Below are 57,671 nucleotides of genomic sequence, written 5' to 3' on the forward strand. Positions count from 1 at the left end.
TGGGGCTGTTCGCGCTGACGCTGTCGCTGGGCGGCAATACGCCGCTGTATTACCTGTACTACAACGTTCTCCCCGGGCTCAAGCGGTTCCGCGCGCCGGACCTGGCGTACTACGTCCTCGCATTTTCGCTCATCAGCATGGCGGCGGTGACGCTGGAGCGGCTGGCGGAGGAGCGTGCCGAGCGGGCCGCGCGGCGGATCGGGACGGAGACGAAGGACAATCGTCTGCTGATCGCCATCGGCGCGGTGGTGGGGATCGCGGTGCTGGCGGCGATGACGTTCGGCGCGGGATCGGCGGCCATGGCGGAAGGCACGAGCTCGCTGACCCCGTCGCAGGGGTGGATGCGCTTCGCGTTCTTCGCCGCGCTGACGGGCGGCGCGCTGCTGGCGTGGTGGGCGCGGTCCATCAACACCATCGTGGTGATGGCGCTGCTGTCGCTGATCACCGTGGCGGACCTGTGGGTGATGGGCAAGAAGTTCATGCAGACGGTGGACGGGCCGGAATCGATGTACGCGGAGGATGAGATCGCCGCGTTCTTCCGCACGCAGAAGGAGCGCGAAGGGCCGTTCCGCGTCTTTCCCATCCCCGGGCAGAGCGCGTGGCCGCAGGCGGCGGACTACCCCATGTCGTTCGGCATCGACCAGATCGGCGGCGAGCACGGCAACCAGCTGCAGCGCTACAACGAGTTCGCGGGGCCGGGCGAGCGGACGTACGTGGACTTCCACAACCTGTTCCGCGACCCGCGCTTTCTGGCGGCCGCCAACGCGCGCTACCTGGTGGCCTCGGTGGAGTTCAACGATCCCATGCTGCGCGAGGCGTACCGCGGGCAGAACGCGCTGGTGTACGAGAACCTGTCCGCCCTGCCCCGCGCGTACCTGGCGCAGCAGGTGGTGACCAGCGCACCGGGCAAGTCCATCGACGCCATGAAGAACCCGTCGTGGGACCCGCGCACGCAGGTGGTGGTGGAGGGCGGCGCCCCGGCGCTGGCCACCACGCCGCTGCAGGGGACGGCGCGCGTGACCACGTATGAGCCGGACCGCGTCGTCGTGCAGACCACCAGCAGCCGCCCGGCGATGATGGTGCTGGCGGACAACTGGTACGCGGACTGGCACGCCACGGTGAACGGGCGCCCGGAGCCGGTGCGCATCGCCAACCACACCTTCCGCGGCGTGGTGGTGCCCCAGGGCAGCGCGACGGTGGAGTTCGTGTTCCGCCCGGCCAGGCTGTACACGGGCTTCCGCATCACCCTGGCGTGCTTTGCCCTGCTGGCGCTGTACGGCGTGTACTATCTGGCGACGACGCTGCGCCGGCGCCGCACGCCGGTGACGGTGATGGACGACGCCGCGACCGGGCCCGCATGACGCGAAAGCAGGCGGTGCGCCGGACGGTCGGCGCGCTGCTGATCGCGGCGACGGGATGGTACCTGGTTCACACCATCACCTCGCACTGGGCGGAGATGCGCCGCTTTGACTGGCGCGTCTCGCCGGGGCTGCTGGCCGCCAGCGTGGGGCTGCACGTGCTGGTGCTGGCGTTCGGGGTGCTGGTGTGGAGCCGCGTGCTGCGCCACTTCGACCATCCGCCGGTTCCGCACGGGTCGCTGCAGCGCATCTGGTTTCTTTCCAACCTTGCCCGGTACGTACCGGGCAAGGTCTTTCAGTTCGTGGCGGTGGCGCAGCTGAGCCGTGCGGCGGGGCTTTCCGGCGCGGTGCTGCTGACCTCCATGCTGGTGCACACGGGGATCACGCTGATGGCGTCGATCGTCGTGGCATCGTGGACGCTCACGGGCGGCGTGTTCCGCGGGATCGATCCGCGGTGGACGGGGGTGGCGGCGACGGTGGCGGCGCTGGTTTCGGTGCACCCCGGCCTGCTGAACCGCGTGCTGACGGCCATCCCCAAGCTGCTGGGGCGCGACGTGATCCGGTGGAACGGCACGTGGATGCAGGGCGTGGGGCTGCTGCTGCTGGCGGTGGCGAACTGGGCGTTCTACGGGGTGGCGTACCACCTGTTCGTGGCGGCGCTGGCGCCGGTGCCCTGGTCGCTGCTGCCGCAGATGGCGGGGGTGAACGCGCTGTCGTTCTTTGCGGGATACTGGTCGCCGCTGCCGGGCGGCGGCGGGCTGCGCGAGGCGTCGATGACGCTGTTTCTGCGGCCGTACCTGCCGGATGGCGTGGGCGCGGTGCTTTCGCTCGCGGCGCGGCTGTGGACCATCGCCGCGGAACTGATCGGCGGAGGCGCGGCGCTGCTGCTGGCCCGCGCCACCCTGCGCCCGGTGGATGGCGGCGCGACGGAAGAGGTGCCCGTCCCCCCTGCCCTGTAACCGCACGGAGGGCCTCGCGGGGAGGCCGGACGGCGGGGCTGCACGGCGAGGCTCCGCGGCGAAGCTCCGTGGCGTCGGACGCATCCGACCGACGACTCCGCGCTGATGCTTCCGCACGCGCCTTTCCCGTACTTTGCCTGAAAGGCGTCATCCTGAGGGAGCGCGCGCCGGGCTCTCCGATGGGCCGGATCATGGGCGACCGAAGGATCTGGTCTGCGCCGAGCCAACGTCGCGTGACGCACGCGACCCGCCGTTCCCTCGCGGCGCTCCGTGCCGCTGCCGCCCGGAGTCAAGCGTGGCGAAGAGTAGATCCTTCGGCCCGCGAGGGTTGGCGCATGGGCCGGTCCTGCGCGCTCGGGCCTCAGGATGACATGGTGTGGGGCGCGTCTGACCGCTGTCGTGATCTGATGCGGCACAATGATGCGCCGTGACTTGATGCGGCACCATGCGATCTGCGCATCGCGTGATCCCCCGCCACACCATGTCATCCTGAGGGAGCATGCGCCGTGCTTTCCGGCGCGCCGAAGCATGCGCGACCGAAGGATCTGGCCTGCGCCGAGCCAACGTCGCGTGACGCACGCGACCGGCCGTTCCCTCGCGGCGCTCCGTGCCGCTGCCGCGCCCGGAGTCAGGCGTGGCGAAGAGCAGATCCTTCGGCCCGCGACGACCGGCGCATGTGCGAGCCGGGTGCGCTTGGGCCTCAGGATGACGCCTGCGGGCGGGGGCGTTCGGTGAGGAACGTAGTCTCAGCGGGCCTCAGGATGACGCCTGCGGGCGGGGGCGTCCGGTGAGGAACGTATCTCAGCGGGCCTCAGGATGACGCCTGCGGGCGGGGGCGTCCGGTGAGGAACATAGTCTCAGCGGGCCTCAGGATGGCGATTCCGGGCGGCGGGGACGCCCTGGCTCCGTTGCGGCGGAATCCGGCTGTCCCGCGGGGGAGCCGCATCAACCGCCTTCTTTACCGCCGCCCGAATCGCCTACCCATGGCGCGTTCCGCGACGGTCCGGTTACATTCGTGGTTTGCCTGAATCAGAACGGACGAGGACTGGAACGGACATGCTGGACGACCTCAAGAACAAGCTCGGCGAAGAAATCGAGCGCCTGACGCACGAGCTGCAGGTGATCATCCCCGAGGCGATCAAGAAGGCCGTGGAGCACGGCGACCTTCGCGAAAACTCGGAGTACAAGAGCGCCCTCGAGCGCCAGCAGTTCATCTCGGCCCGCCTCAATCACCTCACGCAGCGCGCCGGCGAACTGTCCAAGATCGACCTGTCGCAGATTCCGGTCGACCGCGTGGGCTTCGGGTCGCGCGTGCGCGTGGTGGACATGCGCACCAAGGAAGAGGAAACCTACACGCTGGCCTTTGGCGATTTCATCGACAAGGACAACCTGGACAGCGGGCAGATTTCCATGGCCTCGGCGCTGGGACAGCAGCTGATGGGCAAGCAGAAGGGCGACAAGGTCAGCATCCAGCTGCCGCGCGGCGAGCGCAAGCTGCACATCAAGGAAGTGGTTACGCTTTCCCAGATGGTGGAAAAGAGCTGAACCGCCCCTCATCCGCCCATGACGGAAAGAGCCCCGGACCTCCATGCGAGGTCCGGGGCTCTCTGCATTCCGTGGAGGACCGTCAGCGCAGGACGGTGAGGCCGCTGTAGCTGTACTGCGTGCCCGCGTCGTTGGCCAGCGTGCCGATGATGGCCGTCGTGGGATACCCGTGCGTGGCGTCAAACGTGGCCTGCGCCGGCGTGCCTTCGCGCAGTGCACTGCCGAGCTGCGTGAACATGGCGTCGATGGATGGCCGCCAATCCCACTCCTCGCGGGGGGCGTCGGCGCCGGTTTCCGTCACCTTTACCGACGTGACCACGCCGTTGCGCACTTCGATGTCCACCGGCTCGCGGCCGCGGCAGAAGCAGGAGCGCTCCACGTGAACGCGGTAGCTGGTGATGTTGGCGGCGCGCCAGCGGGCGCGAGCCTGGTCCAGCGACGACTGGGTGGCCGCGGGAACCACGCCCGGCTCGGCGGCGGTGCCGGGTTCAGCGCCGGTGCCGGGCTGCATGGCGGGCGTGCAGGCCGCCAGCGAACAAGCGATCAGGAACAGCGATGCGCGATGGATCATGGGTCTCTGGATGGGGAAAACGATCGTGTGTACGTCGCCGGTGTAACGCGCGAGAGCCGTGCCCGCTGACAGCCGCCGCTCATCGCCCCCGCCGGATCAGCCGTGGCCGATCAGTTCAATGACGCGGGCGATGACGTCTTCCGTATCGGTGATGACGACGGCGTTGGCCGCCTCGCTCGCCATCACGGCGCCGCGATCGCTGAGCATGGGCGTTACGACGCGCGCGACGTCCGCCGCGGGGATGTAGCGGATGCGGATGGCGCGGCTCACCAGTGGCGCCACGGCTTCGGAGGCGGCGATCTGCGCGGCGGGGTCCACGCGCAGCATGCCCGGGGCGATCTCGCGCACGTCGTAGCCGTACGCGCGCAGCAGCGTGCGCATGGCCGTATCCCACGGCTGGTTGCGCACCTCCGCCGTAATCCTTCCCGTCACGCCCGATCCCACGATCACCGAGTTGCCGCTGAACTCGGCGAACGCGCGAACGACGTCGTGCGCCTCGGCCTCGCGGAACGAGACGCTGATGCGCCGCGCGGCGGACTGTGACGCCGCGGGCGAGGCCAGCAGTGGAACCGCGAGCGTGATGGCGAGCAGGAGTCGACGCATGGATGCCGGTCCGGACTGCGGGGAGCGGGCGAGTGACGGATCTCAATCTAACACAACGGCTTGCGTACAACATCCATCAAAACGCACGGCGACGCATCAGCCGATCAACCCTCTCATCCCTCTTCAAGGGAACCCCGGCGCCCCTCTGCTGCTCGAGACCCGAGCCGCCCTCTGCCCTGCTCCGTCCCCCGCGACCTCCGCGACCTCGCGCGCAGCGCCCCCGCAGTTTACCGCGCATGCCCACGAGTGGAAGCGCGAGGTCGGCGCTGATTTCTGCGTCATGCCGTGCCGGAACGTGCCTTGCACTCCACCGCGCCCGACGAGCGCCCGCGGAGGGCGCCGCGGCCGGTGACGAGCAGGCCCGCAACTCCCGACAGGAGCGCATGATGGAAAACAACGACCGCACCAACGTGGACGGACACCCGGAAGTCGCCGCGCAGGACCGCCTGAACATGCAGCCCGGCCGCCTGGAGGACATCGAGAACGCCTCCGCGTACGCCAACCGCATCGGCCAGACCGACGTCACCGGCGAGCGGCCGGCCAGCAGCCAGGGCGAGCAGATGCACGACCGCGACGACATGTCGGCGCGCGAGGGCATGGCCGACCTGACCGGCAACCCCGTGGAGCGCGGTGAGCGCCAGGCCGGTACCGGCGGCGGCGCGGACCGCGTCACGCCGGGCGAGGACATCGGCAGCGGCATTCGCGCCAAGCCGGCGGACGGCGTTCAGGACAACGACGGCCGCGTGAGCCGGGGCGAGGACATCGGCAACGGGGTGCGTGCCCGCGGCGCCGACGAGCAGGATCCCGGCAACCCGCTGGTGTAGTCCGCCCACGCGGAAGATGAACGAGAGCCGCGGACCTACGGGTCCGCGGCTCTTTCCGTTCCGCCCGCCGCCGCGCATCATGTGGATCCGGCTCGACCGGCTCCCCGTCGACTGCAACCATCAGCAATGGACCGCTGAACCATGGACTTCCGCGCACTTCCCCAGTTCAATCTCTCGGAGAGCAGCCCCACCGCGCATCTCTTTCTCGACCTGGACATCGCGGACTTCCACCGCGCCGCGCGTCACGTATCCACCCTGCCCTTTGTGGACGGAACGGAGCGGGAGGACTGGGAGGAGCGCGTGCTGGATGGACAGGGGACGCGCGCCGCCGCCCACGCACTCGTCGCCCGCTTGGCCGCCGAGCACGGCGTGCCGGTGGAACTGATGCTGGGCGTCTACGAGATGAACGAGGCCAACACCCCGGCCGCGGACGATGTTCTGCGGCGCTTCGGGATGACGGCGGTGCTGGACGCCGACTGCCATCTGCGCTACGGCGGCGAGCGGCTTCTGCTCACTCCCGGCGTGTCCGTGGAGAACCGGGTCTTCCTTCATGAGGCGCCGATAAGCCCGGATCAGATCGGCGCGTACAAGCTCGTGGTCTACCAGCGCTTCCTCTGGGATTGGACCCTCGCGCGTGGTCTGGAACTCGGCAGGGCGTGGGAGGTGCGGCAGGCGTGCGTGGCCGCTCTGGCGGAGGCGTCCAGGAGCGTCGGTATCTGATACGGATCGTCGAAAGTCGAGCCGGGATCTGTGCTTTTGCAGGTGAAGCCTCACAGCAGTACTGTGAGGCTTTCCGCCGCTGGTGCGGCAACTTCAGTTGCTCCAGCAGGCAGCCGGCGCAGGCATGGATTGTCTCCGATCCACGTGACGAGAAAACGCCCGCCACCGGAAACTCGGTAGCGGGCGTTCTTCATTGGACGAACGGGCCAACACACGGACGACGATGCCTGGGCTACACGCCCCTGCCCTGCCGCCGCAGGTCGTCCAGCTCCGCGCGCAGGGTGGCGATCAGCTCGGCCATGAAGCCGAAGCCGAACAGCACCACGCCCACCGTCTCCAGCAGCACCACCAGCGTAAGCAGCGGGCGGAAGCCGAACGGCGGCATCCACTCGCCGATGCGCAGAACCACCGTCAGCAGGCCCACCAGCAGCCCGGCGAGGATGAGCAGCAGCCCGCCCCCGCCAAAAAACTGCATGGGCTTTTCGCTGAACTTCAGGTAAAACCACACGACCACCAGGTCGCCCACGCCCACCAGGACGCGGCTGCGGCCGGAGTACTTGGCGACGCCGGCGCGCCGCGGATACAGCTCGATGTCGATTTCCGACACCGTGTACCCGCGCGCGTGCGCCAGCACCACAAAAAAGCGGTGCCAGTCGTGGCGCAGAGGGATCTCCCGCAGGATCTCCGTGCGGAACGCCTTCATGCTGTTCAGGTCGCGCACCGGCACGGCGAACAGCGTCTGCGACAGGCGGTTGTACACGGACGACACGCCGCGCTTTTCGTAGTTGCCCACCTTGCGGCCGGTGACGATGTCCCAGCCCTCGGCCAGCTTCTCAAGAAACCGCGGAATCTCGTCCGGCGAATGCTGCAGGTCCGCGTCGAACAAGACCACGTACTCGCTTTCCGCCGCGTGCGCGCCGGTCACCATCGCCTCGGTCTTGCCCTGGTTGCGGCGGTGGCGAAGGATCTTTACGCGCGCCATCCCCGCGCTTTCGCGCAGGGCGGCCTCGTACGTCCCGTCCTTCGACCCGTCATCCACCAGAATGATCTCGCCGCCCAGGCCGTGGCGGTGAAACATCTCGCGCAGCTCGTGAAAGAGCGCGGGGATGTTGTCCACCTCGTCAAAGGCGGGGATCAGGACGGCGAAGTCCGTGCGGAGCGCGTCGGGAATGACGGGAAGGCGCAGAGCCCCGCCGGTGACGGCGGGGCTCACGGGTGTGGACTGGAGCACGGTCTGGTCCGGGCTCACACGCGCTTGCGCATGCGCGCCGACAGCACGCCCAGCTGGTCGCGGTACTTGGCCACCGTGCGCCGCGCGATCTGGATGCCGTCGTCCTTGAGGATGTTGACGATGGCCTGGTCCGTAAGCGGGTGCGCGGGATCCTCGTCCGACACCAGCTTCTCGATCTGCGCCTTGATGCCGCGCGCGCTCACGTCCTCGCCGCTCGTGGTGCTCAGGCCCGACGAGAAGAAGAACTTGAGGGGGAACACGCCGCGCGGCGTCTGCACGAACTTTTCGTTCGTCACGCGCGACACGGTGGATTCGTGCATGTCGATGACCTCGGCCACCTCGCGCAGGGTCAGCGGCTTCAGGTACTGCACGCCCTTGTCAAAGAAGTCGCGCTGACGGTCCACGATGAAGTTCATCACCTTCAGCATGGTCTGCCGGCGCTGCTCGATCGCCTGGATCATCCAGTTGGCCGAGTTCAGCTTGTTGCTGATGAACTCCTTGTTTTCGCCGACGAACTTCTTCTTGTCCTTGGCGATGTCGCGGTACGCGCGCGACAGCTTGAGGCGCGGCAGGCTGGTGTCGTTCAGGAACACCAGGTACTCGCCCTCGATCTTTTCCACGATCAGGTCGGGGATGATGTAGTTGTCGCCCCCGGACGAGTACTTGAGCCCCGGCTTGGGATCCAGCTTGGCCACCTCGTCCGCCGCGTCCTGCACGTCGCGCGGGGTGATCGACAGCTCCTTGCTGATCTCGCTCCAGCGGTGGTTGATCAGCTGGTCGAAGTAGTCGCGCACGATGCGGTACGCCAGGCTGTCGGCCAGGCGGCGGTCCACCTCGGCCGGCTCCGGCTCCGTTTCGCCCGTTTCGCTGATCAGCTCCTGCAGCGCGCTGTCGCGAAGCTGCAGCAGGATGCACTCGCGCAGGTCGCGCGCGGCGATGCCGGCCGGGTCGAACGCCTGGATGGTGCGAAGCATCTGCTCCACCTCGTCCATGGCGTAGGGCCGCACCCCGTCGAACTCCTCGTTCAGCCGCACGAAGTCGTTCAGCGTGGTGAGGATCTCTTCCAGGTTGCAGACCAGGTAGCCTTCATCGCTGATGTTGCCGATGATCTCCTCGCCCAGCAGCAGCTCGCGCTCGGACAGGCGCAGCAGCGTGAGCTGGTCGTGCAGGTGGTCGCCAAGGTCCTTGGTGTCCACCGACACGGGCTCGTAGTACTCGCGCTCCTCGTACTCTTCGCGGCGGCCGCCGGTCTCAAAACCGTTCAGGAGGATTTCCTCCCAGTCGATCTCGTCGTCCTCGGTCTTTTCCTTTTCCTCCTTTTCCTGCTTCACCTCTTCCTCGGCGTCCGGCTCCACGAGGTCCAGGAAGGGGTTGTTGAGCAGCTCCTGCTTCAGGTGCTGCTGCAGGTCCAGCAGGGGCATGTAGAGCAGATCCATCGCCTGGTACAGGCGAGGATTGATCTTCATTTCCTGCTTGAGCGTCGTTCCCTGGTAAAGACCCGTCTTCATACCGCTTCGTCCTGTTGTGGATTCCGCGTGCCGCCCTGCGAGTTCCCGGGCCAGCGCTCATCATGCGCGGAGCGGGGCCCGGCCGTCTGCGGATCCGGCCCATCGTGCGGCGCCGCCGAGTGCGGCCCGTGGTCATCGTGTGCGGCCGCGGCGGCGCCCGCGGGCACCCCTGCGTCCGTTTCCCGCGCCGCGTCCCGGGCAGCCGGCCCCGTCGCGTATTCCTCGTCCAGCCCCGGATGCGCCGTCTGCGGCCTCACCCCGGGCATTCCATCCATCTCCGGCACCGCCGGTCCGTCATCCACCGGGTCCCCGCCGTCGTCCCACGCCGCGTCCAGCTGCACCGGCAGCGGCTCCGGCGCGCGGCTCAGCGCGGGATTGGGGTAGCGCTCGCGCATGCGGGCCGCGAGCGTGGGGCCCAGGTACAGCTCCGAAACTTCCTCGTTCCACACCAGCTCCGACACCGTTCCCGACACCCGCACGCGCCCGTCGTACATGATGTAGGCGCGGTCCACGATGTCCAGCGTCTGCTCCACGTTGTGGTCGCTGATGAGGACGCCGATGCCGCGGCGGCGCAGATCGCTCACGATCTGCTGAATGTCGTGCACGGCGATGGGGTCCACGCCGGCGAACGGCTCGTCCAGCAGCATGAACTTGGGGTTTCCCACCAGCGCGCGGGTAATCTCCAGCCGCCGCCGCTCGCCGCCGGACAGGGCGTACGCGCGGCTCTTTCGCACGTGCTTGATGGAGAGCTCGTCCAGCAGCTGCTCCAGCCGCTTCTTCCGTTCGGCGCGCGGGATCTTCATGGTCTGCAGGATGGCCATCACGTTGTCTTCCACGGTCAGCTTGCGGAAGATGGACGGCTCCTGCGCCAGGTAGCCGATGCCGGCCCGGGCGCGCTTGTACATGGGCACGCGGGTAAGCTCGCGCTGGCCCACGAACACCTTGCCTTTGTCGGGGCGGATGAGGCCCACCATCATGTAGAAGCTGGTGGTCTTGCCCGCGCCGTTGGGCCCCAGCAGCCCCACGATTTCGCCCTGCGCCACATGCAGGTCCACCTCGTTCACCACGCGGCGCTTGCGGTAGACCTTTACCAGCCCCGTGGCCGTCAGCGTGGCGCCGCCCGGCACCAGCATGGGTTCGCGGCTGAACGTGGGCTCGGCCGCGGCCGCTCTCTCCGGCTGCGCATCCATCGTGGCGGCAACCGGCTGATCCGCATCCGCCACCGGCCATGACGGCGCGATCGGCGAAGTATCCGGAGCCGCGTCGTTCGATGAGGGGATCGATCCGCTCATCGCCGCGGCCGCTGTCGTTCCGGTCGGCAGAAATGCGGTCGACGGCGTTCCGGTCGACGCGGCTGTCATCGTCGATTGCGACGAAGACGCGGGGCTGAGGATCTGGCCGATGCGCGCGTCCAGCCGGGCGAGAACGCCGGCCTGGTCGTCCGCGACTTCGCCCGCGGCGCGAGGCGTCAGGCGCACGGCGGCCCAGCGGACGGAATCCGCGTCCAACTCCGGCGTGTCGTCTCCCGGCGGCGGCGGCTCCAGAATGCCGCGTTCCACCAGCGCACGGACGATGTGCTCGTCCAGGTAGCGCATGGTTTCCGACGCGGGAAAGTTCTCCGGATGCCCCGCCCCGCCGGGCTGCCCCGCGTACCAGCGGCGATACTCCTCGTGCACGCCGGTGAGCCACGCGGCGCGCTCGATCATTCCGCCGTCGTTGACGTGGTCCACCAGCGCGCGGACGGCGATCAGCGTGGAAAGGTCCGCGGCGCCGGTGTCCTGCACCAGCCGGTCGAAGCCCGTCACGGTTTCACCCCGGTCGCGGGCCGCCGTACGGGAGACGTGCCCGCGGGCGTCGCGGGCGCGCCCAGGACGCGGGGAGCCGGACGCTGCGCCGGCTGCGCGGGGCTCACGGCCGGCGCGGGCGTGCGCGCGGGCGCGGCGGGACGGCCGGCGGCCGCGCTGTCACCCTCGGTGGCGCCGCGAGCCACGGCGGCGGAGTCGCGCCCGGCGCTGTCCGCGCGTTCCGGCGCGGGGTCCAGGTACACGCCGCGCTTCAGGCCGCGCACGGTGGCCACGTCCACCTCGCCCCCGGCGAACGCCAGGTCGATGGTGTCGCCGATCAGGTAGTTGATGGGCAGCTTTCCATCCGCCCTGCGCTGCACCTGCCCCGTGCTGTCCCGCCCCGGCTGCATGCGGTACAGCGACCTCGCGCTCCCCATCGCCAGCATCCGTTCCAGTTCCGCGTTCTGCGTCGTGTCCCGGCCCGCCGGCCGCTGTCCGGCCGGGGCGGAGTCGCGCCCCGCCGTGGCCGAGTCGCGAAAGAATCCGATGATCGTATCGGCGAAGAGCAGGTCGCGCTCGCCCAGCGCCAGCCCCGCCACCGTGTCGGCCGCGCCCACCGCGTCCGCCGGGCCGGGACCCACGACTTTGAGCGTATCCCACGCCTGCCCGTTGGCCGTGCCGATGGCGCGCACCTGCCGCAGCCGCTGGCCGGGCGTCAGCGCCTCCAGCGAGTCGGCCTCCATGCGGAACCCGCGCGCCAGCGCCACCGAGCGCCCCGACGATGTCGGCGTGCGGCCGGAGACGAGCCGCTGCAGCGAATCGCGCTGAAAGTACAGCTGCAGCTGCGGCCCGGTAATGCGCATGCGCTCCTGCACCAGCCGCGCGTTGCCCCGGCTCAGCACCTGCTGCAGCGCGCCCTGCGCCAGCCGCGTCTCGATGAAGTCGCCCGTCAGTTCGTACTGCTCGCCCTTGGCCCACGCGTCGCGGCGAAGCTCCATGCGCTCGGCCGTGGCGTCGTAGTAGGCTTCCTGCGCCCGGGCGTTCAGCGTCTTGCCGGTGATGACGACGTTGCCCTCCGCCGTGACGAACTTTTCGCCCACGGTGGTGATGCGGTCGCCGTCCACCTCCATGGGGTCGCGCCCGGCGCCGCTGCGGGGCACCACCGTCAGGTGCGGCCGCTCGGTGGCGATGGCCTGCGCCTCCGGACGCCCCGCGGCGGCGCGGAAGTACTCCAGGTTGGGCCCGCGCAGCGTCGATCCGCGCGCCTTGTCGGTAAAGACGACGTTGCCCGTGGCGTACAGCCGGCCGCTGGTGCCGTTGTAGGTGGCGTAGTCCGAAGTCAGCGAGCGGCCCGGGTCCTGGTAGTCCACCCGGCCGAACATGTGCGTCTCGTTGATGGCCTCGAAGATCACCGCGCTGTCGGCGCGCAGTTCTTCGCCGTTGGCGCACCGCACCAGCAGCGGGCCGCCCGCGTTCAGCACGCGCTGGCCCTCGGCGCCGGTGCTGGTCCAGTTGCCCTGCTGGTAGACCAGGCTGCACACGTTCTGCGCCTGCGCGCAAACGGGAAGCGCGGCCGCGGCCAGGAGTGCGAGGGCGGAAAGAATGCGCCGCATCAGAAGCTTCCCGCCCCGGCGTTCACCTGCACGCCGCTGGCCTTGCCGCCCCTGCCCTGCACGTTGGTAAAGCGGGTGTCGGAGTTGAAGCCCTGGCTGGTAAACACGCGTCCGGCTTCTTCGACGATGGTTTCGCGCTCGCTCCACACCCGGTCGCCGCGCTGGTCGTAGTGCAGTTCCTCGCTGCGGATGGTGCGCGTTTCCCCCTTGGGATTGCGGGTGACGAGCACCACGTTGCCGCGGGCGATCATCACCTGCGTCGATTCGTCGTATTCGCCCGTCTTGGACGTCAGCTTGCCGGGATTCTTACCTTCCTTGTCGTAGAAGGTAAGCTTTACCCCGCGCAGTTCGGTCACCCGCGTATTGGGCCGCTGGTACGCGGTGTCGCCGAACAGGTCCGCCTTCAGGATGCCGGCGTCGCTCAGCTTCAGGTTCAGCCCGTACGTGCGCTGCGTGCCGTCCACGTCCGCCGCCGGGACGGCGGGCGCGGCGGGGCCGTCCGGGCCGCACGCGGCCAGAACGGGAATCAGCGCCAGCACACAGGTGACGAACCGGATCGTGCGAATTTCCCTCAAACCGCCCCCGCCCGCATCAGGTCGTGAAGGTGCACCATTCCGCGCAGCCGCCCGTCGCCATCAACGACGGGAAGCGCCATCACGCCGAACCGCTCCATCACGCCCACGGCTGCGGCGGCGAGCTGGTCGGGTTCGGCGGTGCGCGGAGTGCGAGTCATGACTTGGGATACGGCGATGGAGAAGAAGTGTTCCTCCCGCTCCATCAGCCGGGTCAGGTCGCCCGAGGTCAGCACGCCCTCCAGCCGCCCCTCCGCGTCCACCACGGCGACGGTCCCGCGCCGCTCGGCGAGGGGGACGATGGCCTGCCGCATCGTGGCGTCCGCGGCGAGGACGGGCAGATCCCCCGTCGCCATCACGTCCTGCACGCGCAGCAGAAGCCGTCGTCCCAGCGCGCCGCCCGGGTGCACACGGGCGAAATCGTCGCGCCCGAACCCGCGGCGAAGGAGGAGCGCCACGGCCAGCGCGTCGCCCATCACCAGCGCCGCCGTGGTGGACGACGTGGGCGTAAGGTCATGCGGGCACGCCTCTTCCGCCACGGAGCAGTCCAGCACGAACTCCGCGTAGCGGGCCAGCCCGCTCTCCGGCCGGCCGGTGAGGGCGATGGTCCTCACGTTCAGCCGGGTGAGGAACTCCATCAGCCCGCGCAGCTCTTCGCTTTCGCCGCTCTTGCTCAGCAGGATGGCGACGTCGCCCGCGCCCACGATCCCCAGGTCCCCGTGCAGGGCTTCCACGGGATGGAGAAAGCTGGCCGGCGTGCCCGTGCTGGTGAGCATCGCCGCGATCTTGCGGCCGATGATCCCGCTCTTGCCGACGCCGGAGACGATTACGCGGCCGGTGGCGGAAAGGATGGCCTCCATGGCGCCGGCGAAGTCGTCCCCGATGCGCGATTCCAGCGCGGAGACGGCCTGCGCCTCCGTACGGATGACGCCACGGGCGCGCTCCAGCGCCTCGTCCACGCCCAGCGCGCCGGTGCCGCGGACGGCCTCCGCCAGCGAAGTCACAGCCCGGCCTCGCGGTCGCTCACGTACGCCTCTACCCGCTCCGCCCACTCGCCGCGCGCGGTCAGCAGCGCCTCGGCGAACTCGCGCACGGCGCCGCGCCCGCCCTCCTTCGTCGCCCGCCACGATGCGCAGGCCCGCGCGTCCGGCGTGGCGTTGCCCACGACGGCCGGGAGCCCCACCCGGCGCAGGATGGGCAGGTCCGGCAGGTCGTCGCCCACGAAGGCGGCTTCCGTCCAGTCCATTCCGTTGCGCTCCAGCATCTCCGTGACGATGCGCAGCTTGGCGGCCTTCTTGTCCTGATGCACCTCATCCAGATCCAGCTCGGCCCCGCGCAGGCGCACCGCGTGCGATTCGCGCCCGGTGACGATGGAGACGATGATCCCCGCCTCCTTGAGCAGGCGGATCCCCAGACCGTCCTGGATGTCGAAGCGCTTCAGTTCCACCGGCTCGCCGCTCTCCGTGGCGCCCAGGTAGACGCCGCCGTCCGTCATCACGCCATCGACGTCCAGGATGACGATGCGGATGCGGCGCGCCACTTCCGCCGGAATCGGCTGCACGGAATCAGACACGGGGCGCCTCCATTCCCATCGCGGCGCGCAGGGCCAGCACTTCCTCCACCAGCGGCCGCAGGCGGTCCAGCGGCAGCATGTTGGTGGTGTCCGACAGCCCCTTGGCCGGCTCCGGGTGCGTCTCCAGAAAGAGCGCATCCGCCCCGGCCACCACCGCCGCGCGGACGAGCGAGGGGATGAAGCGCGGCTCGCCGCCGCTGATTCCCCCGCCCTCTCCCGGGCGCTGCACCGAGTGCGTGCCGTCAAAGATGGCCGGCGCGTCGCACGCCTCGCGCATCAGCGCGAACGAGCGCATGTCGACGACGAGATTCCCGTAGCCGAAGAACGTCCCGCGCTCCGTCGTGGCGACGGCGGGCGACCCCGCGCCGCGCACCTTGGCGACGGCGCCGCGCATTTCGTGCGGCGCCATCCACTGCCCCTTCTTGACGTTGACCGGCTTTCCCGTCGCGCCCGCGGCCACCAGCAGGTCCGTCTGGCGGCAGAGGAACGCGGGAATCTGCAGCACGTCCACGATCTCCGCGGCCGCCGCGCAGTGCTCTGGCAGGTGGACGTCGGTGATCAGCGGCAGCCCGGTGGCTTCCTGCACGCGCTGCAGCTTGCGCAGCCCTTCGTGCACGCCCGGCCCGCGCGGCGAACCGGGGGACGAGCGGTTGGCCTTGTCGAACGAGGCCTTGTAGATGATCGGCAGCTTGAGGTCGTCCGAAAGCCGGGCCAGCGCCTCGCCGATCCGCAGGTTCAGCTCGTCCGATTCAACGACGCACGGACCCGCGATCAGAAAGAAGCCGCCGTCCGGCTGAAACAGCCGATCGACCGCGCGCGTGGCGGAAAGCGTATCGCTCACGCGATCACCCCCGCACTCACGCACACCGCACTCACGCACTTGCCGTTCACGCGTTCACCTCGGCCGCAGGCTCCGAAGCGGCCTGCGCGCGGAGATCGATCGTCGTCTGCTCCGCGCCGTTGCGGCGCGCCATCGCCGCTTCCACGAACGAGGCAAAGAGCGGGTGCGGCTGGTCCGGGCGCGACTTGAGCTCCGGGTGCGCCTGCGTGGCCACGAACCACGGATGGTCCGGCAGCTCGATCATCTCCACCAAGTTCCCGTCCGGCGACGTGCCGCTGATCAGCATCCCCGCCTCCTGCAGCTGCGGGCGGTAGGCGTTGTTGACCTCGTAGCGGTGGCGGTGGCGCTCGCTGATTTCGCTGCCGCCGTAGATCTGCGCCGAGCGCGATCCGGGAACGAGGCGGGCCGTATACGCGCCCAGCCGCTGCGTGCCGCCCAGGTCCGTCACCTGCCGCTGGCTGTCCATCAGGCAGATCACCGGATCGCTGGTGTCGCGCTCCCACTCCGCCGAGTGCGCGTGCTCCAGCCCGCACACGCTGCGGCTGAACTCGATGATGGCCGTCTGCAGGCCCAGGCAGATGCCAAAGAAGGGCAGCCCGTTCTCGCGCGCCCAGCCGATGGCGGCCAGCATCCCTTCCACCCCGCGCACCCCGAATCCGCCGGGGATGAGCAGGCCGTGGTACTGCGACAGCTTCTCGGCGGACTGGCCGTTCTCAAAGTCTTCCGACGACAGCCAGTCGATCTGCACCTTGACGTCGTTGGCGATGCCGCCGTGGTACAGCGACTCCTGCACGCTCTTGTAGCTGTCCACCAGCGCCACGTATTTGCCGACGACGGCGATGCGGACGGTTCCGTTGCGCGGCCGCTTCACCCGCTCCACCAGCTGCTCCCACGAAGCCAGGTCCGGCTTGGGCGTGTTCTGCAAGCCCAGCTTGGCGCACACCTGCTCGTCCAGCCGCTGGCGGCGGTAGTCCAGCGGCACCTCGTAGATGCTGTCCACGTCGCGCGCCTCGATCACGCTCGCCACGTCCACGTTGGTGAACAGGGCGATCTTGCGGCGCATCTCCGGCGGAATGGGGTGCTCGCTGCGGCAGATGAGGATGTCGGGCTGAATGCCGATCTCCATCAACTCGCGCACCGAGTGCTGCGTGGGCTTGGTCTTGAGTTCGCCCGCCGCGGCGATGTACGGAATGAGCGTAAGGTGGATGAACAGCGTGTGCTCGCGACCCACCTCCTGCCGGTACTGGCGGATCGCTTCCAGGAACGGAAGCGATTCGATGTCGCCCACCGTGCCGCCGATTTCCGTGATGACGACGTCGTGGTTGGGCGCCAGGCGGCGGATGGCCGTCTTGATGGCGTCGGTGATGTGCGGAATCACCTGCACCGTGGCGCCCAGGTACTCGCCGCGGCGCTCCTTCTGAATGACTTCCTGGTAGATGCGGCCCGTGGTGATGGAATTCGCCACGGACAGCGACTCGCCCACGAAGCGCTCGTAGTGCCCCAGGTCCAGGTCCGTTTCCGCGCCGTCGTCGGTGACGAACACCTCGCCGTGCTGAAACGGGGACAGGGTGCCCGGATCCACGTTGATGTATGGATCGAACTTCTGGATGGTCACGCGAAGGCCGCGCGCCACCAGCAGCCGTCCGATGCTGGCCGCGGCGATCCCCTTGCCCAGCGACGACACCACGCCGCCGGTGACGAAGATGTACTTGGTGGGGGTCGTGTTCATGGCCGTCATGCCGATGCCTCTGCGAAATCGGGTGTGGTCGCCTGCAGGATGCGTTCGGCGCGCGCCGCGTCGGCGGGGGTGTCTACCCCGCCCTCGGCCGGCGCGCCCACCGCAACGCCAATGCGCAGCCCGGCCGCCAGGGGCCTGAGCTGCTCCAGCTTTTCTGCCTGCTCCAGCGGGGACTCGGCGAGCGAGACCCAGCGCAGCAGCGCATCCCGGCGATAGCTGTAGATGCCAACGTGGCGCAGAAAGAGCCCGCGGCCGAAATCGTCCGGCCCGGGCTCCGCGTCGCGGACGGCGGGCACGGGCGCGCGGGAAAAGTACAGCGCCGCGCCGTCGTCCGCCCGCACCACCTTTACGATGGACGGCTCGCGCCATTCCTCCACCGTGCGGATGGGCGTGGCCACCGTCCCCGCGTCCCATCCCTGCTGGACGAGGTCGATGGCGGCGCGCAGGTGGTCGCCGCTGACGAACGGCTCGTCGCCCTGCACGTTGACGACGGTGCCGAACTTCTCGTATTCCGCCATCCGCGCGACCTCGGCCACGCGGTCCGTGCCCGAGGGGTGGTCCGCCTGCGTCATGACCGCCTGCCCGCCGCACGCACGCACCGCGTCCGCCACCTGTTCACTGTCCGTGGCCACGACCACGGCGTCGAAAAGGGCGAACTGCGCCACGCGGCGCCATACCCATTCAATGAGGGGGCGGCCCGCGAGAAGGTGGAGCGGTTTGCTGGGAAGACGCTGCGAAGACAGCCGGGCTGGAATGACGCCGAGAACGCCGGCAGTCAGGGTGCCCGTGATGGGGAAGTCGGGTGCCGAGCTTGCAATAATCACGCCACGCAAGTTAGCACTCGCGTGGCGTGGGGACAAGAGGGGAGCGTGCAATCGGTGGGAATCCGCGTTGCGGCAAGGTGGCCGCTGGGCCGTGTGGCCGGTTCCGCTCTCCGGCTCCGCGTCTCCGTCCCGGTGGATCGGATCGCGCGCGGCGCGCTTTCGACAGGCTCTCGTGGCGTGATTGGAAAGGTATGTCGGATACCTTCCGAGCGCGAGGGTTGTGATGCGGATCGGGATGATCGTGCGGGTCGCGGACATCCGTCCGGCGGTTGAAACCGCGCCTCGTACGACACGAAGTCCGCCTCCGTGGACTGCACGCCGGCTCGGCCGCGGGACGCGGAATTCGTTGCGACACCACCCATCAACACGAACGACGCGATCGGCGCCAGGCGTGGACCGCCCCGTGACGCCGAACCATCCGCCGCAGTCCGCGCAGGCGGACTTCGTGTTTTTCGAGGTGCGGTTTCAACCGCCGGATGGATGGCAGCCGGCCGAGCGGGCTTTTTCTTCGGAGAGTGTGGCGCGCCGGCGGGCACCCCTCTCCCCCCGGCCCCCTCTCTCGCAAGCGGGAGAGGGGGAGACCTCAGCGCGTTGTCCGGCTTCGGCCCCGGTCGCCCGCTGTCGTGAGGCGGATGGGCTGATTGCGATCAGGCAGGTGGATCGGATCAGGCCGCGGCGGGTTCAGTCAGCCCGCGGGGGGTTCGGTCAGGCCACGGCGGGTTCGGCGATGATCAGAAGCGACGCGGGCCGGCCGGTGGACGGGTGGATGGCCTCGATCAGGCGCGCGAGACGGTATCCGGCGCCGGCGATCACGTCCATCCACGACTCGATCGTGCGAAAGAACCACGGCATCGGCGCCGCGAACTCCCCGCCGAAGCTGGCGAACGTTTCCGTCCGCCATCCATCCACGTATCCCTCATCCCCCATCGCCGCCCAGGGGTGCACGGTCTGGATCACCAGCGAGCCGCCGCGGGCCAAGGTCGTCCGCAACGCGGCCAGGAGCGCGGCGGGATCGTCATCCAGGAGCGAGAAGTTGCAGATCACCGCGTCGAATTCACGGCCGAACCGCGTAGGATCGGCCGCCACTTCGGCGTATGAGGCGGCGTGAAAGTCTCCCCCGCCCTCCCGCCGTGCGTCGTCGATCAGCTCCGGCGACACATCCACGCCGGTGACACGGATGCGGTTTTCCGCCAGCGCACGCGCCAGCCATCCCTCCCCGCATCCCACATCCAGCACGCGCGCCGGCTGAAGGCGGACGACGGCGTCCACGATCACCGCATCGGTCACTAGCCGGCGGCTTTCGATGCCGCCTTCGCGCACCACGCGGGTCCACGCCTCCGCGTTGGTGCTCCAGCTGCGCACCAGCGCCCCGGGACGATCCATATCCACTGAACTCACCGCCGCGCTGGAAGCGAAAGGCCAAAGGCGAACGCGGTGCCGCCCGTGGCGGGATCCATGAGCACGCGCGCCCGGACGAGGGTGAAGACGACGCCGACTCCGGCGTTCTGCACCCAGGGCCGGTCGTTGTCGCCGGTCCACGCGGCGCCCACCATGTGCACGGCCTCCACGCTGGGCGAACCCACGTACGGCAGCACGATGCTGTTGATGGGCACGGCGTAGCTGGACTCGATGAACACCAGGTGGTCGCCGCGGAACGAGGCGGTGCGCTCCGTGGCCAGCGTCGCGGCGCCGCCCATGATGCCTTCGCGCTGCGGCGGCGCGTTTCCGCTCAGCGGCGCCATGCCGCGGAAGTAGACGCGCAGCGTGTGCGTGCGCATCGCCGTCGCCTCGTAGCTCCCCTGCACCAGCCCCTGCGAGAACTCCGCGTCGCTCACACCGCCGGGTGCGACCTCCAGGTCGGCGGCGCCGTCGAAGCGCGAGGTGAGGCCGCGCCAGTGGTACTCGGTGCCGATCAGGCCGGAAACGATAGTCCCTTCCAGCACCTCGGGGTTTTCGCGGTTCAACGCATCCCCCCACAGCGACCACGGATCGCGCGTGGGCAGGCTGCGGTCGCGCGACACCTGCACGCCGACGCGCGGCCCCAGCCAGCTTTCGCCACTGATGAGCGGAATGCCCACGGGGCGCTGCACCTGCACGCGGATCAGGTCGCTGTCCCAGTAGTCGCGCTCGTCGTCGCCAAAGACCACGGCGCGCGCGGTGTTGGAGAACTCCGGGCGGATCCACGCGTCGTTGGTGCGGTGCAGCCGCGAAACCTCGCCCGTAAGGTGCACGTTCTGCCGGCCCAGCGGCACATCGAAGCGCGCGCCGCCGCCCAGGTGATCGTCGTTCTTGAAGCGGTACGCGCCAAAGACGCGGATGCTGGGCCCGTCAAAGTCGCGCGTGGGACGGATGGTTCCGCTGGCGTACAGCGTAAGCCCGTTCACGCGGTCGTAGCTGGGGAGCGGGCCGTATCCGGGGGCAAAGAACGGCGCGGCCGGCGGCGGCGTCACGCCGATAGCCGCGGTGTATGCGCCGTCCGCCGTGGGCACGGTCTGAGTCGCGACGGTCGTGCGCGGGTCCTGCTGAAAGAGCGAGTCGCGGCGGATGATGGCCAGCGCCGACGGGTACACGCCGCCGTCCAGCACCGCGATGGCGCCGCCCACCCGTCCGCCGGGGCGGATCCAGAAGTCGCCGCCCAGCACGGCGACCGAGCCCTCCACGCTTCCCTCCAGCCGCACTTCGGCGTCGTAGATGACCAGGTCGCCGTCGATGCGGAAGTCCGGCCCCAGCACCGTGTCACGGTCGATGTACACGTACCGCGCGCGGTCCACGATGCGGCGCGCCACGCGGACGGCGGGGCTGTCATCCGAGCCGGTGATGACGGGCACCTGCGCGCGGGCGGGCCGCGCGAACAGGAGCGCGGCCCCCGCGAGCGCGGCGGCGAGTACGGCGCGAAGTCGAGTCATCCGAGCCGGAGAAAGTTGCGCAGCAGGTCGTGCCCGTGCTCGCTGGCGATGGATTCCGGGTGAAACTGAACGCCCCACACGGGGTGCTCGCGATGCCGGACCGCCTGGATCTCGTCTTCCCATCCCTCTTCGTGCGTCCAGGCGACCGCCTCCAGTTCATCCGGAAGCGTGGATGGCTCGATGACGAGCGAGTGGTAGCGCGCCACGGTGAAGGGCGACGGCACGCCGCTGAAGATGCCGTCCCCGGTGTGGCGGATGGGGGATGTCTTGCCATGCATTACCCGCCGCCCACGCACCACGTCGCCGCCGTACGCCGCCCCGATGGACTGGTGGCCCAGGCACACGCCGAGGATCGGCGTGGTTGGCCCCAGCTGTCGGATCACCTCCACGGACACGCCGGCTTCCGCGGGCGTGCACGGCCCGGGGCTGATGACGATGCGCTCCGGCGCCAGTTCGCGGATCTGGTCCACGGACAGTTCATCGTTGCGGCGCACCTCCATCTCCGCCCCGAGCTCGCCCAGATACTGGACGAGATTGAACGTGAAGCTGTCGTAGTTATCGATAACGAGAATCACGTGTTAGCTTCGCTTCTTTCAAGTTGATTCTAGTCAGGATTCCGCGTCGCCCGGCAGCGGTGGAACCAGCGGCCTCAAAGCCACGATCAGTTCCGGAACCCGGAGCTTCAGCGTGTCGTACACGATCCTCCAGTTGACCTTGGCGTAGTCGTGTACGAGCAGATGACGCATGGCGCCCAGCCGGTCCCAGGGCACCTCGGGATGCGCGGCCTTGAAGGGCTTGGACAGCTTCCAGGCACCTTCTCCGATCAATTCGAGAGCCTTGGAAACCGCCCATTGATCGTACTCGTCCGCCGCGAGCTGCTCTTCGGTGAGGCCGGACGTGCGCATGACCACGCCTTCCGCGGTCAGGAGCATGGCCCACAGCCGTCCCGCATCCGCTTCGTCAGGCTGCACTGTAGACCACCTCGTTGCTTCGCAGGATTTGGTGCCGAACGAACGGGTTCTTCACCGCGGCCTTCTCCACGATGTCAACCTCGCGATGGAACAGTCGCGCCAGTTCGGCCTGCATGTCGACGATTTCGAACAGGGTGTGGCGCACGTCGTCCGTAAACTCCACCAGCACGTCGACGTCGCTGTCGGGGCGGAAGTCGTCGCGCAGCACGGAGCCGAAGAGCGCGAACTCGCGGATCTTCCACTTGCGGCAGAACGCCTCGATCTGCTCCCGCGGAATCTCGATGTTCATGGTCCGTACGCGCCGGGTGCGGTGAAGCCTCTCCGGGAAAATCACACGCACTGCCACGGGCGCGCAATGCTGGAGCGGGCGCGGCGTTGAATCGGGGGCGGGCGCGGCGTATGGTTAGGCGTGCGGATCGGGGCAGAACCCGGCGCGGATCTCAACCACCGGGAGACGGAATGGCGTGGACGTACCTGATCATCGCGGGCGTGCTGGAGGTGGTGTGGGCGATCGGCCTCAAGTACACGGAGGGCTTTTCGCGCCTGTGGCCCAGCGTGATCACGCTCACGGCGATGGTACTGAGCATGTTTCTGCTGTCCGTCGCCCTGCGGACGATTCCCGTGGGCACCGGGTACGCGGTGTGGACCGGCATCGGCGCGGTCGGCGCGGGAATCGTGGGAATGATGGCACTGGGCGAGTCGCGCGACCCGGTGCGCATTCTGGGCCTGGCGATGATCATCGGCGGGGTTGTGCTGCTGCGCGCGAAGTCTGGAGCGCACTGACGCATCGAACGGCAACTGAATCTCACGCGGAGGTCGCGGAGGTCGCGGGAACAGCAAGGGCCTGCACTGAGACAGAGTGCCCACGCAGAGATAGGAGCCGCGGAGACGAGAGGGGTCAGGGGAATTGTCATCCATCTCCCCTGACCCCGTCTTGCATCCGCGGCTCCGTCGTTCCCCGCCCTTGCAGTTCCCCCCGCGACCTCCGCGAACCCCCGCGGCCCCCGCGTGAGATGCAGTTTTCAGAACGTCAGCCGCGCAGAGCCTCGATGCGCGCGATCTCCTCGCCGGACAGGCGGAAGTCGCCGCCGCCCATCACGCCGTCCACCTGCTCCGCGCTGCGTGCCCCGACAATGGCGCCCGTGACCGCCGGCAGCCGCAGCGTCCACGAAACCGCGACCTCGCCCGGCGAGCGGCCGTGCGCCTCGCCGATGGAGCGCAGTTCATCCACGATGCGCAGCGTGCGGGAGATGGCCGGCTCCTGAAAGTCGGGGCTGCGGCTGCGCCAGTCACCTTCCGGCAGGCTGGCGGCGCGCTCGCGGGTCATGGCGCCGGTCAGCAGCCCGGAGGCCATGGGCGAGTAGACGATGACGCCGATGCCGTTCTGTTCGCAGAACGGCAGCAGATCGGTTTCCGCCTCGGGATGGACGAGCGAGTACGGCGGCTGCAGGGACGTCACCGGCGCGATCTTCTGCGCCATGGCCAGCTGCTCGACGTTCCAGTTGCTCACGCCGATCCACCGCACCTTGCCCTCGCGCTGCAGATCGGCCATGGCGCCCCAGCCTTCCTCGTTCTGCGCCATGTCGCCATCGATGGGCCAGTGGATCTGGTACAGGTCGATCGCGTCCACGTTCAGCCGGCGCAGGCTGGCCTCGCACTCGCGGCGGATGCTGTCCGCGCGCAGCGTCTTGTTGATGTCGCGCTTCTCATCCCACACCAGGCCGCACTTGGTGAACACGTAGGGCCGCGCGCCGGACCACCCTTCCACCGCGCGCCGCACCAGTTCCTCCGAGTGCCCCAGGCCGTACACCGCGGCCGTGTCGATCCAGTTCACGCCCAGATCGAGCGCGCGGTGGATGGATTCGATGGCGGCCTTGTCATCCTGCTCGCCCCACGCGAACTCCCACCCCGCCCCGCCGATCGCCCACGATCCAAAGCCGATCGGGGTGATGTTCATGTCCGAGTTTCCGAGCCTGCGAGTCTGCATTGCTTTCGTCCATCCGTTCAGGTCCGCTCGGCTCGCCGTGAGCCGGCCGCGCCCGGAAGCTGCGTGTTCCGTGCCTCCAGCGGCCCACGTTCGCATGGTTGCGGGAGATGGATGGCGCGCCGTTCCGTTCCCGCCTCACCGCGCGGCGGGAGCGGAGCCGCCGGCAAGGACCTCGCGCATGATTTCGTACGCGAGCCCCCGTCCGCCGTACGTCATGAACAGGTCGGCCGTGTCCACGTTGCCGAGCACGATCACGACGACGTCTTCGTCCGGCGCGAGCAGGTTCAGGTTGGTGTATCCGCCGATGGAGCCCTGGCGCTCCACCAGCGTCACGCGCCGGCCCGCGAAGGTGAGCGGGTACGTCCAGACGCTCAGCGCTACATAGCCGAGCGCCGGGTCCGCGCGGAACATGGTGTCGCGGAGGGCGGGGGCGAACAGGCGGCCCTGCAGCAGGGCGCGGTCAAAACGGAAGAGGTCCTCCGCCGTCCCCGCCAGCGCCCCCGCCGCACCGTACGAGGCCAGGCGCACGGGCGGAGAAGGCGCGAACCGGCGCGCGGAATCAGTGCCGATCCCCACGTATCCCGCCGCCAGCCGCATCTCCACGCCCTCATCGTGGATCATCCCCGTTTTGCGCAGCCCGGCGCGATCCAGAATCCGCGACCGCAGCGCCTGCTCGAACGACTGCCCCGTCGCCGCCGCCACCACGCGGCCGAGCACCAGAAAGTCCAGGTTGTTGTAGGAAAAGGTCTTGCCCGGCTCGGAGCTCAGGTCCGCGCCCAGCGCCTCGGTGACCATCACCTGCCGCGCGCTGTCGGCGGCGACGTGAAAGCCCGGGATCGCCTCGGTGTTCGTCAGCCCGGATGTGTTGGTGAGCAGGTGGCGGAGCGTCACGCGTCCGGCGTGTTCCGCGCGCAGTCCGGGCAGGTAGGCGGAGAGCGTGGAATCGAGCGCGAGCCTCCCCTCCCCAACCAGCTGCAGCACGAGCGCGGCGGTCACCTGCTTGGTGATGGAGGCCCACGGAAAGCGCGTCTCTGTCGTGTTCGGGATGCCCCACGCACGGTCCGCCTGGCCGATGGCACGATGGAACAGGATGCGGTCCCCGCGCCCCACCAGCACCACGCCGTCGAACGCGCCGCGCGCATGGTGGGCGGTGACGATCCGCTCCAGGCGGGTGGCGAGTTCCGCTCCATGATCGGCCGGCGGTGGCGTGGACTGAGCGGCGAGCCGCACGGGAAGGAAGAGGACGGCGAGGAGGAGGTGGCGCACGGGGACCGGCGGAGTTCAGGCCGTGGAGGGAGGCGCGGGGGATTCAACATAGTACAAACCCTGCACGTCTGCGTCCATCTCCGGTACCGGCGCGTTGCGGTCAGCCAGAGCGCCCGCGACATTGCACACACCTTCTACACGGACACTCGGTTCCCGGAAACCTCATGACCGATCCGCCGCTGATCGAGTTCAAGGCGCGCAGCATCACCCTGCTGCTGGGCGCCTTTCAGGGGCTGGTGCTGGCGATGCTGCTCGCCTGCACACGGCGGAACGCGGCCGCCAACCGCCTGCTCGCGGGGCTCATTCTGCTGATGGTGCTGCGGATCACGCCGTACATCATCGGCTTCGCGGGATTCTACGACGCGTATCCCTGGCTGACCTTTGCGCCGCTGGAGGTGTCGCTCGGGTTCGGGCCGCTTCTGTACCTGTACATCCGCACGCTGGTGGACGGTGCCCCGCCCCGCCGCTGGGCCACGCATCTGGCGCCAGCGGCCGTGCAGTTCGGCTACTACGCCGGGGCGTTCAGCCTGTCCTTGGAGGACAAGTGGGCGTGGAATGGCGCGGTGCACGAGCCCTGGCTGAGCCCGGCGGAAACGGCGGCCGCGCTGCTCTCGTTCGGCGTGTACCTGGCGCTCTCGTGGCGCGCGTTCGGTGCGTACCAGCGGTGGCTGGATGCGAACCTGAGCAACCGCGAGCAGCTGCGGCTGGGGTGGCTGCGCGGATTCCTGATCGCGTGCGGCGGATTGCTGGTGCTGTGGGCCGGGTTCGCCGCCACGGAGGCGTTCGTGCGCCCCCTGCGGTACCTGGACCGCTTTCCCTTTTACGTCGCGCTCGCCGCACTGGTCTACTACCTGGGGCTGGAGGGATGGCGCCACGCGGCGCTGGTGTATCCACATTCCGCCGCGATGGACCCGGTGGACGGCGCGGAACTGGATCCGCAGACGGAAGCCGCCACGGACGCGCAGCCGCTCTTCGCCGCGGCCGTCTCGGCCGATCCACCGGAAGCCGCGGAAGCCGCCACCGCCGCTCCCTCCGCAGAGGCTGATGAAGAGGACGGCATCCGCGCGGAAGCCGCCTATCCCGCGCTGGCGGAAGGATGGCGCACGCAGGTGAGTGAGGCCGGCTGGTGGCGGGATGAGGGGCTGACGCTGGCCAGCCTCGCGCGGCGGCTGCACGTCTCCCCGCGCACGCTGTCGCGCGGGCTCAACGAGGGGCTGGGGCAGTCGTTCAACGAGTTCATCAACCGCATGCGCGTGGACGCGGTCGTGCGCCAGCTTCGCGATCCGGCGTTCGGCCACGACGTGCTGCGGGCGGCGCTGGACGCCGGCTTCAACAGCAAGGCCAGCTTCAACCGCGCGTTCAAGGCCTACACGGGCCAGACGCCCTCCGCCCTGCGCCGCGCCGCCGCCGCGGAACGTCTCATTCCCCGCCAATCGGCCTCCCCGGCCGAAATCGCGACGCGCGACGCGGCTCGCTGAGCTACCGTCCGGGACGAAATCTCCGTCCCGGCACCGCTCACGTGAGAGCTGATCCATGCGCCCCCCGTTCCGCACCTCCCTTCCCGCCATCGCCGTACTCATCGCGACCGCGGCGTCGTCCCCCTCCCTTTCCGCCCAGAACGGCGCGCCCGGCGACGTGGCGCGGCTGGACGCCCTGTTCGCCGAGGTCAACACCGACAGCACACCGGGATGCGTGGCCGGCATCGCGCGCTCGGGGCTGCCCGTGCTGCTGCGGGCGTACGGGATGGCGAACCTGGAAACGCGCACGCCCAACACGCCGCGGACGATCTTCGAGGCGGGATCCGTCTCCAAGCAGTTCACCGCCGCGGCCGTGCTGATGCTCGCCCGCGCCGGGCGGCTCTCGTTGGACGACGACGTGCGCAGTCATCTGCCGGAACTCCCGGACTGGGGCGCGCCGGTGACCCTGCGGCAGATGCTGAACCACACCAGCGGGCTGCGCGACTGGGGCAACGTGGTGGAGCTCACGGGGTGGCCGCGCGGCACCCGGGTGTACACGCAGGATGACGTGCTGCGCGTCGCGGCCCGCCAGCGCGCGCTCAACTCCGCCCCGGGCGCGGAGTACCTGTACAGCAACACCAACTACACCCTTGCCGCCATCGTCGTGGAACGGGTGAGCGGCGTGAGCTTCGCGGAGTTCACCCGGCGCGCGCTGCTGCAGCCCGTCGGGATGACGCACAGTTCGTGGCGCGAGGACTTTGGAGCGGTGGTGGCGGGAAGGGCGCAGGCGTACGGGTCCGTCGATGGCGGCGGATGGCGGCTCAACATGCCGTTCGAGAACACGCTGGGGCACGCCGGGCTGCTGACCACGGTGGAGGACCTGCTGCGGTGGAACGCGAACCTGGAGTCGTCCGCGGTGGGCGGCGCGGGCTTCGGCGCGGAGATGGCGGCGGCGGGGCGGCTGGCGAGCGGGCGCGCGATTCCGTACGCGCTCGGGCTGGAGCCGGGAATGCGGCGCGGCGTGGCCGGCATCACGCACGCGGGCGCCACGGGTGGATACCATTCGTTCCTGGGCCGCTACCCGGAGCGCGGGCTGTCCGTCGCCATCCTGTGCAACGCGGGGAGCATCAACACCGAAGACCTCGGCCCGCGCGTGGCGGATCTCTTTCTCCCCGCGCCTCCGCCGACGCCCGGATTCCCGGTTCGCGCCACGGCGGAAACGGAAACGCGCGACGTATCAGCGGTGGCCGGCCTGTACCGCAACGCGCGGACGCGGATGCCGGTGACCATCACCGCGCTGGATGGCGGGTTCAGTGTGAACGGCGCCGCCCCTTACCTGCCGCGCTCGGCGACGTCGTTCGGGTCCGCGGACGGCTCTCGCCAGGCCACGCTGCTGCCGGACGCGGGCGGCGGCCGCGGTGAACTGCTCATCGTCCGTTCGACCGGTGACAGCACGCGTCTGATCCCCGTGGCCGCGGCGGACACGTCAGCCGCGGCGGTGGCGGCAATGGTGGGGACGTATCGAAGCGACGAGGCGGACGCGACCGTTTCCATCCGCGCGCGGGATGGCGGATTGGAACTGCGGATGGATGGCGATCGCGCGATGAGGCTGGAGCCGGCGTACGAGGATGCGCTCATCGCGCCGGATGATGGATGGCTGTTCGTGCTGCGGCGGGATATGGAAGGCCGGATCACGGGGATGAGCGCCTGGATCGGCCGCAGCCGCGACATCCGCTTTGACCGGCGCTGACCGGCGGCGCTGAAACGGGACGCCGCTGCGGACCTGATCCGCGGGTTCAATCGGACGACGTACGCGCCCGGCACCGTGCTCAGTGCTCCGCGGCGATCACGGCCGGCGACGGCTTCGGTGCGCGCATCTTCCGAAAGATGCCCCGGATCAGCGCCGCGAACGGGAGCAGGCCGATCACGTTGGCGTACATGAGGATGGGAATCCCCGCGCGCCTCAGCCCACCCCAGTGTGCACCCCACGCGTCGGAGATGATCAAGCCGGCTCCGTACCCGCAGCACCAGTCCGTGAGGACGAGAAGAAAGGTCCCGGGATCGTGAAGCGCTCCCAGCGTCTGCTGCTGCCAGGTTCCGTTGAAGCCGCCGAACCCCCAGATCGCGACGGCGCCCATCAACCCGATCTCAACGATTACGGTTGCGGCCACCAGCCGGACCTGTGCTCGCGCGGGCTGCAGTCCCGGGAACAACGCGCGCGTATCGCGTCGGAGAAGCAGGATGAGTACGGCGATCTGCGTCGCGATCACGGCTGCGGTGAACGCGGGCCCGAGCGGGGAGAGGAATTGGAACTCGTGAACGGCGTACATCGCGCGGGCGATCAGGGTCAGAACGCCCGCGCAGAACGCCGCGAGCGCGACCCCGAATCCATATCCCCACGGCCGCGCACGCCACAGTCCCACGCTTGCCGCGCCGTAGAGCAGAAAGAGGATGGGGATGGATGGATTGCCGAACCGGAACGGCTGCCCGTAGTCCACCGCGACCAGTGCTTCTTCGGCGATGCGGCTCGCGGGATAGACGAGGAGCAGAAGCGCCGCGAGGCGGTGCGGGCTGGAGAAGATGCGCATGGGGGATTATGGGCGGGGTCGTGGTGGGGTTGTTCTGTCATGCAGTTGAAGCCCCGATCGTGGACGCGACAGCGGCATGAGTCGTGGCTTACCGCTTTTGGAGCGGCGGATTTATTCGCTCAAGACGGGTTCGGCTCCACGCGACTCCGCCTCCCGCACCGGCTTCTCCGCTCGCGAGCGGATTCCGCTCACGCCGACCCTTCGGTGTGGCACGCCGACCCATCCGCCCGGCCCAACTCTCCGCCTTGCCGGAACCTCCGGCCGCCAACAACCCTCGCCCATTCTGTTTGGGAGAGTTGGGCGGATGGTGCCGGCCCGGGCAGGGGCCGTCCTGACCTACGGCTCCACGCGCACCGGGATGACGAACGCGGTGCGGTCCCACGACAGGCGCAGCGTGCCCGCGCCGGCCGCGCCCGGTACCACGTCGATGGTGAACGTCTCCACCGGCGCGGCGATCGCTTCGCGGCGCATGGGCACGCGCCCCACATCGCGCGCGGCGTCGTAGCTGGTGCCGTTCTGCCCCGTCTGCCGGTTCACGATCAGCACGCCGCCGTCCTCCGCGGGCATGGAGAACAGCGTGTACTCGCCCGCGGGAACGCGAAGGGTGTTCGCGCCTTCGCCCAGCACCAGCGCGCGATCCGTGGTCAGGTGCGTGGCGCGGTTGGCTCCCGTGCGCCACAGCTGCCCCCACCGCACGACGGCGGGAAAGATGTCGCGGCCGCGTCGCACCGGCTGGCCGTAGTCAATCACGATGCGCGCGCCGGACAGCGTCTCCTCCTCGCGCCCGCGGCCGGAAAGCTCGCCCATTCCCCGCCCCGCGCGGTCGGCGGCTTCCCAGCGCGCGGCGGCTGCCTGCATCTCATTGCCCAGCCAGGGCACGCGCGTCACCACCACCTTGCGCGTGGTCCCCGCCGCATCCAGCGACACCATGCGGCCGGACGCGTCCACCCGCGCCACAGACGGACCGCGCATGGGGTGCGTGAGCGTCCACGCGCCCGCGCCGGCCGGCGCCACGGTGAAGTTCATCATCCGCCCGCCGGAAAACAGGGGCTGCGTGCCGCCCTGCCCCGGCGCGCGCGCCACGACCAGGTTGAACGGCCAGTGCACCAGGTCTACAAAGGGCAGCGCCGCCGCCGGCCCGCTCACCTGCGATGCGCGCGTGCTGTCGCCTTCCGTCAGTGTGCGCGTCCATCCCTCGCCGGCGCGCACCCACGTTTCCGAGCGGACGGGCTCATCCGGCGCGCTGGGCAGATAGGTGTGCTCTTCGAACGCCGTCATCATCCCGTCATCCGCCAACTCCGCGACGTAGCGGCGCAGCGTGGTACGCGGCGAACGCACGACCGCCTCGGCCGTGATGCGCCCGGGCTGCTGCACCCAGCGCTCCAGCGCCAGCGTGTCGCGGCCCAGAACGGTGACGAGCGCCGCGCTGTCGGCGCGCATCTGGGCGTGCGCGGCGGGCGCCAGCGTGGCCGCGAGCAGCGGAACCGCCGCGCTACAGAGGAATCGCATGGAGTTCATGGGCATGGCTGCTTCGCAAAAGGTGAGGGGAAATGCTCACTGATCGCGCCGTCCGAGCGCGTCCGGCGAGCCATCGATCAATCGAAAGCCGACACCGTGGTGCGGATGGATTGAAATCGCGATCGTGCGACTCGTCGCTACTGCTCGATCCACACACCCTGTCGATCAACAGTACAGCAGATCGGTAGATAAGCGGACCGGTCAGTCAATCGGCAGTTCAGTGGATGGGCAGATCCCGTTCGTCCGGCGTCGATTCGCTCCATTCGGCAGATCATCCGAACCGTTCAGCGGATCGAGGGATCGACGGATCGACGGATCGACGGATCGACGGTTCCGCGGATCGGGCGGCGTGCTGCCCGTGGACGACACGGTAGCCCACCCATCCGCTTGCCACAACGCTGGGGCGATGATGATCGTCATCCGCCACGGATCAAACGAATCGCGTGGATGGCGGGTCTGCAAGGGACACTCCCGGACTGGCGGAATCGGCGTACCCCGCGCCATCCTCATCCCGCCATCTCCCGCTCTTTCATCATCCCAGGAGGACGTTCCCTTGAAGCGAAGCATTCCCCTGTACGCAGGCGTGCTGCTGTCCGCCGGCTGCGCGGCGCCGCAAGCCGGGATGGAGACCGCCCCCGCGGCCGCGCCCGCCCCCGCAGTCGCGCAGGACGCCAACCAGCGGCTGGACCAGCTGGCCGAGGCGTTCTTTGAGGCGTCGCTGCCGCTGAACCCCACGCAGGCCACGTCCATCGGCGACAACCGCTACAACCACCTGTTCACCGTGGGCTTCAGCGCCGAGAGCCGCGCCGCCGCCCGCGCCCTGCGCGAGGAGTACGCGGGACGGCTGCTCGCCCTGGACCGCGCGTCGCTGGACGCCGAGCACCAGCTGACGTACGACGTGTTCACGCGCAACCTGGAATCCGCGCGCGCCGGCGAGCAGTTTCCGTCACACCTGGTACCGCTGAACCAGTTCTTCAACTGGACGGCGGGATTCGTGGGGATGGGGGCCGGAACCGGCGTGCACCCCTTCAAGACGGTCAAGGATTACGACGATTTCCTGTCGCGCATCAACGGATTTCAGCAGGGCGTGGACGTCACCATCGCCAACATGCGCGAGGGGATGGCGGCCGGCGTGGTGCAGCCGCGTGTGCTGATGGAGCGCGTGCTGCCCCAGCTTTCCGCGCACGTGGTGGCTGATCCCACGACGAGCCTCTTCTACGGCCCGGTGACGAACATGCCGGCCGACTTCAGCGCCGCGGACCGCCAGCGGCTGACGGCGGCGTACACGGCCGCCATCCGCGACCGCATCGTCCCCTCGTTCCGCAAGCTGCACGACTTCGTCCGCGACGAGTACCTGCCGCGCACGCGCACGACGGTGGGCCTCTCCGCCCTGCCCAACGGGCGCGCGTGGTACGAGTACCAGGTGCGCGCGGTGACGACGACGGATCTGACGCCGGAGCAGATCCACGACGTCGGGTTGTCGGAGGTGGCGCGCATCCACCGGGAGATGGAAAAGGTAAAGGAGCAGGTCGGCTTCCGCGGCGATCTCAAGGCGTTCATGCAGCACATCCAGAGCGATCCGCGCTACCGGTATACGACACGCGAGGAGATGCTGGCGGACTACCGCAACGCGCAGGCGCGCATCGACGCCACCACGGACAGGCTGTTCAACGTAAAGCCGGCCGCCAACTACGAGATCCGTCCCGTGGAGCCGTTCCGCGAGCGCAGCTTCAGCGGCGGATCGTACACGGCGGCCAGCCTGGACGGGTCGCGCCCCGGCGTCTTTCACCTGAACACGTACGATCCCACGGGCCGCCCGCGCTACGGCATGGAGTCGCTGCTGATTCACGAGGGCTCGCCCGGCCACCACTTTCAGATCAGCATCGCGCGCGAGCTTACGGGCGTGCCGCGCATCCGTCGCTTCGGCGGGTTCACGGCATTTTCGGAGGGATGGGGATTGTACGCGGAGACGCTGGGCAAGGAACTGGGACTGTATCAGGACCCCTACCAGTACTTCGGATTCCTGTCGTCGGAACTGTGGCGCTCCATCCGCCTAGTGCTGGATACGGGGATTCACGCCAAGGGCTGGACGCACGCGCAGGCCAAACAGTACGCCCGTGACAACTCGGCCACGAGCGAGTCCACCATCGAGGCCGAGGTGGAGCGGTTCAGCGCGATTCCGGGCCAGGGGCTGGCGTACAAAATCGGCGAGCTGAAGATCACCGAACTCCGCCGCCGCGCCGAGGCCGCGCTGGGCTCGCGCTTCGACATCCGCGCGTTCCACCGCGCCGTTCTGGAGGACGGAGCGCTGCCGCTGGACGTGCTCGATGCCAAGATCAACCGCTGGATCGCGGCGCAGCAGCAGGCGGCGTAAGCGGCGGATGCGCAGGAGGTTTGTCCATGGCCCGGGCCTCCCCGTCCGCCGCAGAGTATCCTGAGCGAATGAATCCGCCGCTCAAACAGCGGTAACCCTCGACTCATGGCCGCTGACGCGTCCATGATCGAGGCTTCAACTGCGTAACAACAGCCGGACGAGAACGACGAAGCGCCGCCAGAAATGGCGGCGCTTCCTGTTTCCATGATCAGCTGGAGATGGATTGCCGTTCAGTGCTGCGCGTCACTGCCCGGGGCGGGCGCGCGACGCGGAAGCGCAGCACCAGCGCCGAGGCCGCGTAGCCGATGAATCCGCCGTAGATGGCGCCCGGCAGCGATCCCATCGTCGCGCCCACCGCCGCCCCCGCGACCGTCCCCAGCAGCGTGCCGCCGAACGCCAGGCCCAGCGGAACGTGCCGCATCAGCAGCCACGCCGTGAGCGGCGCCAGGACGGCGCCCGCGATCATCCCCATCCCCGCCCCGAACACGAGAACCTCGGGGTAGCGAAACCATCCATCCCATTCCAGAAGCATCCAGGCAACCTGCGCGACCAACCCGGCGATCGCGCCGAACACCGCCCCCGCCGCGCTGAGCCCCAGGGTCACCAAGATCGCTCGCCGCATCGCCGTCCTCCTCTGAGAAGTACTTTGTATCGCAAAGAAGAGTAACGGTCGAGATCGGGATCGTCAACGCACCCGTCCAAACCCTGAGTGGCCGGGCGGCTCCCGGCGGCTCTGTCGGGTTCGTCAGGAGATCGACATCCCTGCCCACCCTGTCACCCTCCACTGCCCGTCCCGGTACTTCAGCAGGAGCAAGCCTCCGCCGCCGCACAAATTTCCGCACCAGTAACTCTGCAGCACGGCCGCGTGGCGCCGCTGTTCATCAAACCCCGGACGGGAGAGGAACTGAATGGAGGCGGCGCCCGGATACAGCTGCCGCAACCGCTCCCCGGACGCGTTGATCCCGCCCGGCGTGGACCGGACCGAGTCGATCCGTGCGATGGAAAGCAAGCGGAACCGGGTGGAGTCCGCGGACAGGGTGGCGAGCGAGAGCGGTGACCTGGTGCGCCGAAGCAGATCGGGAAAGACCTCGCCCGGAAACCGGATCCCCTGTTCCCGCAGGGTCCTGTCATCGGGCATCATGTACCGTTCGGCCGGGGTCGTCACGGACGCGGCGAGAATCAGTAGCCGGCGTACGCCGATCACCTTGCCCGTCGAGTCGTATTCCTTGGCGTTGGAGAGGTCCTCGAGCACCGCGAGCAGTACGTCGCGCTCATCCTGCTCCAGCGTCCGCGGCTGGACGGTCGCGAGCGGCGCGCACGAGGCGCAGGCGATGGCAAGAACAAGGAGGATGAGTCCGCGGATGGAGAGCATGTGGTCGGGCGGTGCGTGAGGTGGGAATGGTGGCAAGTCGCCGGGCGGTGCTGCGCGGCGCGAACCAGCGTCCGCACGCATCTTCATCCTCCGTCTCCTGCACGAGTCACTGAGGCTGTGGAGTTCCGCGTGCCGGGCACGACGGCGAGGGCGGTTCAGCTTACGGTGTCGGTGAAGCCGCCGAGGCGCGTCCACCGCCCGTCCGGCTGGCGGCGGAAAAGGACGTACCCGCCGTGGCCGCAGAGCGGGCCGCACCAGGTGGACACCGCCAGCGCCGCATGCGTGCGTGTGCGGTCGAAGCCCGGCCGTGACATGGAGATGACGTGGATGGCCCCAGGGACGACCTCGTGCAGCCGCGCCGACGTCTGAACGTCGCTCCCGGTAAAGACCTGCTCGCGCTCCTCGTTCGTCAACCAGCGCACGCCCGTCACGGCGCCGAGTACCGACGAGAACTGGACGCGCGCCTCGCTGCGCGCGCCGGCGTCGAGCAGCGCGGCGTACGGAAACCCGCCTTCCACCGTTTCCAGCCATCCCCGTTCCGGCGCGCTGCCGGAAAGCATCGTCTCGTCGATCACCACCGCCGGTCCGTGCACCTCCGCCGAGGCGCGTGCGATCTCCAGGTATGCGCTCCACACCGCCCGCTCGTCCTCCGCCAGCGTGGCGCGTCGCGACCCGCCGTGCCCGGCGGCCGCGCATCCGGCCAGGGTCAGGAGCAGCGCGAGGATGAAGCGATGGGAATGTTTCGGAAGACGCATTCGTCAGCGGCGGCAAGGATGTCAGGCGATCGTCATGCCCACGTACCGTAGAACGCGCCAGCGTCCTCGATGGAAATCCAGCAGCAGAAGCCCGCCTGTCCCACACTGGTTTCCGCACCACAGACCGACGCTTACGGCCGCGTGCGTCCTGGATGGATCGAACCCCGGGCGCGAGATCAGATGCACGCCTCTCGCCTGCGGATACCGGAGATTCAGCAGGTGACCGGGCGCGTTTACCCCACCCGGTGCGTTTCGAAGCGAGTCGAGCTGGACGGCCGTAATCACTCGCGCGCGGAGGGAATCCCCGGTCAGCGACACGATGGGAACTGGCGCAGCGCTGCGGCGAACCAGATCGGACAAGGCTTCCGCGGGGAGGCGGACTCTCTCTCGCCGCAGCGTTTCACGCCCCGGCATCAGGGCGGGATCTACGGATCTGGTCGTCGCGAGCAGGACCACGGGAACGCGGTGCTCGCCTACGACCTGGTCGGTCACGGGATCGTGCTCGGCTTCGATTTCCAGGCTGCGGATGGCCGCCAGCAGCACGTCGCGCTCATCCTGTTGGGGTGTGCGCGGCTCCCTGTGCAATCCCGGCACGCACGCCGTGTACAGGCATGTACAGGCCATCAGCGCAGTGAAGCGGATCGCGGTCCGTCGAGGCATGTGGATGCGGAGAAGTGGGACAAATCCCGGTGTGGCCGGCTCCCGCCCGATCACGCGCGCGGGTGGTGGGAGCGGTGCTCCTGGTGCAGGTAGCTGCGGTCTACGTGCGTGTAGCGCTGCGTGGTGCCGATGTCGGCGTGGCCCAGCATCTCCTGAACGGCCACCAGGTCCGCCCCGCCCTCCAGCAGGTGCGTGGCGAACGAGTGGCGAAGCACGTGCGGCGACACGCGCTTCTCGATCCCCGCCGCCTCCACGTGGCCGCGCAGAATCTTCCACACGCCCATCCGCGTCAGCGGCCCGCCGCGCGCGTTCAGAAACACGCGCCCCTCGGATTTCCCCCGGTCCAGCCGCGGCCGCGTTTCGCGCAGGTAGATGCTGAGCGCGCCGATCGCCCGCCGCCCAATGGGCACCAGCCGCTCCTTGGCGCCCTTGCCGAACACGCTGGCAAAGGCGTCGTCCAGGTGCAGGCTGCGGAGGCGCAGGTCCGTCAGTTCCGACACGCGCACCCCGCTGGCATACGCAAATTCCAGCATCGCCTTGTCGCGAAACGCGAGCGGATGGTTCAGGTCCGGCGTTTCGATCAGCTTCTCCATTTCCGCCACCGTCAGCACGTCCGGCAGCTTCTTCCACGCCTTGGGGGTGTCGATGCGCTCGCTGGGATCGCCGACGACCAGGTTTTCGCCGATCAGAAAGCGGAAGTAGGTGCGCAGCGACGACACGTTGCGCGCGATGGACGACGGGGCCAGCCCCAGATCCTTGAGCAGCAGCAGATACGCGCGCAGGTCCTGCGTGGACACGTCGCCCGGCCCGGCGCGGCCGCGGCTGGCGGCAAACTCCACCATGCGGGCCACGTCGTGCTCGTAGCTTTCCAGCGTCTTTTCGGAGAGGCCCCGCTCAAACCGCAGGTGGTCCAGGTACGGTTCGATGGAAAAGGAGAGCGGCGGGGCGGGTTTGGGGGTGGATGACACGCGGACGTCACTCCTCCTGCTTGCGGCTCTTCCACCAGAACCAGACGACGATGACGGCCAGGATGGCGGCGGCGATGGCCAGCCAGCGGCCGGAGGCGTCCACGGCGGCGCGGATGCGGTCCCAGTTCTGCCCGGCCGTCGCGCCCAGGTAGACGATGAGCCCGTACCACGCGCCCGAGGCCACGGCGATGGGCACCGCCGCGCGCCAGAAGCTCATCCCCGTCGTGCCGGCAAAGATGGGGACCACGGCGCGGAACGCCGGCAGAAAGCGGCTGACGAAGATGACCTTGGCGCCGTGCCTGTCGTACACGCTGGCCAGCCGGGCCATCTGCTTGGGCTGCACCAGAAAGCGTCCCGCGCGAGTGTCGAACAGCGCGGGTCCATAGCGGCGGCCCAGCCAATAGACGAGCAGCGCGCCTGCCACGTTGCAGATCCAGACGATCAGAAAGGCGATCCACGGGTTCACCACCCCCTGCCCCGCCAGAAAGCCGCCGGTGAGCGCGATGGCGTCTGCCGGCACGGGGGGAAACACGTTCTCCACCGCGGCAAACAGCCCGATGACCACGTACACCAGGGCCTCGGAAAGGCCCTGCATCCATTCAATCAGCCGGTCAACCAGCCCGCCCATCCGGTACTCCCCGTCGGTAGCCGCGTGTCAGAGCCCGGGATCGCGCCGGTGCCGCGCGTGCAGCGCATCCAGGTCCTCGATGCTGTCGATCAGCGCGACGGCGAAAGTGGCAATTCCCTCGCCACGCCCAATCCATCCCATCCCCTCGTTGGTCTTTCCCTTGATGGATACGTGGTCCGGCGAAATGCCCAGCACGGCGGAGAGCCGTTCGCGCATGGCGTCGGCGTGCGGGCCGATCCTGGGCTGCTCGCAGACGACGGTGACGTCCACGTTGACCACCTGGTGGTTGCGCCCTTCCAGAAGCCGCACCACCTGGGCCAGCAGCTTCATGGAGTCCGCGCCCTTCCACGTATCGTCCGATGGCGGAAAGTGGCGGCCGATGTCGCCCATTCCCGCCGCGCCCAGGAGCGCGTCGGTGACCGCGTGGGCCACGGCGTCCGCGTCGGAGTGGCCGGTGAGCCCCACGGGGTGCGGGATGGAAACGCCGCCCAGGATGAGCGGACGCCCCTCGGCGAAGCGGTGCGAGTCGTAGCCGTGCCCGATGCGCATTCCGGTGGTGGTTGGTGTGGTGAGGGTATTGACCTGACCATACAACCTACCGCGATACGTCCGACTCGGAAACGCCAGCCGACCCGGGTTGAACTGGTGGAGTTTTCCCGGCCCAAGACGGAAAGCATCATTGTATTCCCGTGAGGCTTCACCCGCGCGCGGGGGCGGGTTTCGGTGCGTCGGGCGGGGTTCGCGGGCGGCCCCCACCCGGGCCGGCACCACCGGCCCACCCTCCCCCAAAAAAGACTGGGGGAGGGTTCGGCGCGGCCAACGGTCCCGTGCGGGAAGCGGAACTCGTCGCGTGGGCGGAGTCCGTTGAGCGAATGAATCCGCCGCTCCACAAGCGGTAAGCCCCGACTCGTGGCCGCTGCCGCGTCCATGATCGGGGCTTCAACTGCGTCGGGAACGACATCCAGCGGAGACCGCGCCGCAAGCCGAAGCCCGGTTCGGCGCCGAACGGCTCCCCCTCTCCCGCGGAGCGGGTGGAGGGGGCTGGGGGGAGGGGGCCTCTCCGAACGCAGCAGATTCTCCGGAGCCCTCGCAAAGTTTCTCCAATCCCCAAACGCGGACCGCCCCGCCGAAGAACGTCTTCGGCGGGGCGGATGTTCATCCCGCGACCGGCTCAGTCCAGCAGGCAGACGGCGCAGGTGGTGTTGCCCGAACCGCAGATTCCGTCGCACGAGGCGTAACAGGTGCCGCCACAGGTGGCAAAGGCGCAGGTGTATTCGCCGTTGCAGGTGGCCCAGGCGGCGTCGCAGGTGGGGTCGTTCACCGTTTCAACCTTGCGAAGGTGTCCATCCACGGTGCCGCGGCTTTCCATCGCGTCACGGACAGTGAACGAGGTGACTTCGAGTTCTTCGACACTCAGCTTCAGCTTGCGCATGGTGGTGCTCCGAAAAGGAGTGGTATTGGTGGCCGGACGCCGCCGCCCGGCCGGGCTCCGGCGGTTGCCGGGCCACATCATGCGCTCCCCGCCGCGCGCGCCCCACACTTCAGTCGCGACTCTCGGGTAACGATTCCCGCCACAATGGGTGACATCGGATGCGTTTCGCAACCACCAGATCACAAGCGGCCATGCCGGTTTGTGCAGCAGCGGCGGCGGATTCAGCCGTCCGCGCGCACTGCGGGCCCGCGGGCGCCGTTCTCGGAATCAGACAGTTTCATCCCGATGCGCTCCGTTCCGCTCCGTCCCTCCGCGCGGGGCGGCGCCGCGATCCGGAAAACGAGAAAGGCGGGCTCCCCATGGGGAGCCCGCCTTTGCGGTACCTGTTCCTTTCCGTCGCCCGGCGCGTGTGAAGCGGCGTACGCTTCCGCGCTCTCAGTGGCTCCGGATCATCTTCAATAGCGCGCCCTCAGCCGGGCGGGTGCCATCACCATCCGCCGCGGACGCACCGCGGTGCGTACCACTCCCAGCGTGATCACCGCGAGGCCAAGCGTGGCGGCGGCGATTTCGGGGCGTCCCAGCACCAGCGCCAGCGCGCACGCGGCAAGCAGGGGGACGGCGTGAAGAAGAGTGATTTCCCAGACGGTCGCGCGCGGAGTGCCGACACCACGACGAGCCTGGGCCACGAGCCACTGCAGACGTTCTCGATCTTCCATCGTACGGGTTGTGTTGCCGGCGCGCGGTCCGCGGCGCCACCCTCGCGGGTAAGGGCGCCTCGCCAGCAGTCCTCAGTGTGCGGCCCGAAACTCCGGGCCGGTGGGACCGCACGGAACCGGCGGCAAACTCGCCGCGCGGTTCCCCGTCTCCCGCCGCGGACGCGGCGATTGGGGACGGTACTGGTACCCGCGGAACCAGCCTTGGTTCTGGGGCACATGGAAAATTTAGCGCAGATCGCCCGTTCGCGCCACCCGGGCCCCCAGCCTGGAGCGCGCGAGCGGCGTCCGGGTGTGACGGCGGACGCGGGCCATCCGTCATCCCTCACCTGCCCCACTCCTTTCCCGCCTGCCACCTTTCGTATTTCGTCATCAAAGGCCCGTACACATTCGTAGCGTTATAGACTATATTCATCGTCGACAATCAACGGCCGTCCCCCGATTGCTGCTGGCGCGTCCCCCGCGCCGCCCCCCGTCCGGCACCCTGATGACCGAATCCGCCCACACCGCGCGCAAGAGCCCCACCGGAATTTCCGGCTTCGACGAACTCACCGGCGGCGGTCTGCCCAGCGCGCGCATTACCGTGGTGCTGGGTAGCGCCGGCGCGGGAAAGACCGTCTTTTCGCTGCAGACGCTGGTGAACGCCGCCGCCCGCGGCGAGCCCGGCGTGTTCGTGGCGTTCGAGGAGGACACCCGCCGCATCCGCGAAAACGCCGACTCCTTTGGATGGAACCTCAAGGAGCTGGAGCAGGAGCAGTTGCTGTTCGTGGACGCGTACGTTTCTCCCACGCACACCATTTCCGGCGACTTCGACCTGGGCGGCGTGCTGGCGCAGGTGGCCGACCAGGTGAAGCAGATCGGCGCGAAGCGCGTGGTGTTCGACGGCATCGACGTGCTGCTGGCGCTGCTGGAAGGCCCGGCCGCCGCGCGGCGCGAGCTGTTTCGCCTGTTCGAGTGGCTGGCCGAGCGCGACCTCACCTGCATTCTGACCGCCAAGGCCGAGGGCCCGGACCCGCTGGCCTCGCCGCAGTACGGCTACCTTCCCTTCATGGCGGACTGCGTGATCCTGCTGCAGCACACCCTGCGCGAGCGGGTGAGCGTGCGCGGCATCCGCGTGGTCAAGTACCGCGGATCGGGCTTTTCGGAAAACGAGTTTCCCGTCGTCATCACCGGCGACGGGATGGAGGTGGCCACCTACGGCCGCGCGGACCTGGTTCACCCCGTGTCCAGCGAGCGCGTCAGCAGCGGCGTTCCCGCGCTGGACGAGATGCTGGACGGCGGATACTTCCGGGGCAGCAGCATTCTGCTCACCGGCGCGCCGGGCGTGGCCAAGACCACCCTCTCCTCCAGCTTCGCCGACGCCACCTGCGCGCGGGGCGAGCGGGTTCTCTTTCTTTCCTTTGACGAGCCGGCCGAACAGATTGTCCGCAACCTGAGCTCGGTGGGGATGAACCTGGGGCGCTGGGTGGATGAGGGACTGCTGGACATCTGGTCGCTGCGTTCCGAGGCGCGCGGGGTGGAAGAGCACCTGATCGAGATCAAGAAGCGGCTGCTGGCCTTTCGTCCATCGGCCCTGATCGTGGACCCGCTCAGCGCGCTGGCCAAGTCCGGCGGCGAAGTGGCCGCGGTGGACGGCAGCCTTCGCCTGCTGGACTTCGCCAAGTCGCAGGGGATCACCGTCCTGTGCACCAGCCTGCAGGAAGGGAGCGACCCGCTGGCCGAGCAGAGCTCGCTGCAGGTGTCCACCATCGCCGACACCTGGTTCCACCTCTCGTACCACGTGCGCGGCGGCGAGCGCAACCGCGCGCTCACGGTGGTGAAGTCGCGCGGAATGGCGCACAGCAACCAGGTGCGCGAGATGATCCTCACCCGCGGAGGCATCACCCTGGCGGACGTGTACAGCGCCGGCGGCGACGTGCTCATGGGCACCGCGCGGTGGGAAAAGGAGGACGAGGAGCGCCGCCTGGCCGCCCAGGCCGCCACGGACGCGGAGGAGCGCCGGCTGGAGCTGGACCGCACCGAGGCCGAGCTGCGGCTGCGCATGGCCAGCATGGAGCGCGAGCTGGCCGGCGTGCGCGCCCAGCGCGAAGCCGCCGAAGCCGCCGCCCTGGCCGCGGCCGACGAGCGCGAGAAGGTGATGAACGGCATCCTGCGGCGCCGCGGCGCTCAGCCCGGGCAGGACGCGGACGCCGCGCCGCGGCCATGACGCAGGCCGCGCCCATGCACGACTCTTCCGGGGCCGCCGCGCCCCTGCGCCTGCGCCTGTACATCAGCGGAAACGCGCCCAACTCTCTTTCCGCCATCCGCAATCTGCGCGTGATCGCCGGCGAGCACCTGTCCGGCCCGTACGAGATCGAGGTGGTGGATGTGGTGACGGACGGCGTACGCGCCGTGCACGACCGCATCCTGGTAACCCCCACCCTGCTGCTGGTGGACCATCCTCACGTCCGCGTGCTCGGCAATCTGTCCGACACCGCACGCGTCCTCGCCACGATCCTTCCCCATGACCAACCTCATGCTCGCTCCTGAAGACCGGGGCGCCCGCCTAGAAGAGCTGGTCCGCCACTTTGCCGCGCTGCAGGCGGAAATCGAAGAGCTTTCGGGGGGCGAGCTGGACGCGCTGGTCCCCGCGTCTTCCGGCGCCTTTCTGCTCCCCGCGGCGCACCACGCGCTGCTGCGGCAGGAGCAGGAGTTCCGCGCCCTGGTGGAGCAGTCGCCGGACCCCATCAGCCGCTTTGGCCCGGACGGCCGCGTCGTGTACGCCAACCCCGCCATGGAGACGCTGCTGGTGTGCCCCGCGGAGCGGCTGCTGGGCGGCACGCTGCGCGACGCGGACACCCCGTGGACCGGGCTGGACGCCTGGCAGGAGGCCGTGGAGCGGGCGGCGCACGGCGAGCAGCCGGCCGAGGAGGAGTTCATGCTGCGCAGCCAGGGCGGCGCGGTGCGGGCGTACGCCTGCCGCCTGCACCCCGAGTTCCGCGCGGACGGCGGCCTGGACTCGGTGCTGGTCATCGCCCGCGAAACGACGGCGCGCCGCTCGGCCGAGGACGAGGTGCGCGAGTCGCGCTCCTTTCTGCAGGCCAGCATCGACGCGCTTTCCGCGCACCTGGCCGTGGTGGACCCGCACGGCACCATCGTGGCGGTGAACGCGGCGTGGCGGCGCTTTGCCGAGGCGGGCGCGTCGGACTGCACGGGGCTGGGCGACAACTACATGGAGATCTGCGCCCGCGTCCGCGGCGAGGACGGGGTGACGGCGGCGCGCTCGGCGGAGGGGATCCGCGCGGTGCTTTCGGGGGCGGAGGACTTCTTTTCCCTGGAGTACCCCTGCGACGGCCCGGACGGGCGGCTCTGGTTCAAGATGCGCGTCACCCCGCTGCTGACGGGCGGGCAGCGGCACGCCGTGGTGGCGCACGAGGACGCCACGGCCGAGCACGTGGCGCACGCGCTGGCCGAGGCCGAGCGCGACCGCGCCGTGCGCATCCTGGAAAGCGTGACCGACGCCTTCTACACGCTGGACGCCGAGTGGCGCTTTCAATACCTGAACCCGCAGACGGAGCCGCTGCTCAAGCGCAGCCGCGCGGAACTGGTGGGGCGCAGCGTGTGGGACGAGTTTCCCGGCACCGTGGGATCAGTGTTTGAACACGAATTCCATGCCGTGGTGGCCACCGGAGAGCCGAGGACGTTCGAGACGTACTTCCCTCCCCTGGACGCGTGGTTCGAGGTCAACGCGTACCCCAGCGGAGAGGGAATCGCCGTCTACTTTCGCGACGTCACCCGCAGGCGGCTGCGCGACCAGGAAGCCGCGCTCTTCACCGAGCGGCTGGCGGAGGAGCGCAGCCTGCTGAACGCGGTGTTGCAGCAGCTCCCCGTGGGCGTCATCATCGCCGAGGCGCCGTCGGGGCGGCTGATTCTGGGCAACAAGAAGGTGGACGAGATCTGGCGCCACGGCTTCATGTCGTCGCGCTCGTCGGATGAGTACGGGGAGTGGGAGGGCTACCACCTCGACGGCCGCCGCGTCAGGGCCGACGAGTGGCCGCTGGCGCGGGCGCTGCGCACCGGCCGCGTCGTGGTGGACGAGATGTACGAGGTGGTGCGCGCGGACGGCATGCGGGGCACGGCCCGGCTGAGCGCCGCGCCCGTGCTGGACGCGCGGGGCGAAATCATCGCCGGCGTGGTGATCGCCGCCGACGTCACCGACGAGACGGCCGCCGCGCGCGCGCTGCAGGCCAGCGAAGAACGCTATCGCCTGCTCTTTCGCGCCACCAACGATGTCATCTGGGACTGGGACATCGCCACCGGCAGGCTGGTGTGGAACGAGTCGCTCACGGCGGTGCTGCGGCATCCGCTGGGCGCGCACACCGAGTCGCTGGTGTGGTGGAAGCAGCACATTCACCCGGAAGACCGCGAGCGGGTGGAAGCGCGTCTGGCAGTGGTGATCTCCGGCCCGGACCTTACCTGGAGCGACGAGTACCGCTTTCTGCGCGCGGACGGCGGCTACGTGCGCATTCTGGACCGCGCCTACCTGCTGCGCGACGAGGACGGGCGCGCGGTGCGCATGATCGGCTCCATGCTGGACCTGAGCGAGCGCGAGCGGGTGGAGGACGCCGTCCGCCTGCAGGCGCTGCTGCTGGACACGGTGCAGCAGGCCGTCATCGCCACCGATCTGGACGACGTCATCACCTCGTGGAATCCCTACGCCGAGCAGCTGTACGGCTGGCGGGCGGAAGAGGTGCTGGGCCTTACCCGGCGCGAGGTGTTCGGCGAAACCATCGTGCAGGCCGACGCGGAGTCGGCCACGGCGCTCAACCGCGGCGAAAGCTGGTCCGGCGAGCTCACCATCACCCGGCGCGACGGGCGGCGGCTTACGGTCGTCAGCATGCGTTCCCCGGTGCTGGATTCGGCCGGGCGAACCATCGGCGTGGTGGGGGTGAGCACCGACCTCACCGAGCAGCGCAGCCTTGAGGAGCAGCTGCGGCAGTCGCAGAAGATGGAAGCGGTGGGAATGCTGGCCGGCGGGGTGGCGCACGACTTCAACAACGTGCTCACCGTCATCGGCGGCAACGTGAGCCTGCTGCTGGACGACACGGCGCCGGACGATCCGCGGCGGCAGGACCTGGGGCAGATCGCCGAGGCGGCGGAGCGCGCGGCGGGGCTCACCCGGCAGCTTCTGGCCTTCAGCCGGCGGCAGATTCTGAAGCCGCAGAGCCTGGAAGTCAGCTCGCTGGTTTCGGGGATGATCCCCATGCTCAAGCGTCTGCTGGGCGAGGACGTGGACCTGCACTTTCAGACCACGGGCCAGGTGGGGAACGTGGAGGCGGACCCGGGCCAGCTGGAGCAGGTGCTGATGAACCTGGCCGTGAACGCGCGCGACGCCATTCCCGCCGGCGGGCGCATCTCCATCGAGACGGCGGAGGTGGAGTTCGATGGATCGCAGCGCGCGTGGGACGGGTCGCGCATTCCCGCCGGGTGCTACGCCATGCTCGCGGTGAGCGACACGGGAAGCGGGATGACGCAGGACGTGATGAGCCGTGTGTTCGAGCCCTTCTTCACCACCAAGGAGGTGGGGCGCGGCACGGGGCTGGGCCTGTCCACCGTGTACGGCATCGTGCGGCAGAGCGGCGGATACGTGTGGGTGTATTCCGAGGTGGGCGTGGGGAGCGTCTTCAAGATCTACCTGCCGACGGTGGCGCGGCCCGTGACGTCGCGCGCGGTGGCGGACCGGCCGGTGGCGGGCGGGGACGAGACGATCCTGCTGGTGGAGGACGAGGACGCGGTGCGGATGGTGGCGCGCCGGTCGCTGACGCGCTTCGGCTACACCGTGGTGGAGTGCCGCGACGGAGTGGAGGCGATTGAGACGGCCGAGCGCGAGGGCGACCGCATTCAACTGGTACTGATGGACGTGGTGATGCCCAACATGAGCGGCCAGGCGGCGGCCACGCGGCTGGAGGAGGTGCTGACCGGGGTGCCGGTGATCTTCATGTCCGGGTACACGGACGACGAGGTGCTGCGGCGGGGCGTGCTGACGTCCGAAGCGCTGTTTCTGCAGAAGCCGTTCACCCCGTGGGCGCTGCTGGAGATGGTGCGCACCACGCTGGACAAGCGCGCCGCGAAGTAGTTCGCCGCTCACTTCCGTTCCGCTGGAGCAAGGGCCGTCGATCCGTGTGATCGGCGGCCTTTGCTGCGTTCGGAAGCAATCCGGGTTTCACGCGGAGGACGCGGAGGTTCTGACGGAGGGGCACGCGGGGGAACTGCGGGGGAGAAACGCGCCGGAACATTCCTTTGTTATGGCGGACTCCATCGCGCGGAAGGGTTCTGCCGCCGGGGCGCGCGTCGTCGTGCGTGGCGCGGAATTGGACCGGGCGGAAGGTAGATCCTTCGGTCGCGCAGGGTCCGGCGCGGCGGAGAGCCCGGCGCACGCTCCCTCAGGATGACATGGATTTGTGCGGGAATCCGTTGCGAGAACTCGGAAAATGTCATCCCGAGGAGGCGCCGGAGGCACTTGCAGGCGCGGGGAAACTGGGCGCCGACGAAGGATCTGCTTTCCGCGCGAGAACGGGCGGGCGTGACGTGACGTGGCCGCGCCGGCGCCGTTCGGTTTGTCCGCGCGCAAGCGGATGTTGATTTGACAGTCAACCCAGCCTTCGCCGAACGTGTAGCCGTTCCGACGTTCCGGGCTCCATCCGCCGGCTCTCATCTATCCGCCGCGCGGACGGCGCTCCGGCTCCGCTACCTCTGATAGGTGCCGACGATGGACATGGATTCCGTGACGACGCTGCTGGACCACCTGGAACGCGTGCACCAGCGGACGCGGCGCGTGGTCGCGCTGATTCCGCCGGACGACGTGGAGTGGTCGCCCGCGCCCGGGTGGTTCACCTTCGGCGGGCTGGTGCGCCACCTGGCCGGGCTGGAGCGGTGGATGTTCGCCGAGAACGTGCAGGGCCGCCCCAGCCGCTATCCCGGCCACGGTCCCGAGCGGGCGAGCGGGCTTCCCGCCGTGCTGCACTACTACGACCGCCTGCACGACGAATCGCGCGCCATCTTCGCCGCGCTGGACGCGGACGCGCTGCAGGAAAAAGTGTCCACGCCGGCCGGCGCGCGGATGGCCGTGTGGAAGTGGCTGCGCGCCCACGTCGAGCACGAGGCGCACCACCGCGGCCAGTTGTACCTGATGCTGGCCCTGCGCGGCGTCGCCACGCCTCCGCTGTACGGCCTGACCTCCGAAGAAGTGCGCGCCCGCTCCGAGCCCGCCCCGGAGTGAGCGCTGGGAGGCCGGCCTTCCGGCAGCGGAAAGTCCCAAGTTCCGGAACGAGAAGCGGGGCGAGGGATCTCTCCCCCGCCCCGCCCCGGCGATCCGTCAGTCGGGCACCGGGCCCTGAGCACTGGGCACTTCAGTCCCAGCACTCACGCACCCAGCACCCCGCACTCACGCACTTCCGTGCTTAGTACCGGTAGTGCTCCGGCTTGTACGGCCCTTCCAGCGGCACGCCGATGTAGTCGGCCTGCTTGGGCGACAGCTGGGTCAGCTTCACGCCCAGCTTGTCCAGGTGCAGGCGCGCCACCTTTTCGTCCAGCTTCTTGGGAAGGACGTACACCTTCTTTTCGTAGCTGTCGTTGTTGGTGTGCAGCTCGATCTGCGCCATCACTTGGTTGGTGAAGCTGGCGCTCATCACGAACGAGGGGTGGCCCGTGGCGCAGCCCAGGTTCAGCAGGCGGCCTTCCGCCAGCAGCATCACGCTGTGCCCGTCGGGGAACACGAACTCGTCGTACTGCGGCTTGATGTTGATCCGCTCGATGCCGGCCTTCTTGAGCCCGGCCATGTCGATCTCGTTGTCGAAGTGGCCGATGTTGCCCACGATGGCCTTGTCCTTCATGCGGGCCATGTCGTCAACGGTGATGATATCCTTGTTGCCGGTGGCCGTGATGAAGATGTCGGCCGTCTCCAGCACCGCATCCAGCGTGGTCACCTGGTAGCCTTCCATCGCCGCCTGCAGCGCGCAGATGGGATCGATCTCCGTGACGATCACGCGGGCGCCCTGGCCCTTGAAGGCCTGCGCGCACCCCTTGCCCACGTCGCCGTAGCCGCATACCACGGCCACCTTGCCGGCCAGCATCACGTCGCTCGCGCGCAGAATGCCGTCCGTCAGCGAGTGGCGGCAGCCGTACAGGTTGTCGAACTTGGACTTGGTGACGCTGTCGTTCACGTTGATCGCCGGGAACAGCAGCGTTCCCGCGTTCATCATCTCGTACAGGCGGTGCACGCCGGTCGTCGTCTCTTCCGACACGCCGCGCAGCTCGGCCGCGATGCGGGTCCACCCCTGCGGGTCCGCGCCGATGGTGCGGCGCAGCGTCTCCAGGATCACGCCCCACTCTTCGGGATCGTTCTCCTCGTCGAACGCCGGGATCACGCCCGTCTTCTCGTACTCCACGCCCTTGTGGACGAGCAGGGTGGCGTCGCCGCCGTCATCCAGCAGCAGGTTGGGGCCGGTGCCGTCGGGCCACAGCAGCGCCTGCTCCGTGCACCACCAGTACTCTTCCAGCGTCTCGCCCTTCCAGGCATAGACGGGCACGCCGGCGGGCTCCTGCTCGGTGCCTTCCTTGCCCACGACCACCGCGGCGGCCGCATGGTCCTGGGTGCTGAAGATGTTGCAGCTCACCCAGCGCACGTCGGCGCCCAGCTCCACCAGCGTCTCGATGAGCACCGCGGTCTGCACGGTCATGTGCAGCGAGCCCATGATCTTGGCGCCGGCCAGCGGGTTCTTGCCGGCGTACTCGGCGCGCAGCGCCATCAGGCCCGGCATTTCGTGCTCGGCCAGGCGGATCTCCTTGCGGCCGAAGTCGGCCAGGGAGATGTCGGCGACCTTGAAGGGCTCGCGGCCGGCTTCGCGGGCGGCGATAAAGGGGCTGGTCAGTTCGGCGATGCTCACGTAAAACCTCAGGGAATAGGGAATAGGGAATCGGGAATAGGAACTACGGGATCAGCGTCACTGCGTTGTACGGGGCGGATTGCGCCGCTCCGGGACTGCTTTTCGGGCGATCAGAATCGGTGGATCAGGTTCAACCGCAATCTCCGTCATCGGTCCAGGCGGCGGGCGCTGGCGCAGAACAGGCGCGGCCCGCGGGCGCTGGGGTCCGGCGGGAGCGGAAGGTAGCGTACGGCGGACAGTCCCGCGTCCGTCATCCATCCGCCCATCTGCTCCTCCGCAAAGCCCTGCCACAGGTGTCCCATGGCCTGGCGGTACTCCTCGCGGTCGTGCGGCATCATGTCCATCACCAGCAGCCGGCCGCCGGGGCGCAGCGCCCGCGCCGCCTCGGCCACGGCCTGCGCCGGCTCGGCGACGTAGTGCAGCACCAGGAACGCCACGGCGGCGTCCAGCGCGCCGTCATCCACAGGCAGCGACTCCAGCTCGCCGGCGCGCACCTCCACGTTGGCCAGCGGCGCCAGGCGGGCGCGGGCGGCGTCCAGCATGGCGGGCGAGCTGTCCACGGCCACCACGCGGTGGACGAAAGGCGCGAGGGTCGCCGCCACCTGCCCTGTTCCGCACCCCAGGTCGCCCACGGTCCATTCCTCGTCCAGCAGGCCGAGCAGTCCGACCAGGTCCGCGCGGCGTCCGAAAAGGTCGGCCCGGAGACGGTCCCACTCGCCCGCGGCGCTGCTGAAGAACTCGCGCGACCGCGTGGCCCGCTCGGCCAGCACGCTGCGCAGCCGTTCCGCGTCCTGCACGGCGGACGGGAGGCCGGCCACGCCTGGGCGAACCAGCGTCCACAGCTGCCGCGCGTCCGCTTCCAGCCGGTCCAGCGGCATGCGGTAGCGGCGGCTGGTGCCTTCTGCCCGCGCGCTCACCCAGCCCTCGTCGCCCAGCAGCTTCAGGTGGCGGCTTACGGTGGACTGGGGAAGCTGCAGCACCTGGCACATCTCGCCCACGGTCAGCTCGTGCCGCTCCAGAACCAGGAGCAGCCGGCTGCGTGTGGTGTCGGCCAGGGCCGACATGCGGTCGAAGATCGCGGGTGCTGCAACGCTCATCCATTCTCCATCCGTAGATCCGGATGGAAAGATACAACAGGCACTCTCCGTACGCAAGCAGCCCCACCGCAGCGAGTGCCGTGCGGCTGTTTGGTCGATGAAGATCATCCCCAATCCGCCGCGCCGGCCGTCGAGGCGGAGCGTTGCAAGATGTTGAGGAGAAACGCGATCAAGCGATGGATGTCATGCGCGTTCTGAGATCCCGAACCGGCCATCCGGCGTCCCGATCACCACCCATCCCGCGGCCGTGGATTCGGTGCGGTGGAGGGCTGAGTCGCGGCCGCACGCCTCGCTCAAGACGGGCGGCGGCCCGCGGCAACCATGGACCGCGCCTCGCTATCCCGCCCATCGCGTACGCGGGTCGCGCGGCAGTGGATGGGTGCGGTGATGCGTGAGTCGGGGCCGCGCCTCGCCATCCCGCCAATCGCGTTAGGCGGGTCCTACGGCAGGGGATCGGAACGGTGGATGCGTGGGTCGCGGGCGCGCCTCGTCATCCCGCCAGTCGCGTTACGCGGGTTCGCGGCAGGAGATCGGAGCGGTGAATTAGTCAGTCGCGTACGCGCGCCTCGCGAGAGCGGATGAATCCGCCGCTCCAGGAGCGGGAACCCCCGACCCGGCGCCATAGGCGCGCCGTTCGGGGCTTCAACTGCGAGGTGCAGTCCCATGCAGTTGAAGCCCCGATCATGGACGCGATAGCGGCCGTGAGTCGGGGCTTACCGCTGTTGGAGCGGCGGATTCATTCGCTCTTGGAGAGCCGGCGGCCCGCGACAACCATGGGCCGCGCCTCGCCGTCCCGCCGATCGCGTTACGCGGGTCGTACGGCAGGGGATCGGAGCGGTGGATGCGTGGGTCGCGTACGCGCGCCTCGCGAGAGCGGATGAATCCGCCGCTCCAGAAGCGGGAACCCCCGACCCGGCGCCATAGGCGCGCCGTTCGGGGCTTCAACTGCGAGGTGCGATCCCATGCAGTTGAAGCCCCGATCATGGACGCGACAGCGGCCGTGAGTCGGGGCTTACCGCTGTTTGAGCGGCGGATTCATTCGCTCTTCGAGAGCCCGCGGCCCGCGACAACCATGGACCGCGCCTCGACGTCCCGCCAATCCGCTCCTGTGTGGCGACGATCATCATTCCATCCCTGGGGACGATCATCTCTCCCTCGCCGAGACCGCCTCAGCCGGGCTTGTCCCCTGCCCAGCCGTCCTCTTCGCCGTCGTAGCGCAGGCGGGCGGCCTCGATCTCCTCGCGGTGCGCGAGCGACCAGTCCAGCAGCGGACCCACCACGCCGCGCAGCGTGGAGCCCAGCGGCGTAAGCGCATACTCCACGCGCGGCGGCACCTCCGGATACATGGTGCGCACGACCAAGCCGTCACGCTCCAGGCCGCGCAGCGTCACCGTGAGCATGCGCTGGCTCAATCCGTGGATGCGGCGCAGCAATTCGCTGAACCGCAGCGTGCCGGCGGCGCCCAGCACGTGAATCACGTACACGGACCACTTGTCGCCCACGCGCCGCAGGATCTCGGCGCCGCCGCAGCGGTCCGGAGTGTGGTCGCCCACGAAGGCGATGATGTCTTCGCGCCGCGTGACGGCGGGCGCGGTGAGCGCTTCGGAGTCCATGGGTTCCCTGCGGGTAACTGAGGCACGTAGCCGTGCGTTCTTCCACGAGCGGCGAGGTGGACATAGCTTCACGTCCAGCCGGTTACTGTTCGTAACCTAACCACTCATCGTCACGAAGTCACGGAGCGTCACTCATGGCCGCAGACATCCGCATCGCCATCATTCCCGGAAGCACCCGCGACACCCGCTTCGGCGACAAGCCCACCCGGTGGATACAGGAGATCGCCGCCGCGCGAGGGAACATGGAAGTTGAACTGGTGGACCTTCGCGACTTCGACATGCCGTTCTTCAACGAGATTGCGTCCAACATGTGGGTGCCGACGCAGAACCCCGAGGCGGTGCGCTGGCAGAAGACGGTGGCGCAGTTCGACGGCTACATCTTCGTCACGCCCGAGTACAACCGCAGCATCACCGGCGTGCTGAAGAACGCGCTGGACTACGCGTATCCCGAGTGGAACCGCAAGGCGGCGGCGTGCGTGGGATACGGCCCCACCGGCGCCACGCGCGCCGTGGAGCACCTGCGGCTGATCGCGGTGGAACTGCAGATGGCGCCCACGCGCACTGGCGTGCACATCCAGGGCGCGGACTTCATGGCCGCGCTGAAGGGCGAAAAGCGCGTGGAGGAACTGGAGTATCTGCGTCCCAACATCGACAGCATACTGGACGAACTGGTCTGGTGGACGCGCACCCTCAAGGCTGGCCGCGACACCGCCGCCGCCGCGAGCTGACCGTCATGAAGATCTTCATCACCGGCGCGTCCGGATACATCGGAGGCGTGGTCGCGTCGCACTTCGCGGGGCTGGGGCATGATGTGACGGCGCTGGCGCGATCGGAGGAGTCCGCTGCGCGCCTGAGTTCTGCCGGGTTCCGCGTGCATCGCGGCGACGTATCCGATCCCGCCAGCTTCGTCTCCGCGGTCGCGGCGGCGGACGGCGTGGTGCACGCGGCGGTCGGCGGCGCGCGCGGCGTGACGGCGGACGACGAGGCCGCGCTGGAGGCGATGGTGGGCGCGTTGGAGGGACGCGGTGCGCCGCTCATCCTTACCAGCGGCCTGGGCGTGTACGCCGGCATGCAGGCGGCGGTGGTGGATGAGGATACGCCCATGGACGCCGCCATTCCGCAGCAGCAGGCGCGCGTCCGGCTGGAGCAGCAGGCGGTGCGGGCGGCGGAGCGCGGCGTGCGGACGGTCGTCATCCGCCCGGCGAACGTGTATGGGCAGGGCGGCGCGGGATTGTTCACGCGGCTGCAGTTGGAGTACGCCGAGCGGACCGGCGCGGGCGCGGTTCCGGGGGACGGTTCGGCACCCTTCGTCACCGTGCATGCAGACGACCTGGCGGCGGCGTACGCGGCGGCGCTGGAGCGTGCGCCGGCGGGATCGGTGTACAACCTCGCAGGGCAGTCGCACACGTTCCGCGAGTTGGCGGGCGCCATGAGCCACGCGGTGGGCGGCGGCGGGCGCACGGTTGCGCTCAGCGCGGACGAGGCGCGCGAGGCGTGGGGTCCTCTCGCGGCGCTGATCACTTCCATTCCCGCCATCTCCGCGCTTCGTGCGACGGTGGAACTGGGATGGACGCCGCGCGCGCCCTCGCTCACGTGGGAGCTCACGCACGGCTCCCTCCTCCGCGCGGGCGCGGAGGACGCGCGGCAGACATAAACCGATCTGTCGCAACGTTATCGATGCTCCAAGAACATGAGCGCCCCGCGATAATCCGTCGCGGGGCGTTCTGCGTGCGTGGGCCGAGCGCCAGACCATTCCGGCCGGAAGACGCCCCCTCGGCCTCGGTGTTGACCCGAATCATCTAGCCGTCCGCGAGCGCTCTGGAGCGAATGAATCCGCCGCTCCAGAAGCGGGAACCCCCGAGACGGCGCCATAGGCGCGCCGTTCGGGGCTTCAACTGCCAACGAATCGCATGCAGTTGAAGCCCCGATCATGGACGCGGCAGCGGCCATGAGTCGGGGGTTCCCGCTGTTTGAGCGGCGGATTCATTCGCTCTCGCGAGGCGTGCGGCCGCGACTCACACTCCTCCACCGCACAGACGTGTGTGCATCGACGGGAATCCCCCTGACGCGCGTCCGGCATCTCCGCATTGTACGCGCTTCCCCGCCCCGGTACCTTGGTCGCAAGCGAATCGTCTCTCGTACTTTCGTACCTTTCGTACTTCCGCACCCCGCACTCACGCACTCCCCTTGCTCGACGCCATCTTCCGCCCGCGCTCCATCGCCGTCGTGGGCGCGAGCCGCAAGCCCGACACGCTGGGCTACAAGATCCTGGAAAACCTCGTCCGCTACGGCTTCAACGGCGCGGTCTATCCCGTGAATCCCACGGCGGATGCGGTGCACAGCATCCGCGCGTTCCCGTCCGTGGAGGCCATTCCGGACCCGGTGGACATGGCCGTGCTCGTGGTCCCCAAGCAGCACGTGCTGGCGGCGGCGGAGGCGTGCGGCCGCAAGGGCGTGAAGGGCCTCGTCGTGATCAGCGCGGGGTTCGCGGAAACGGGCGGCGCGGGCGTGCAGCGGCAGGCGGAGCTGATGGAGATCGTGCGGCGCCACGGGATGCGGCTCGTGGGGCCCAACTGCATGGGCGTGCTCAACACGGCGCCGGACCGGTCCATGAACGCCACCTTCGCCCCCACCATGCCGCCCGCCGGCCCGGTCGCCTTCATGAGCCAGTCGGGGGCGATGGGGGTGACGATCCTCGACTACGCGGCGGAGTACGGCATCGGCATCAGCCAGTTCATCTCGGTGGGTAACAAGCCGGACGTCAGCGGCAACGACCTGATCCAGTACTGGGCCGATGACGAGCGGACGGGCGTCATCCTCATGTACCTGGAGAACTTCGGCAACCCGCGCCGCTTCACGCAGTTGGCGCGCGAGATCACCCGCCGCAAGCCGATCCTGGCCGTGAAGTCCGGCCGCTCCGGCGCGGGAGCCCGGGCCGCGTCGTCGCACACGGGCGCGCTGGCCGGTACGGATGCCGCCACGGACGCGCTCCTGCGCCAGTGCGGCGTGCTGCGGATGGACACCGTGGAAGAGATGTTCGACCTGGCGATGGCGTTCTCGCACCAGCCGGTGCCGCGCGGTAACCGCGTGGCCATCGTCACCAACGCGGGCGGCCCGGGAATCCTGATCGCCGATGCGTGCGAGGCCGCGGGGCTGCACGTGACGGAGCTGGCGGAAAACACGCGCGCCCTGCTCGCCGCGAACTTCCCCGAAGAGGCGTCGTTCGCCAATCCCGTGGACATGATCGCGTCCGCCAACGCGCAGAGCTACCGGATCGCGGTGGAGGCGGTGCTGGCGGATCCCAACGTGGACGCGGTGATCGCCACCTTCGTTCCTCCGCTCGGAATCCGCCAGGAAGACGTCGCCGAGGCCATCGTCTCCGTGGCCGCGGGGCGCACGGACAAGCCGGTGCTCGCCGTGCTGATGGGGCGCGAGGGGCTGCCGCAGGGGATGGCGGAGCTGAACGCGGCCGGCATTCCCGCGTACCGCTTTCCGGAATCCGCCGCGCGTGCGCTGGGCGCGTTGTACCGCTACCGGCAGTGGCTGGAGCGTCCCGTCGGCGCGATGGCGGAATACGAGGTGGACCGCGAATCGGTTGCCGCCATCCTGGCCGGCGCGCGGGCGGAAGAACGCGCGAAGCTGACGGAGATGGAAGTGATGCGCGTGCTGGAGGCGTACGGCATCCCCGTCGCGCCGTATCGCGTGGCGCGGACCGTAGAGGAAGCGGCGGCCGCGGCGCAGGCCATCGGCTGGCCGGTGGTGATGAAGGTGCTGTCGCCGCGCATCATCCACAAAAGCGACGTGGGCGGCGTGGTGGTCGGAGTGGAGGATGAGGATGCGCTGCGTGCCGCCTTCCATCGCCTGACGACGGAGGTGCCGGAGCGCGCCGGGCTCCCCGCGGACGCGGTGGATGGCGTCCTCGTGCAGCGGATGATGAGCGGCGGCAAGGAAACGATCCTGGGGATGACGCAGGACCCGCAGTTCGGCCCCGTGCTGATGTTCGGGCTTGGCGGGATCTATGTGGAGGCGCTGCGCGACGTGGTGTTCCGCGTGCAGCCGGTGACGGACGTGGATGCGGCGGAAATGGTGCGGGGCATCCGTGGCATCAAGCTGCTGGAAGGCATCCGCGGCGAGCCCGCCTCGGACCTGCGCGCGGTGGAGGAAGTGATCCAGCGCCTGTCGCAGCTTGTGGGCGACCACGATGCCATCCGCGAGCTGGACGTGAACCCCTGGCTCGCCTTTCCCGCCGGCGGCGTCGCCGTCGACGGCCGCATCACCGTCGCCCTTTGATCCGTCCGCGGGCAGATTCGAGGAGGTGCCGGGGCGAGCGCCGGAGTGAATCGCGAAGTTGGCTCGGCGGATGGTAGATCCTTCGGTCGCGCAGAGTTCGGAGTGGCGGAAGGCGCCGCGCACGCTCCCTCAGGATGACATGGCTGGGTGTGGTAACCGTCAGCCCCGCAACAACATGTCATCCTGAGGAGGCGCCGGACGCCCCTTCTGTCACGCCGAACTCTGGCGCCGACGAAGGATCTACTTTCCCACAAGCCAACGTCGCGCTCACGACGGCACTTTCCCCCGCAGTCCGCGAAGGCGGACTTCGTGCTTGTCCAGCGGCGAATTCATTCGCTCCTGGATGGCGGACGCACGGTGCTCACCGAAATCAACGGATACCTGCTCCCGCAGTCCGCGCAGGCGGACTTCGCGCCGTTGCTGCCGCGACTTCAGTCGCCCCTCCGTTCCCGGCCCTGCAGGCTGGCGCGCACGTCCACGCGAGATGATGTTGTCTCCGCAGATCCGCCCTGCCCCACCCCGCCCATCATCCCGATGACCCCCGCCGAGCTCTACGACGAACTCCACGACCTCGCAGGCCGCGCCGAGCGCCGCGGCGACTGGTCGCGTCCATCGTCCATCGCCAACGAGGTGCAGAAGCACGTGATGGACGTGCTGTTCACCATCGCCCGCGCGGATGGCGACATCAGTCGGCCGGAATCGGCGTTCCTGGCGGAACTGCTCGCCAGCGGCGTGCGCGCGCAGAACGCCCAGCTCCGCGACATGGTGCGCACATTCGGCCGCGGCGAGGGCGACGGGCAGGCCGTGCTCAAGCGCGTGCCGCACTACTTCCGTGTCCTCGTGGCGGGAGACCAGATGCGCGGCACGGTGAACGCGGCCAACGCCGCCGCCTGTCTTCGCGAACTGGGCCTGCATCTGATCGCCGCGGACGGCCACAACCTTCCGGCGGAGGTCGCGCTCCTGACCGAGCACGTGTCCAGCCTGGAAGCCGCCATCTCCGAGGCCAACGTGCAGCAGCCCCGCCCCGAACTGGCGGACGGCGGCGCGCCCGGCGAGATGCCGGCGATGGACACCGGCGACGCGGCCGGCCGCACACTCCTGGTCCCGCAGCCCTCGCCCGCCGCTCCCGTGCCCTCCGCCGAGGCCGTCCAGCCTCCCCCGGCGAACCTGGACGAACTGATGGCGCGGCTGAACCGGCTGGTGGGACTCGGCCGCGTGAAGCAGGAGGTGGCGACGCTCGCCAACCTGGTGCGCGTTCGCAGGATGAGGCAGGAGCGCAACATGCGCGTTCCGCCCATGACGCTGCACATGGTCTTCACCGGCAACCCGGGGACGGGCAAGACGACGGTGGCGCGGCTGCTGGCGGAGATCTTCCGCGCGCTGGGCGTGCTCTCCAGGGGGCACCTGGTGGAGACGGACCGCTCCGGGCTGGTGGCGGGATACGTGGGGCAGACGGCCATCAACGTCGCCGAAAAAGTGCAGGCGGCGATGGGCGGCATGCTGTTCATCGACGAAGCCTACGCGCTGGCCAGCAGCGACAGCGGGCAGGACTTCGGGCGCGAGGCGGTGGACGCGCTGGTGAAGCTGATGGAGGACAACCGCGCCGACCTCATCGTGGTCGTGGCCGGCTATCCCGCGCCGATGGAGAAGTTTCTGGAAAGCAATCCGGGGCTGCGCTCGCGCTTCAACCGGTTTCTGAACTTCGACGACTACGTCCCCGCTGAACTCTTCGCCATTCTGGAGCGGATGTGCGAGGACAACGGCTACACGATGTCACCGGAGGCGGCGGCGCACGCCAAGGCGTGGCTGCGGCACCTGTTCGCGAACCGCGGTCCCAACTTCGGCAACGGCCGCGAGGTGCGGAACGCGTTCGAGCAGGCGCTGGCCC

50 protein-coding genes and 1 pseudogene (2 of these 51 cut by a window edge) are annotated in these 57,671 nt (G+C 69.2%); 17 read left to right on the forward strand and 34 right to left on the reverse strand.

Features of this window, described 5'->3' with window-relative positions:
• The 3 genes from HNQ61_RS22280 to HNQ61_RS22290 form a co-directional block, all read left to right on the forward strand.
• A protein-coding gene (locus HNQ61_RS22280; protein WP_170037042.1) for a YfhO family protein crosses the window boundary here: on the forward strand, positions 1–1,361 show its 3' portion. The gene continues 1,078 nt to the left of window position 1, outside the view; the window shows 1,361 of its 2,439 coding nt (coding positions 1,079–2,439); its start codon lies beyond the left edge, outside the window; it ends in the stop codon at positions 1,359–1,361.
• A complete protein-coding gene (locus tag HNQ61_RS22285; RefSeq protein ID WP_170037054.1) occupies positions 1,358–2,317 on the forward strand; it encodes a lysylphosphatidylglycerol synthase domain-containing protein in 960 nt (319 codons plus the stop codon). Before HNQ61_RS22280 ends, HNQ61_RS22285 begins: the two co-directional genes overlap by 4 nt.
• A 1,056-nt stretch (positions 2,318–3,373) precedes the next feature.
• Complete coding sequence (locus HNQ61_RS22290; protein ID WP_170037057.1) at positions 3,374–3,862, forward strand: GreA/GreB family elongation factor; 489 nt, start codon at positions 3,374–3,376, stop codon at positions 3,860–3,862.
• Positions 3,863–3,944: 82 nt separating this feature from the next.
• Here the strand turns inward: HNQ61_RS22290 and HNQ61_RS22295 are convergent, their stop codons facing one another.
• Both HNQ61_RS22295 and HNQ61_RS22300 read right to left on the reverse strand, forming a co-directional pair.
• A complete protein-coding gene (locus tag HNQ61_RS22295) occupies positions 3,945–4,433 on the reverse strand; it encodes a DUF6174 domain-containing protein (protein WP_170037060.1) in 489 nt (162 codons plus the stop codon).
• Between the two features lie 96 nt (positions 4,434–4,529).
• Positions 4,530–5,036, reverse strand: a complete 507-nt coding sequence (locus HNQ61_RS22300; RefSeq protein WP_170037063.1) for a secretin N-terminal domain-containing protein — start codon at positions 5,034–5,036, stop codon at positions 4,530–4,532.
• A gap of 386 nt (positions 5,037–5,422) precedes the next feature.
• On the opposite strand from HNQ61_RS22300, the gene HNQ61_RS22305 reads away from it, so the two are divergent.
• Entirely contained in the window at positions 5,423–5,860 is a 438-nt protein-coding gene (locus HNQ61_RS22305; RefSeq protein WP_170037066.1) for a hypothetical protein, read from the forward strand.
• A 141-nt stretch (positions 5,861–6,001) separates the two neighbouring features.
• Positions 6,002–6,580 (forward strand): hypothetical protein, encoded by a 579-nt coding sequence (locus HNQ61_RS22310; RefSeq protein ID WP_170037069.1) that lies wholly within the window; start codon positions 6,002–6,004, stop codon positions 6,578–6,580.
• Positions 6,581–6,812: 232 nt separating this feature from the next.
• On the opposite strand, the gene HNQ61_RS22315 is transcribed toward HNQ61_RS22310, so the two are convergent.
• The 15 genes and pseudogenes from HNQ61_RS22315 to HNQ61_RS22385 form a co-directional block, all read right to left on the reverse strand.
• On the reverse strand, positions 6,813–7,811 hold the full coding sequence (locus HNQ61_RS22315) for a glycosyltransferase (RefSeq protein ID WP_170037072.1): 999 nt from the start codon (positions 7,809–7,811) through the stop codon (positions 6,813–6,815).
• A gap of 14 nt (positions 7,812–7,825) precedes the next feature.
• Positions 7,826–9,319: an RNA polymerase factor sigma-54 gene (gene rpoN, locus HNQ61_RS22320; RefSeq protein ID WP_170037074.1), complete on the reverse strand. Its 1,494-nt coding sequence runs from the start codon at positions 9,317–9,319 to the stop codon at positions 7,826–7,828.
• A gap of 413 nt (positions 9,320–9,732) precedes the next feature.
• Positions 9,733–10,452 (reverse strand): annotated as a pseudogene (gene lptB / locus HNQ61_RS29910) (LPS export ABC transporter ATP-binding protein); the annotation flags it as partial.
• Between the two features lie 668 nt (positions 10,453–11,120).
• Positions 11,121–12,716 (reverse strand): LptA/OstA family protein, encoded by a 1,596-nt coding sequence (locus HNQ61_RS22330; protein ID WP_170037076.1) that lies wholly within the window; start codon positions 12,714–12,716, stop codon positions 11,121–11,123.
• Positions 12,716–13,291 (reverse strand): LPS export ABC transporter periplasmic protein LptC, encoded by a 576-nt coding sequence (gene lptC / locus HNQ61_RS22335; protein WP_170037078.1) that lies wholly within the window; start codon positions 13,289–13,291, stop codon positions 12,716–12,718. Before lptC ends, HNQ61_RS22330 begins: the two co-directional genes overlap by 1 nt.
• Positions 13,288–14,292: a KpsF/GutQ family sugar-phosphate isomerase gene (locus HNQ61_RS22340; RefSeq protein WP_205761879.1), complete on the reverse strand. Its 1,005-nt coding sequence runs from the start codon at positions 14,290–14,292 to the stop codon at positions 13,288–13,290. Before HNQ61_RS22340 ends, lptC begins: the two co-directional genes overlap by 4 nt.
• Positions 14,289–14,861 (reverse strand): HAD hydrolase family protein, encoded by a 573-nt coding sequence (locus HNQ61_RS22345; RefSeq protein WP_170037081.1) that lies wholly within the window; start codon positions 14,859–14,861, stop codon positions 14,289–14,291. Before HNQ61_RS22345 ends, HNQ61_RS22340 begins: the two co-directional genes overlap by 4 nt.
• Positions 14,854–15,702 carry a 3-deoxy-8-phosphooctulonate synthase gene (gene kdsA, locus HNQ61_RS22350; protein WP_338088145.1) on the reverse strand — a complete coding sequence of 283 codons (849 nt, stop codon included), beginning with the start codon at positions 15,700–15,702 and terminating at the stop codon, positions 14,854–14,856. The genes HNQ61_RS22345 and kdsA overlap by 8 nt, the downstream gene beginning before the upstream one ends.
• 46 nt (positions 15,703–15,748) lie before the next feature.
• Positions 15,749–17,431: a CTP synthase gene (locus tag HNQ61_RS22355; RefSeq protein WP_170037086.1), complete on the reverse strand. Its 1,683-nt coding sequence runs from the start codon at positions 17,429–17,431 to the stop codon at positions 15,749–15,751.
• Between the two features lie 5 nt (positions 17,432–17,436).
• On the reverse strand, positions 17,437–18,264 hold the full coding sequence (kdsB, locus tag HNQ61_RS22360) for a 3-deoxy-manno-octulosonate cytidylyltransferase (protein ID WP_420816136.1): 828 nt from the start codon (positions 18,262–18,264) through the stop codon (positions 17,437–17,439).
• A gap of 705 nt (positions 18,265–18,969) precedes the next feature.
• Complete coding sequence (locus HNQ61_RS22365; RefSeq protein ID WP_170040337.1) at positions 18,970–19,647, reverse strand: class I SAM-dependent methyltransferase; 678 nt, start codon at positions 19,645–19,647, stop codon at positions 18,970–18,972.
• Between the two features lie 11 nt (positions 19,648–19,658).
• On the reverse strand, positions 19,659–21,170 hold the full coding sequence (locus HNQ61_RS22370; protein WP_170037092.1) for a bactofilin family protein: 1,512 nt from the start codon (positions 21,168–21,170) through the stop codon (positions 19,659–19,661).
• Positions 21,167–21,745 (reverse strand): glutamine amidotransferase-related protein, encoded by a 579-nt coding sequence (locus tag HNQ61_RS22375; protein WP_170037095.1) that lies wholly within the window; start codon positions 21,743–21,745, stop codon positions 21,167–21,169. Before HNQ61_RS22375 ends, HNQ61_RS22370 begins: the two co-directional genes overlap by 4 nt.
• Positions 21,746–21,778: 33 nt before the next feature.
• Complete coding sequence (locus HNQ61_RS22380; protein WP_170037098.1) at positions 21,779–22,141, reverse strand: HepT-like ribonuclease domain-containing protein; 363 nt, start codon at positions 22,139–22,141, stop codon at positions 21,779–21,781.
• Complete coding sequence (locus tag HNQ61_RS22385; RefSeq protein WP_170037101.1) at positions 22,131–22,430, reverse strand: nucleotidyltransferase family protein; 300 nt, start codon at positions 22,428–22,430, stop codon at positions 22,131–22,133. Before HNQ61_RS22385 ends, HNQ61_RS22380 begins: the two co-directional genes overlap by 11 nt.
• Positions 22,431–22,600: 170 nt before the next feature.
• Between HNQ61_RS22385 and sugE the strand changes: the two genes are divergently transcribed.
• Positions 22,601–22,924 (forward strand): quaternary ammonium compound efflux SMR transporter SugE, encoded by a 324-nt coding sequence (gene sugE, locus HNQ61_RS22390; protein WP_170037103.1) that lies wholly within the window; start codon positions 22,601–22,603, stop codon positions 22,922–22,924.
• A 247-nt stretch (positions 22,925–23,171) separates the two neighbouring features.
• Here the strand turns inward: sugE and HNQ61_RS22395 are convergent, their stop codons facing one another.
• Complete coding sequence (locus HNQ61_RS22395; RefSeq protein ID WP_170037106.1) at positions 23,172–24,128, reverse strand: aldo/keto reductase; 957 nt, start codon at positions 24,126–24,128, stop codon at positions 23,172–23,174.
• Between the two features lie 135 nt (positions 24,129–24,263).
• Positions 24,264–25,394: a serine hydrolase gene (locus HNQ61_RS22400; RefSeq protein WP_170037109.1), complete on the reverse strand. Its 1,131-nt coding sequence runs from the start codon at positions 25,392–25,394 to the stop codon at positions 24,264–24,266.
• A gap of 164 nt (positions 25,395–25,558) precedes the next feature.
• Between HNQ61_RS22400 and HNQ61_RS22405 the strand changes: the two genes are divergently transcribed.
• Entirely contained in the window at positions 25,559–26,872 is a 1,314-nt protein-coding gene (locus HNQ61_RS22405) for an AraC family transcriptional regulator (protein WP_170037112.1), read from the forward strand.
• A 55-nt stretch (positions 26,873–26,927) separates the two neighbouring features.
• Complete coding sequence (locus HNQ61_RS22410) at positions 26,928–28,601, forward strand: serine hydrolase domain-containing protein (protein ID WP_170037115.1); 1,674 nt, start codon at positions 26,928–26,930, stop codon at positions 28,599–28,601.
• 79 nt (positions 28,602–28,680) lie between these two features.
• Here HNQ61_RS22410 and HNQ61_RS22415 read toward each other — a convergent pair whose 3' ends face one another.
• The 3 genes from HNQ61_RS22415 to HNQ61_RS22425 all read right to left on the reverse strand — a co-directional run bounded on the left by HNQ61_RS22415 (position 28,681) and on the right by HNQ61_RS22425 (position 31,377).
• Positions 28,681–29,439, reverse strand: coding sequence for a hypothetical protein (locus HNQ61_RS22415; protein WP_170037117.1), 759 nt, complete (start codon positions 29,437–29,439; stop codon positions 28,681–28,683).
• A gap of 336 nt (positions 29,440–29,775) precedes the next feature.
• Positions 29,776–30,948: a DUF2911 domain-containing protein gene (locus tag HNQ61_RS22420; protein ID WP_183685808.1), complete on the reverse strand. Its 1,173-nt coding sequence runs from the start codon at positions 30,946–30,948 to the stop codon at positions 29,776–29,778.
• Positions 30,949–31,158: 210 nt separating this feature from the next.
• A complete protein-coding gene (locus tag HNQ61_RS22425) occupies positions 31,159–31,377 on the reverse strand; it encodes a hypothetical protein (protein ID WP_205761882.1) in 219 nt (72 codons plus the stop codon).
• Positions 31,378–31,510: 133 nt separating this feature from the next.
• On the opposite strand from HNQ61_RS22425, the gene HNQ61_RS22430 reads away from it, so the two are divergent.
• Positions 31,511–33,331: a DUF885 domain-containing protein gene (locus HNQ61_RS22430; RefSeq protein WP_205761884.1), complete on the forward strand. Its 1,821-nt coding sequence runs from the start codon at positions 31,511–31,513 to the stop codon at positions 33,329–33,331.
• 208 nt (positions 33,332–33,539) lie between these two features.
• On the opposite strand, the gene HNQ61_RS22435 is transcribed toward HNQ61_RS22430, so the two are convergent.
• The 9 genes from HNQ61_RS22435 to HNQ61_RS22475 all read right to left on the reverse strand — a co-directional run bounded on the left by HNQ61_RS22435 (position 33,540) and on the right by HNQ61_RS22475 (position 39,862).
• Positions 33,540–33,953 (reverse strand): hypothetical protein, encoded by a 414-nt coding sequence (locus HNQ61_RS22435; RefSeq protein WP_170037121.1) that lies wholly within the window; start codon positions 33,951–33,953, stop codon positions 33,540–33,542.
• 123 nt (positions 33,954–34,076) lie between these two features.
• On the reverse strand, positions 34,077–34,703 hold the full coding sequence (locus HNQ61_RS22440; protein WP_170037123.1) for a hypothetical protein: 627 nt from the start codon (positions 34,701–34,703) through the stop codon (positions 34,077–34,079).
• 155 nt (positions 34,704–34,858) lie between these two features.
• The gene (locus HNQ61_RS22445) at positions 34,859–35,458 is read right to left on the reverse strand and encodes a hypothetical protein (RefSeq protein ID WP_170037125.1); all 600 of its coding nucleotides are present in this window, start codon (positions 35,456–35,458) and stop codon (positions 34,859–34,861) included.
• Between the two features lie 21 nt (positions 35,459–35,479).
• Entirely contained in the window at positions 35,480–36,118 is a 639-nt protein-coding gene (locus tag HNQ61_RS22450; protein WP_170037127.1) for a hypothetical protein, read from the reverse strand.
• A 50-nt stretch (positions 36,119–36,168) separates the two neighbouring features.
• Positions 36,169–37,086, reverse strand: coding sequence for a site-specific tyrosine recombinase XerD (gene xerD, locus HNQ61_RS22455; RefSeq protein ID WP_170037129.1), 918 nt, complete (start codon positions 37,084–37,086; stop codon positions 36,169–36,171).
• 7 nt (positions 37,087–37,093) lie between these two features.
• A complete protein-coding gene (locus HNQ61_RS22460) occupies positions 37,094–37,714 on the reverse strand; it encodes a DedA family protein (RefSeq protein WP_170037131.1) in 621 nt (206 codons plus the stop codon).
• A gap of 27 nt (positions 37,715–37,741) precedes the next feature.
• Positions 37,742–38,263 (reverse strand): 2-C-methyl-D-erythritol 2,4-cyclodiphosphate synthase, encoded by a 522-nt coding sequence (gene ispF, locus HNQ61_RS22465; RefSeq protein WP_170037133.1) that lies wholly within the window; start codon positions 38,261–38,263, stop codon positions 37,742–37,744.
• 622 nt (positions 38,264–38,885) lie between these two features.
• Positions 38,886–39,146 carry a hypothetical protein gene (locus HNQ61_RS22470; protein ID WP_170037136.1) on the reverse strand — a complete coding sequence of 87 codons (261 nt, stop codon included), beginning with the start codon at positions 39,144–39,146 and terminating at the stop codon, positions 38,886–38,888.
• Positions 39,147–39,601: 455 nt separating this feature from the next.
• Positions 39,602–39,862, reverse strand: coding sequence for a hypothetical protein (locus HNQ61_RS22475; RefSeq protein ID WP_170037138.1), 261 nt, complete (start codon positions 39,860–39,862; stop codon positions 39,602–39,604).
• Between the two features lie 484 nt (positions 39,863–40,346).
• On the opposite strand from HNQ61_RS22475, the gene kaiC reads away from it, so the two are divergent.
• The 4 genes from kaiC to HNQ61_RS22495 all read left to right on the forward strand — a co-directional run bounded on the left by kaiC (position 40,347) and on the right by HNQ61_RS22495 (position 47,117).
• On the forward strand, positions 40,347–42,065 hold the full coding sequence (gene kaiC / locus HNQ61_RS22480; RefSeq protein ID WP_170037140.1) for a circadian clock protein KaiC: 1,719 nt from the start codon (positions 40,347–40,349) through the stop codon (positions 42,063–42,065).
• 14 nt (positions 42,066–42,079) lie between these two features.
• Positions 42,080–42,388, forward strand: coding sequence for a circadian clock KaiB family protein (locus tag HNQ61_RS22485; RefSeq protein ID WP_170037142.1), 309 nt, complete (start codon positions 42,080–42,082; stop codon positions 42,386–42,388).
• Positions 42,363–45,974 (forward strand): PAS domain-containing protein, encoded by a 3,612-nt coding sequence (locus HNQ61_RS22490; RefSeq protein ID WP_170037144.1) that lies wholly within the window; start codon positions 42,363–42,365, stop codon positions 45,972–45,974. Before HNQ61_RS22485 ends, HNQ61_RS22490 begins: the two co-directional genes overlap by 26 nt.
• Positions 45,975–46,607: 633 nt before the next feature.
• Entirely contained in the window at positions 46,608–47,117 is a 510-nt protein-coding gene (locus tag HNQ61_RS22495) for a DinB family protein (RefSeq protein WP_170037146.1), read from the forward strand.
• Positions 47,118–47,298: 181 nt separating this feature from the next.
• Here HNQ61_RS22495 and ahcY read toward each other — a convergent pair whose 3' ends face one another.
• The 3 genes from ahcY to HNQ61_RS22510 form a co-directional block, all read right to left on the reverse strand.
• Positions 47,299–48,777 carry an adenosylhomocysteinase gene (gene ahcY, locus HNQ61_RS22500; protein WP_420816137.1) on the reverse strand — a complete coding sequence of 493 codons (1,479 nt, stop codon included), beginning with the start codon at positions 48,775–48,777 and terminating at the stop codon, positions 47,299–47,301.
• 152 nt (positions 48,778–48,929) lie between these two features.
• Entirely contained in the window at positions 48,930–49,880 is a 951-nt protein-coding gene (locus HNQ61_RS22505; protein WP_170037148.1) for an ArsR/SmtB family transcription factor, read from the reverse strand.
• A gap of 1,169 nt (positions 49,881–51,049) precedes the next feature.
• Positions 51,050–51,493 carry a winged helix-turn-helix transcriptional regulator gene (locus tag HNQ61_RS22510; protein ID WP_170037150.1) on the reverse strand — a complete coding sequence of 148 codons (444 nt, stop codon included), beginning with the start codon at positions 51,491–51,493 and terminating at the stop codon, positions 51,050–51,052.
• Between the two features lie 134 nt (positions 51,494–51,627).
• Between HNQ61_RS22510 and HNQ61_RS22515 the strand changes: the two genes are divergently transcribed.
• The 4 genes from HNQ61_RS22515 to HNQ61_RS22530 all read left to right on the forward strand — a co-directional run.
• The gene (locus HNQ61_RS22515; RefSeq protein WP_170037152.1) at positions 51,628–52,221 is read left to right on the forward strand and encodes an NADPH-dependent FMN reductase; all 594 of its coding nucleotides are present in this window, start codon (positions 51,628–51,630) and stop codon (positions 52,219–52,221) included.
• Between the two features lie 5 nt (positions 52,222–52,226).
• Entirely contained in the window at positions 52,227–53,147 is a 921-nt protein-coding gene (locus tag HNQ61_RS22520; protein WP_170037155.1) for an NAD-dependent epimerase/dehydratase family protein, read from the forward strand.
• 533 nt (positions 53,148–53,680) lie between these two features.
• Positions 53,681–55,783 (forward strand): acetate--CoA ligase family protein, encoded by a 2,103-nt coding sequence (locus tag HNQ61_RS22525; RefSeq protein ID WP_170037158.1) that lies wholly within the window; start codon positions 53,681–53,683, stop codon positions 55,781–55,783.
• Between the two features lie 534 nt (positions 55,784–56,317).
• On the forward strand, positions 56,318–57,671 hold the 5' portion of the coding sequence (locus HNQ61_RS22530) for an AAA family ATPase (protein ID WP_170037161.1). Its footprint extends 377 nt past the window's final position; 1,354 of the gene's 1,731 nt are visible here — the first part of the coding sequence; its start codon is at positions 56,318–56,320; its stop codon lies off the right edge, out of view.

Source organism: Longimicrobium terrae, from assembly GCF_014202995.1.
GTDB lineage: Bacteria > Gemmatimonadota > Gemmatimonadetes > Longimicrobiales > Longimicrobiaceae > Longimicrobium > Longimicrobium terrae.

Bases quoted from the DNA above. Each gene is read 5' to 3' on its own strand.
- HNQ61_RS22285 (WP_170037054.1), top strand. From the start codon at position 1,358: ATGACGCGAAAGCAGGCGGTGCGCCGGACGGTCGGCGCGCTGCTGATC.
- HNQ61_RS22290 (WP_170037057.1), top strand. From the start codon at position 3,374: ATGCTGGACGACCTCAAGAACAAGCTCGGCGAAGAAATCGAGCGCCTG.
- HNQ61_RS22295 (WP_170037060.1), bottom strand. From the start codon at position 4,433: ATGATCCATCGCGCATCGCTGTTCCTGATCGCTTGTTCGCTGGCGGCC.
- HNQ61_RS22300 (WP_170037063.1), bottom strand. From the start codon at position 5,036: ATGCGTCGACTCCTGCTCGCCATCACGCTCGCGGTTCCACTGCTGGCC.
- HNQ61_RS22305 (WP_170037066.1), top strand. From the start codon at position 5,423: ATGGAAAACAACGACCGCACCAACGTGGACGGACACCCGGAAGTCGCC.
- HNQ61_RS22310 (WP_170037069.1), top strand. From the start codon at position 6,002: ATGGACTTCCGCGCACTTCCCCAGTTCAATCTCTCGGAGAGCAGCCCC.
- rpoN (WP_170037074.1), bottom strand. From the start codon at position 9,319: ATGAAGACGGGTCTTTACCAGGGAACGACGCTCAAGCAGGAAATGAAG.
- HNQ61_RS22330 (WP_170037076.1), bottom strand. From the start codon at position 12,716: ATGCGGCGCATTCTTTCCGCCCTCGCACTCCTGGCCGCGGCCGCGCTT.
- HNQ61_RS22355 (WP_170037086.1), bottom strand. From the start codon at position 17,431: ATGAACACGACCCCCACCAAGTACATCTTCGTCACCGGCGGCGTGGTG.
- HNQ61_RS22365 (WP_170040337.1), bottom strand. From the start codon at position 19,647: ATGGATCGTCCCGGGGCGCTGGTGCGCAGCTGGAGCACCAACGCGGAG.
- HNQ61_RS22370 (WP_170037092.1), bottom strand. From the start codon at position 21,170: ATGACTCGACTTCGCGCCGTACTCGCCGCCGCGCTCGCGGGGGCCGCG.
- HNQ61_RS22385 (WP_170037101.1), bottom strand. From the start codon at position 22,430: ATGAACATCGAGATTCCGCGGGAGCAGATCGAGGCGTTCTGCCGCAAG.
- sugE (WP_170037103.1), top strand. From the start codon at position 22,601: ATGGCGTGGACGTACCTGATCATCGCGGGCGTGCTGGAGGTGGTGTGG.
- HNQ61_RS22395 (WP_170037106.1), bottom strand. From the start codon at position 24,128: ATGCAGACTCGCAGGCTCGGAAACTCGGACATGAACATCACCCCGATC.
- HNQ61_RS22405 (WP_170037112.1), top strand. From the start codon at position 25,559: ATGACCGATCCGCCGCTGATCGAGTTCAAGGCGCGCAGCATCACCCTG.
- HNQ61_RS22410 (WP_170037115.1), top strand. From the start codon at position 26,928: ATGCGCCCCCCGTTCCGCACCTCCCTTCCCGCCATCGCCGTACTCATC.
- HNQ61_RS22415 (WP_170037117.1), bottom strand. From the start codon at position 29,439: ATGCGCATCTTCTCCAGCCCGCACCGCCTCGCGGCGCTTCTGCTCCTC.
- HNQ61_RS22420 (WP_183685808.1), bottom strand. From the start codon at position 30,948: ATGCGATTCCTCTGTAGCGCGGCGGTTCCGCTGCTCGCGGCCACGCTG.
- HNQ61_RS22425 (WP_205761882.1), bottom strand. From the start codon at position 31,377: ATGACGATCATCATCGCCCCAGCGTTGTGGCAAGCGGATGGGTGGGCT.
- HNQ61_RS22435 (WP_170037121.1), bottom strand. From the start codon at position 33,953: ATGCGGCGAGCGATCTTGGTGACCCTGGGGCTCAGCGCGGCGGGGGCG.
- HNQ61_RS22440 (WP_170037123.1), bottom strand. From the start codon at position 34,703: ATGCTCTCCATCCGCGGACTCATCCTCCTTGTTCTTGCCATCGCCTGC.
- HNQ61_RS22445 (WP_170037125.1), bottom strand. From the start codon at position 35,458: ATGCGTCTTCCGAAACATTCCCATCGCTTCATCCTCGCGCTGCTCCTG.
- HNQ61_RS22450 (WP_170037127.1), bottom strand. From the start codon at position 36,118: ATGCCTCGACGGACCGCGATCCGCTTCACTGCGCTGATGGCCTGTACA.
- HNQ61_RS22460 (WP_170037131.1), bottom strand. From the start codon at position 37,714: ATGGGCGGGCTGGTTGACCGGCTGATTGAATGGATGCAGGGCCTTTCC.
- ispF (WP_170037133.1), bottom strand. From the start codon at position 38,263: ATGCGCATCGGGCACGGCTACGACTCGCACCGCTTCGCCGAGGGGCGT.
- HNQ61_RS22470 (WP_170037136.1), bottom strand. From the start codon at position 39,146: ATGCGCAAGCTGAAGCTGAGTGTCGAAGAACTCGAAGTCACCTCGTTC.
- HNQ61_RS22475 (WP_170037138.1), bottom strand. From the start codon at position 39,862: ATGGAAGATCGAGAACGTCTGCAGTGGCTCGTGGCCCAGGCTCGTCGT.
- kaiC (WP_170037140.1), top strand. From the start codon at position 40,347: ATGACCGAATCCGCCCACACCGCGCGCAAGAGCCCCACCGGAATTTCC.
- HNQ61_RS22485 (WP_170037142.1), top strand. From the start codon at position 42,080: ATGCACGACTCTTCCGGGGCCGCCGCGCCCCTGCGCCTGCGCCTGTAC.
- HNQ61_RS22490 (WP_170037144.1), top strand. From the start codon at position 42,363: ATGACCAACCTCATGCTCGCTCCTGAAGACCGGGGCGCCCGCCTAGAA.
- HNQ61_RS22495 (WP_170037146.1), top strand. From the start codon at position 46,608: ATGGACATGGATTCCGTGACGACGCTGCTGGACCACCTGGAACGCGTG.
- HNQ61_RS22505 (WP_170037148.1), bottom strand. From the start codon at position 49,880: ATGAGCGTTGCAGCACCCGCGATCTTCGACCGCATGTCGGCCCTGGCC.
- HNQ61_RS22510 (WP_170037150.1), bottom strand. From the start codon at position 51,493: ATGGACTCCGAAGCGCTCACCGCGCCCGCCGTCACGCGGCGCGAAGAC.
- HNQ61_RS22515 (WP_170037152.1), top strand. From the start codon at position 51,628: ATGGCCGCAGACATCCGCATCGCCATCATTCCCGGAAGCACCCGCGAC.
- HNQ61_RS22520 (WP_170037155.1), top strand. From the start codon at position 52,227: ATGAAGATCTTCATCACCGGCGCGTCCGGATACATCGGAGGCGTGGTC.